This window comes from Leisingera sp. F5 (assembly GCF_001593695.1).
Genome location: NZ_LUKH01000007.1, coordinates 1 through 57,671 on the forward strand (window position 1 = coordinate 1; position 57,671 = coordinate 57,671).

The 57,671-nt window shown below is 61.6% G+C and carries 50 protein-coding genes, 1 tRNA gene and 1 other RNA gene (1 of these 52 running past the window's edge); 26 read left to right on the top strand and 26 right to left on the bottom strand.

Annotation, left to right across the window (positions count from 1 at the left end; genetic code table 11):
- Positions 1-157 precede the first annotated feature (157 nt).
- The 6 genes from miaA to A2I95_RS06005 all read left to right on the top strand — a co-directional run bounded on the left by miaA (position 158) and on the right by A2I95_RS06005 (position 8,563).
- Positions 158-1,018 (top strand): tRNA (adenosine(37)-N6)-dimethylallyltransferase MiaA, encoded by an 861-nt coding sequence (gene miaA, locus A2I95_RS05980; RefSeq protein WP_291728816.1) that lies wholly within the window; start codon positions 158-160, stop codon positions 1,016-1,018.
- 135 nt (positions 1,019-1,153) lie between these two features.
- Positions 1,154-1,966 carry an AraC family transcriptional regulator gene (locus tag A2I95_RS05985; protein ID WP_291728818.1) on the top strand — a complete coding sequence of 271 codons (813 nt, stop codon included), beginning with the start codon at positions 1,154-1,156 and terminating at the stop codon, positions 1,964-1,966.
- 301 nt (positions 1,967-2,267) lie between these two features.
- Positions 2,268-3,932 (top strand): ABC transporter substrate-binding protein, encoded by a 1,665-nt coding sequence (locus A2I95_RS05990; protein WP_291728820.1) that lies wholly within the window; start codon positions 2,268-2,270, stop codon positions 3,930-3,932.
- 122 nt (positions 3,933-4,054) lie between these two features.
- Entirely contained in the window at positions 4,055-5,107 is a 1,053-nt protein-coding gene (locus tag A2I95_RS05995; RefSeq protein ID WP_291728822.1) for an ABC transporter permease, read from the top strand.
- A gap of 15 nt (positions 5,108-5,122) precedes the next feature.
- Positions 5,123-6,337: an ABC transporter permease gene (locus A2I95_RS06000; RefSeq protein ID WP_291728824.1), complete on the top strand. Its 1,215-nt coding sequence runs from the start codon at positions 5,123-5,125 to the stop codon at positions 6,335-6,337.
- A gap of 135 nt (positions 6,338-6,472) precedes the next feature.
- Positions 6,473-8,563, top strand: a complete 2,091-nt coding sequence (locus A2I95_RS06005; protein WP_291728825.1) for an ABC transporter ATP-binding protein — start codon at positions 6,473-6,475, stop codon at positions 8,561-8,563.
- A 60-nt stretch (positions 8,564-8,623) separates the two neighbouring features.
- Here A2I95_RS06005 and A2I95_RS06010 read toward each other — a convergent pair whose 3' ends face one another.
- The 3 genes from A2I95_RS06010 to A2I95_RS06020 form a co-directional block, all read right to left on the bottom strand.
- Entirely contained in the window at positions 8,624-10,057 is a 1,434-nt protein-coding gene (locus A2I95_RS06010; protein WP_291728827.1) for a tetratricopeptide repeat-containing sulfotransferase family protein, read from the bottom strand.
- A gap of 205 nt (positions 10,058-10,262) precedes the next feature.
- Positions 10,263-10,637 (bottom strand): hypothetical protein, encoded by a 375-nt coding sequence (locus tag A2I95_RS06015; RefSeq protein WP_291728829.1) that lies wholly within the window; start codon positions 10,635-10,637, stop codon positions 10,263-10,265.
- 117 nt (positions 10,638-10,754) lie between these two features.
- Positions 10,755-11,339, bottom strand: coding sequence for a lytic transglycosylase domain-containing protein (locus A2I95_RS06020; RefSeq protein ID WP_291728831.1), 585 nt, complete (start codon positions 11,337-11,339; stop codon positions 10,755-10,757).
- A 233-nt stretch (positions 11,340-11,572) separates the two neighbouring features.
- Between A2I95_RS06020 and ssb the strand changes: the two genes are divergently transcribed.
- Positions 11,573-12,094 carry a single-stranded DNA-binding protein gene (gene ssb / locus A2I95_RS06025; RefSeq protein ID WP_291728833.1) on the top strand — a complete coding sequence of 174 codons (522 nt, stop codon included), beginning with the start codon at positions 11,573-11,575 and terminating at the stop codon, positions 12,092-12,094.
- Between the two features lie 214 nt (positions 12,095-12,308).
- Complete coding sequence (locus tag A2I95_RS06030) at positions 12,309-14,522, top strand: methyl-accepting chemotaxis protein (RefSeq protein ID WP_291728834.1); 2,214 nt, start codon at positions 12,309-12,311, stop codon at positions 14,520-14,522.
- 70 nt (positions 14,523-14,592) lie between these two features.
- Here A2I95_RS06030 and aroB read toward each other — a convergent pair whose 3' ends face one another.
- On the bottom strand, positions 14,593-15,699 hold the full coding sequence (aroB, locus tag A2I95_RS06035) for a 3-dehydroquinate synthase (protein WP_291728959.1): 1,107 nt from the start codon (positions 15,697-15,699) through the stop codon (positions 14,593-14,595).
- A complete protein-coding gene (locus tag A2I95_RS06040) occupies positions 15,699-16,289 on the bottom strand; it encodes a shikimate kinase (protein WP_291728836.1) in 591 nt (196 codons plus the stop codon). Before A2I95_RS06040 ends, aroB begins: the two co-directional genes overlap by 1 nt.
- Before the next feature lie 81 nt (positions 16,290-16,370).
- On the opposite strand from A2I95_RS06040, the gene A2I95_RS06045 reads away from it, so the two are divergent.
- The 7 genes from A2I95_RS06045 (at position 16,371) to A2I95_RS06075 (ending at position 25,380) form a co-directional block, all read left to right on the top strand.
- A complete protein-coding gene (locus tag A2I95_RS06045; RefSeq protein ID WP_169730813.1) occupies positions 16,371-16,520 on the top strand; it encodes a hypothetical protein in 150 nt (49 codons plus the stop codon).
- Positions 16,510-18,027, top strand: coding sequence for a hypothetical protein (locus A2I95_RS06050; protein WP_291728840.1), 1,518 nt, complete (start codon positions 16,510-16,512; stop codon positions 18,025-18,027). The genes A2I95_RS06045 and A2I95_RS06050 overlap by 11 nt, the downstream gene beginning before the upstream one ends.
- 1 nt (position 18,028) lies before the next feature.
- Positions 18,029-18,973, top strand: coding sequence for a site-specific tyrosine recombinase XerD (locus A2I95_RS06055; RefSeq protein WP_291728842.1), 945 nt, complete (start codon positions 18,029-18,031; stop codon positions 18,971-18,973).
- A gap of 81 nt (positions 18,974-19,054) precedes the next feature.
- Positions 19,055-20,365: an HlyC/CorC family transporter gene (locus A2I95_RS06060; RefSeq protein WP_291728845.1), complete on the top strand. Its 1,311-nt coding sequence runs from the start codon at positions 19,055-19,057 to the stop codon at positions 20,363-20,365.
- Positions 20,366-20,378: 13 nt separating this feature from the next.
- Positions 20,379-22,013 (top strand): hypothetical protein, encoded by a 1,635-nt coding sequence (locus tag A2I95_RS06065; RefSeq protein WP_291728847.1) that lies wholly within the window; start codon positions 20,379-20,381, stop codon positions 22,011-22,013.
- Between the two features lie 107 nt (positions 22,014-22,120).
- On the top strand, positions 22,121-24,538 hold the full coding sequence (locus tag A2I95_RS06070; protein ID WP_291728849.1) for an FAD-dependent oxidoreductase: 2,418 nt from the start codon (positions 22,121-22,123) through the stop codon (positions 24,536-24,538).
- Positions 24,539-24,798: 260 nt separating this feature from the next.
- Entirely contained in the window at positions 24,799-25,380 is a 582-nt protein-coding gene (locus A2I95_RS06075; RefSeq protein WP_291728851.1) for a nucleotidyltransferase family protein, read from the top strand.
- Between the two features lie 103 nt (positions 25,381-25,483).
- Here the strand turns inward: A2I95_RS06075 and A2I95_RS06080 are convergent, their stop codons facing one another.
- From A2I95_RS06080 to A2I95_RS06125, 10 genes are all read right to left on the bottom strand, one after another.
- Positions 25,484-27,718 carry a Hint domain-containing protein gene (locus A2I95_RS06080; RefSeq protein WP_291728853.1) on the bottom strand — a complete coding sequence of 745 codons (2,235 nt, stop codon included), beginning with the start codon at positions 27,716-27,718 and terminating at the stop codon, positions 25,484-25,486.
- An 826-nt stretch (positions 27,719-28,544) separates the two neighbouring features.
- Positions 28,545-28,634, bottom strand: a tRNA-Ser gene (locus tag A2I95_RS06085).
- Between the two features lie 79 nt (positions 28,635-28,713).
- Positions 28,714-29,439, bottom strand: a complete 726-nt coding sequence (locus A2I95_RS06090) for an alanyl-tRNA editing protein (RefSeq protein ID WP_291728961.1) — start codon at positions 29,437-29,439, stop codon at positions 28,714-28,716.
- Positions 29,426-31,879: a DUF3772 domain-containing protein gene (locus A2I95_RS06095; protein ID WP_291728855.1), complete on the bottom strand. Its 2,454-nt coding sequence runs from the start codon at positions 31,877-31,879 to the stop codon at positions 29,426-29,428. The genes A2I95_RS06090 and A2I95_RS06095 overlap by 14 nt, the downstream gene beginning before the upstream one ends.
- Positions 31,876-32,910 carry a cysteine synthase A gene (locus tag A2I95_RS06100; protein WP_291728857.1) on the bottom strand — a complete coding sequence of 345 codons (1,035 nt, stop codon included), beginning with the start codon at positions 32,908-32,910 and terminating at the stop codon, positions 31,876-31,878. Before A2I95_RS06100 ends, A2I95_RS06095 begins: the two co-directional genes overlap by 4 nt.
- 67 nt (positions 32,911-32,977) lie before the next feature.
- A complete protein-coding gene (locus tag A2I95_RS06105; RefSeq protein ID WP_291728858.1) occupies positions 32,978-34,102 on the bottom strand; it encodes an NUDIX domain-containing protein in 1,125 nt (374 codons plus the stop codon).
- A gap of 29 nt (positions 34,103-34,131) precedes the next feature.
- Positions 34,132-34,572 (bottom strand): TrgA family protein, encoded by a 441-nt coding sequence (locus A2I95_RS06110; protein ID WP_291728860.1) that lies wholly within the window; start codon positions 34,570-34,572, stop codon positions 34,132-34,134.
- A gap of 30 nt (positions 34,573-34,602) precedes the next feature.
- Positions 34,603-35,808 carry a cyclopropane-fatty-acyl-phospholipid synthase family protein gene (locus A2I95_RS06115; protein WP_291728862.1) on the bottom strand — a complete coding sequence of 402 codons (1,206 nt, stop codon included), beginning with the start codon at positions 35,806-35,808 and terminating at the stop codon, positions 34,603-34,605.
- A gap of 80 nt (positions 35,809-35,888) precedes the next feature.
- Complete coding sequence (locus tag A2I95_RS06120) at positions 35,889-37,313, bottom strand: deoxyribodipyrimidine photo-lyase (RefSeq protein ID WP_291728864.1); 1,425 nt, start codon at positions 37,311-37,313, stop codon at positions 35,889-35,891.
- 24 nt (positions 37,314-37,337) lie between these two features.
- Positions 37,338-38,561 carry an aminotransferase class V-fold PLP-dependent enzyme gene (locus A2I95_RS06125; protein ID WP_291728866.1) on the bottom strand — a complete coding sequence of 408 codons (1,224 nt, stop codon included), beginning with the start codon at positions 38,559-38,561 and terminating at the stop codon, positions 37,338-37,340.
- A 238-nt stretch (positions 38,562-38,799) separates the two neighbouring features.
- Between A2I95_RS06125 and A2I95_RS06130 the strand changes: the two genes are divergently transcribed.
- On the top strand, positions 38,800-39,180 hold the full coding sequence (locus A2I95_RS06130) for a VOC family protein (protein ID WP_291728963.1): 381 nt from the start codon (positions 38,800-38,802) through the stop codon (positions 39,178-39,180).
- A 56-nt stretch (positions 39,181-39,236) separates the two neighbouring features.
- Here A2I95_RS06130 and A2I95_RS06135 read toward each other — a convergent pair whose 3' ends face one another.
- From A2I95_RS06135 to A2I95_RS06155, 5 genes are all read right to left on the bottom strand, one after another.
- Positions 39,237-40,877 carry a BCCT family transporter gene (locus A2I95_RS06135; RefSeq protein ID WP_291728868.1) on the bottom strand — a complete coding sequence of 547 codons (1,641 nt, stop codon included), beginning with the start codon at positions 40,875-40,877 and terminating at the stop codon, positions 39,237-39,239.
- A 339-nt stretch (positions 40,878-41,216) separates the two neighbouring features.
- Entirely contained in the window at positions 41,217-42,209 is a 993-nt protein-coding gene (gene acuI, locus A2I95_RS06140; protein ID WP_291728870.1) for an acryloyl-CoA reductase, read from the bottom strand.
- Positions 42,210-42,312: 103 nt separating this feature from the next.
- Positions 42,313-43,407 carry a dimethylsulfoniopropionate demethylase gene (locus tag A2I95_RS06145; RefSeq protein WP_291728872.1) on the bottom strand — a complete coding sequence of 365 codons (1,095 nt, stop codon included), beginning with the start codon at positions 43,405-43,407 and terminating at the stop codon, positions 42,313-42,315.
- An 87-nt stretch (positions 43,408-43,494) separates the two neighbouring features.
- Positions 43,495-44,136 carry a DUF1326 domain-containing protein gene (locus A2I95_RS06150; protein WP_291728874.1) on the bottom strand — a complete coding sequence of 214 codons (642 nt, stop codon included), beginning with the start codon at positions 44,134-44,136 and terminating at the stop codon, positions 43,495-43,497.
- A 4-nt stretch (positions 44,137-44,140) separates the two neighbouring features.
- Complete coding sequence (locus A2I95_RS06155) at positions 44,141-44,932, bottom strand: DUF2182 domain-containing protein (protein ID WP_291728876.1); 792 nt, start codon at positions 44,930-44,932, stop codon at positions 44,141-44,143.
- Between the two features lie 109 nt (positions 44,933-45,041).
- Here A2I95_RS06155 and A2I95_RS06160 point away from each other — a divergent pair, with 109 nt between their 5' ends.
- From A2I95_RS06160 to A2I95_RS06185, 6 genes are all read left to right on the top strand, one after another.
- Positions 45,042-45,773, top strand: coding sequence for a GntR family transcriptional regulator (locus A2I95_RS06160; RefSeq protein WP_291728878.1), 732 nt, complete (start codon positions 45,042-45,044; stop codon positions 45,771-45,773).
- Between the two features lie 64 nt (positions 45,774-45,837).
- Positions 45,838-46,190, top strand: a transfer-messenger RNA (tmRNA) gene (ssrA, locus tag A2I95_RS06165).
- 169 nt (positions 46,191-46,359) lie between these two features.
- Positions 46,360-46,923 (top strand): nuclear transport factor 2 family protein, encoded by a 564-nt coding sequence (locus A2I95_RS06170; protein ID WP_291728880.1) that lies wholly within the window; start codon positions 46,360-46,362, stop codon positions 46,921-46,923.
- A gap of 141 nt (positions 46,924-47,064) precedes the next feature.
- Positions 47,065-47,880 carry a sulfurtransferase/chromate resistance protein gene (locus A2I95_RS06175; RefSeq protein WP_291728882.1) on the top strand — a complete coding sequence of 272 codons (816 nt, stop codon included), beginning with the start codon at positions 47,065-47,067 and terminating at the stop codon, positions 47,878-47,880.
- Complete coding sequence (gene chrA / locus A2I95_RS06180; protein ID WP_291728884.1) at positions 47,877-49,148, top strand: chromate efflux transporter; 1,272 nt, start codon at positions 47,877-47,879, stop codon at positions 49,146-49,148. The genes A2I95_RS06175 and chrA overlap by 4 nt, the downstream gene beginning before the upstream one ends.
- A gap of 117 nt (positions 49,149-49,265) precedes the next feature.
- Positions 49,266-49,739, top strand: a complete 474-nt coding sequence (locus tag A2I95_RS06185) for an SspB family protein (protein ID WP_291728886.1) — start codon at positions 49,266-49,268, stop codon at positions 49,737-49,739.
- A 73-nt stretch (positions 49,740-49,812) separates the two neighbouring features.
- Here the strand turns inward: A2I95_RS06185 and A2I95_RS06190 are convergent, their stop codons facing one another.
- A complete protein-coding gene (locus tag A2I95_RS06190; protein WP_291728889.1) occupies positions 49,813-50,379 on the bottom strand; it encodes a hypothetical protein in 567 nt (188 codons plus the stop codon).
- A 218-nt stretch (positions 50,380-50,597) separates the two neighbouring features.
- Here A2I95_RS06190 and fumC point away from each other — a divergent pair, with 218 nt between their 5' ends.
- From fumC to A2I95_RS06205, 3 genes are read left to right on the top strand one after another with little or no spacing between them, the layout of a single operon-like run.
- Entirely contained in the window at positions 50,598-51,992 is a 1,395-nt protein-coding gene (fumC, locus tag A2I95_RS06195) for a class II fumarate hydratase (protein ID WP_291728891.1), read from the top strand.
- Positions 51,992-52,180: a DUF4169 family protein gene (locus A2I95_RS06200; protein WP_291728893.1), complete on the top strand. Its 189-nt coding sequence runs from the start codon at positions 51,992-51,994 to the stop codon at positions 52,178-52,180. Before fumC ends, A2I95_RS06200 begins: the two co-directional genes overlap by 1 nt.
- Complete coding sequence (locus A2I95_RS06205; RefSeq protein ID WP_291728895.1) at positions 52,177-52,395, top strand: ribbon-helix-helix domain-containing protein; 219 nt, start codon at positions 52,177-52,179, stop codon at positions 52,393-52,395. The genes A2I95_RS06200 and A2I95_RS06205 overlap by 4 nt, the downstream gene beginning before the upstream one ends.
- Here the strand turns inward: A2I95_RS06205 and A2I95_RS42510 are convergent.
- From A2I95_RS42510 to A2I95_RS06225, 4 genes are all read right to left on the bottom strand, one after another.
- Positions 52,392-52,643 carry a hypothetical protein gene (locus tag A2I95_RS42510; RefSeq protein WP_367150942.1) on the bottom strand — a complete coding sequence of 84 codons (252 nt, stop codon included), beginning with the start codon at positions 52,641-52,643 and terminating at the stop codon, positions 52,392-52,394. The genes A2I95_RS06205 and A2I95_RS42510 overlap by 4 nt on opposite strands.
- Positions 52,644-52,694: 51 nt before the next feature.
- Entirely contained in the window at positions 52,695-54,050 is a 1,356-nt protein-coding gene (locus A2I95_RS06215) for a cytochrome P450 (protein WP_291728899.1), read from the bottom strand.
- Positions 54,047-55,297: a hypothetical protein gene (locus A2I95_RS06220; protein WP_291728901.1), complete on the bottom strand. Its 1,251-nt coding sequence runs from the start codon at positions 55,295-55,297 to the stop codon at positions 54,047-54,049. Before A2I95_RS06220 ends, A2I95_RS06215 begins: the two co-directional genes overlap by 4 nt.
- A 112-nt stretch (positions 55,298-55,409) precedes the next feature.
- On the bottom strand, positions 55,410-56,162 hold the full coding sequence (locus tag A2I95_RS06225; protein ID WP_291728902.1) for a cytochrome c biogenesis protein CcdA: 753 nt from the start codon (positions 56,160-56,162) through the stop codon (positions 55,410-55,412).
- 94 nt (positions 56,163-56,256) lie between these two features.
- Here A2I95_RS06225 and A2I95_RS06230 point away from each other — a divergent pair, with 94 nt between their 5' ends.
- Positions 56,257-56,490 carry a sulfurtransferase TusA family protein gene (locus A2I95_RS06230; protein ID WP_027258728.1) on the top strand — a complete coding sequence of 78 codons (234 nt, stop codon included), beginning with the start codon at positions 56,257-56,259 and terminating at the stop codon, positions 56,488-56,490.
- Between the two features lie 207 nt (positions 56,491-56,697).
- On the opposite strand, the gene A2I95_RS06235 is transcribed toward A2I95_RS06230, so the two are convergent.
- Positions 56,698-57,671, bottom strand: partial view of a ribonuclease E/G gene (locus A2I95_RS06235; RefSeq protein ID WP_291728904.1) — the end only. Its footprint extends 2,095 nt past the window's final position; the window shows 974 of its 3,069 coding nt (coding positions 2,096-3,069); its start codon lies beyond the right edge, outside the window; its stop codon occupies positions 56,698-56,700.

Consider the following 57,671-nt stretch of genomic DNA (forward strand, 5'->3'; position numbering starts at 1 on the left):
AGTTCCGGCTTTTCTTGCGGTTGAGGCATGTTGCGCTCCAGAAGATGTGAGGGTTAGTTTGCGCGCAAAATGAAGCAAATCGCTGCCGGTTTCAATCCGCGCCGCGCGCTTTCCGCACAGTTTTGCGGAACTGGACCTAGAGACGGATCACACCTGCATGAACCTGCCTGACATCAACCCGGATTTGCCTGTACTGATCGCAGGTCCCACTGCTTCAGGAAAATCCGCGCTGGCGCTGGAGATAGCCGCGCGCCAAGGCGGTATCATCGTGAATGCCGATGCCAGCCAGGTCTTTGACTGCTGGCGGGTGATCACCGCCCGGCCTTCGGCTGAAGAAGAGGCCGCTGCGCCGCACGCGCTTTATGGCCATATTGCATACGATGCGGATTATTCCGCCGGCCATTGGCTGCGCGAGGTGCTGGAGCTGCTGAACGGTCCCGAGCGGGTGATCATCACCGGTGGCACCGGGCTTTACTTCACCGCCCTGACCGAAGGCATGGCAGACATTCCGGCCACACCGGCTGCGGTGCGGGCCAAAGGCGACGGCCTGCCCCTTGAAACCTTGCTGGCCGATCTGGACCCCGAGACCGCGTCCCGCATCGACCTGCAGAACCGGGCCAGGGTGCAGCGCGCCTGGGAAGTGCTGAAGGCCACCGGCCGCCCGCTGGCCAGCTGGCAGGATGAGACCCCCGCTCCGGCGCTGCCGCTGTCCGGCTGCACCGCGCTGGTGCTGAACTCGGAGAAATCCTGGCTGGAGACCCGCATCCGCAAGCGCTTTGGCCTGATGCTGGATCAGGGCGCCATGGATGAGATCGAAGCGATGCAGGACCGCTACGACCCCGCCCTGCCCTCCTGCAAGGCGATCGGCGTTCCGGAACTGATGGCCTATGCCCAGGGCCTGATCACACTGGAAGAGGCCGAAGAACGCGCGGCCATCGCCACCCGCCGGTTCGCCAAGCGGCAGCGCAGCTGGTTCCGCGCCCGCATGAAGGACTGGCAGCAGGTGACACTGGCCTGAACGCCGCCGCCGGCCGATTGGCACAAACCCTAAAAATTTACACGGTTTCCGTTCGGCCCGGCGAAAACTTGCCAGAATCAGGGATTCATGCCCTGTTGCAGCGGATCGTATTTGTTCCTGCGCTTAAGATATCTGATGCCATTTGATCCGACCTTGTCCGGCGACATTCACGCCGCCTCCTTATCCAGGCTTGCCCCCGACGGCGCCTGGCAGACCGGGCTGGCGCATACCCGCCGCGAACACCTGCTGATCTGGATCACCCGCGGACAGGGGCGCATCTGCATCAATGGCGCACAGCGCGGCTTTGGCCCCTACAGCGCCATCTTTCTTCCGGCCGGGACGCTGTGGTCCGCCGAATTCACCCGCCAGTGCCTGGGGCAGGTTCTGTCGGTTTCCGGCCCGCTGCCGCTGCCCTTTCCGGAAATGCCGGTCCAGAAGCGGTTCACCAGCCTTCAGGACCAGGCCAGGCTGACCACGCTGTTCGAAGCCATCAGCCGCGAGCAGAACGCGCAGGAGCCGCTCTGGCACCGTTCTGTTCAGGCCCACTGCGAACTGGCCGCCATTGCGTTGCACCGGCAGCCGGAACCTGCGGGATTGGCAGTCCGGCCCACCGCGGCGCAACGCCTGTGCCAGGCCTACTGCCTGCGCATCGCCGAACTGCCTAGCACCCATGCCGCCATGGCCGATCACGCGGCCGCATTGCAGGTGACGCCAACCCATCTTACACGGGTCTGCAAGGCCGAGACCGGCAAGACCGCCGCAGCCCTGTTGACCGAGCGCCAGCTGCACGCCGCGCGCACTCTGCTGATCAGCTCTGAGCTGCCCGTCCGCGACATCGCTGCCCATCTGGGGTTTGGCAGCGCCGCCTATTTCACCCGCTTTATCTCCCAGCACGCCGGTCAAACCCCCAGCGCATTGCGCAAAGCGGCCCGCAAGAAGTCACAATAGTTTGATCCGCCTGCAGATTCTTGCATGTTTTCCAGCATGTGCGGATTTCGCTCCGGTTTACTGGGCAGTTTTGAACAGTATTCAGTAGCATACCGTTTCAAATCGGGAAAACGACACACCGAATGTCGTAATTTTACCTTCAAACGCCGAAACTGTGCATTGACGAAACGGCATATCTCTGCCCGAATGCAGGCATGGGGAAACTTTAATCCAAAACGCTAAGCAAAAACGCCCGGCACTCCGCCGGGCCAAAATCCGTTTCGCAAGACAAATGACCAAACGGTATAACAGGGAGACCTAAATGACCCAAGACACCATCAACGGAGCACCGGTACACTGGGCCGCCAAGATGCACGCAAAAGAAGTGCTGGATGGCAAGCTCGACCGCCGGGAATTCCTGACCCGCGCCACGGCGCTTGGTGTGACCGCAACGGCTGCCTATGGCATGATCGGCATGGCCGCACCGGTACAAGCCGCTGAAGAGAAGAAGCAAGGCGGAACCCTGCGGATCCAGACCGAAGTCCGCCCGCTGAAGGACCCGCGCACATTTGACTGGTCGCAGATGGCCAACAAGACCCGCGGCACCATCGAATATCTGGTTGAATACAACAATGACGGCTCCTTTACCGGCATGCTGCTGGAAAGCTGGGAAGTCAACGAGGACGCGACCGTTTACACGCTGAACGTCCGCAAAGGCGTCAAGTGGAACAACGGCGACGACTTCACCGCCGACGACGTGGCCCGCAACATTGCAGGCTGGTGCGACAAGGGCCTGGAAGGCAACTCGATGGCCGGCCGCTTTGCGACCCTGATCGACGCGGACTCCGGCCAGGCGGTTGAAGGCGGCATCGAGGTGGTCGATAGCCACACTGTGAAGCTGAACTTGCCCAACTCCGACATTTCGCTGATCGCGGGCATGGCGGATTATCCGGCGGCGATTGTCCACTCGTCCTTCCAGACCAATGATTTCCTGTCCAACGTCGGCACCGGCCCCTACCTGCTGACGGAACTGGAAGTGGGTGTGAAGTCGACCTTGGAGCGCAACGACAACCACACCTGGTGGGGTGAAGCGATTTACGGCAAGCCCGCTCTGGACCGCATCGAATATGTCGATTTCGGCACCGACCCGTCGTCCTGGCTGGCCGCTTTGGAATCCGATGAAGTCGATATGCTGTATGAATCGGTTGGTGAATTCATCGACGTGATGGACGGCCTCGGCTACAAGAAGTCCGAAGTTGTGACCATGTCCTCGATCGTGATCCGTACCAACCAGCTGGCGGAGATCGATGGCGAGAAGCCCTATGCAGACAAACGCGTCCGCAAAGCGATCCAGATGGCCGTCGACAACTCTGTCTGCCTTGAACTCGGCTATGGCGGCCGCGGCGAGCCTGCGGAAAACCACCATGTCGGCCCGATCCATCCGGAATATGCCGAACTGCCGCCGCAGAAGGTTGATCCCGCCGGTGCCAAGGCGCTGATGGAAGAAGCCGGCATGATGGATTTCGAGCATGAAATCCTGTCGATCGACGACGACTGGCGCCGGAACACCACCGACGCCGTGGCGGCACAGCTGCGCGACGCCGGCTTCAAGGTGAAGCGGACCGTTCTGCCCGGCTCCACCTTCTGGAACGACTGGTCGAAGTATCCGTTCAGCTCCACCAACTGGAACCACCGCCCGCTGGGCGTGCAGATCTGGGCGCTGGCCTACAAGTCCGGCGAAGCCTGGAACGAATTCGGCTGGGAAAATGCTGAATTCGACGCTCTGCTGGAACAGGCCCTGTCGATCGCCGACGCCGACAAGCGCCGCGAGATCTCGGCCAAAGGCCAGGCGCTGATCCAAGAGGAAGGTGTTACCATCCAGCCTTACTGGCGTTCGCTTTACCGCCACATGCGCGAAGGCGTTGTCGGCGCGGACATGCACGTGTCGTTTGAACACCACCACTACAAGTGGGGCTGGGCGGCGTAAGCAACGCCCTAACAGGCTCCCGGCACCCGCACCGCCCCGGATGGGGCGGTGCTTTCCAGCTAAGACGATAAGAGACCCGCACCTGCAACCGGGTCCGATCCGCCAGACTGACAGGGGACCCCATGGGACTTTTCATTCTCCGACGTTCAGGCGTGATGCTGCTGACGGCCTTGTGCCTGACGTTCATCGTGTTCTTCCTGACGAACCTCTACCCGAACCTTGAGAAACTCGCCAAGACCCAGGGCAACTTCCGCATGTCGGACGAAGCCGTGGCCAGCTGGCTGGATGCCAACGGCTATGGCGGCTCCATGGTCTCGAAATACGGCCAATGGCTGGGTGTCCTGCCCGGCTGGACCCGCGAAACTGAAGACGGCTATAGCGGCCGCTGCATGATCGGCACCGTTTCGGCTGAAGTGGCTGCAGAAGCCTCTACTTTCTGCGGTATTCTGCAGGGCGACTGGGGCTATTCCACCCGCTTTAAAGACGAAGTTTCCACCATCGTCGCCGAGCGCTTGGGCAATACCGGCCGCCTGATGTTCTGGGTGCTGGTGCTGATGATTCCATCGGCACTGATCATCGGCGTCCTGGCAGGGATGCGCGAAGGCTCAGTCACCGACCGAAGCCTGTCGACCGCTTCAATCCTGACCACGGCGACACCCGAGTATGTTTCCGGGGTGATCTTCATCGCTGTGTTCACCTCGTCCACCGTCGGCCTGAAATGGTTCAAGGGCACCGCCACCTCAGCGATGGACAACCCGAATTTTGAGAACTTCTTCCTGCCGGTGCTGACCATTGCCTTGTACGGCATGGGCTATATCGCCCGGATGACCCGCGCCTCGATGACTGAGGTGATGACCGCGCAATACATCCGCACCGCGCGCCTTAAGGGGGTGAGCTTTCACAACATCGTTATGAAACACGCGCTGCGGAACGCGCTGATTGCGCCCTTCACCGTCATCATGCTGCAGTTCCCCTGGCTGCTGAACGGCGTGGTGATCGTCGAGACCCTGTTCAACTACAAGGGCTTTGGCTGGATCCTGGTGGAAGCCGCAGGCAACAACGACATCGAACTGCTGCTGGCCGTCTCTGTGGTCTCAGTCTTCGTGGTTCTCATCACTCAGCTGATCTCGGATATCGGCTATGTGTATCTGAACCCGCGTATCCGGATCTCTTAAGGAAGGCAGCAGAGAATGGAACCTCTTAGCGCAATTGAAATTGCAGGGCGTATTATCTACCAGCTGTCTCCGGTTTGGATTTCCCTGGTGATCCTCTACGCTTTCTCCATCGGCTTCAAACGGCGGCTTGGCCTTTACGGCAAGCTGTTTGACAGTCCCATCGGCATGATCGGCTTTGGTCTGGTGATGTTCTGGGTGTTCACCGGCGTCTACGGCGCCATGGACATGATTATCACCCACGACCCGCTGTCCCAGCTTTCCGGCATGAAAAACAAAGTGCCCGGCACACCGCTGCGCAGCCCTGAAGAAGGCCAGTATGAATGGTATCTGCTTGGCGGTGACAACCTCGCCCGCGATGTCTTCAGCCGTCTGGTCAAGGGCGCCTGGGAAGTCATCAAGATTGCCCCGATGGCCGCGGTCTTTGCCTTTATGGTGGGGATCACCCTGGGCCTGCCCGCCGGCTATTACGGCGGCCGCCTGGACACCACGCTGTCCTTTGCAGCCAACCTGATCCTGGCCTTCCCGGTGATCCTGCTGTTCTACCTGCTGGTGACCCCGGAAATCGTCGCCACCGGTGTTCCGAACTATATGGCCATCGTGCTGTTCGTGTTCCCGATCATCTTTGTCGGGGTGCTGCTGAACTCGCGCTACTACACCCGGCCGAAAGTCCGCAACTGGCTGCTGCCGGTGGTGCTGGGCACGATCATCTGGTTCTACCTGCAACTGGTTTCCAACGGCGGCTACCTGATCAACACGCCGGAATACGCGATCTGGGGTCTGCCCCGGGCGATGGATATGTTCGACATTCCCGGCGGTATCCTGGTGGTCTTCGTCTCGGTGGTCTTCGTCAATTCGCCCACGGTGTTCCGCATCGTGCGCGGCCTGACACTGGACATCAAAACCCGTGACTATGTGGCCGCAGCCCAGACCCGCGGCGAAGGCCCCTGGTACATCATGCTGTGGGAAATCCTGCCCAACGCACGCGGGCCGCTGATCGTCGATTTCTGCCTGCGCATCGGCTACACCACCATCCTTTTGGGGACCCTGGGCTTCTTTGGCCTTGGCCTGCCGCCGGAAAGCCCGGACTGGGGATCGACCATCAATGACGGGCGCAAGCTGTTGTCGATCTATCTGCACCCGGCGCTGCCGCCTGCCTTTGCCTTGCTGACGCTGGTTCTGGGTCTGAACCTGCTGGCTGACGGCCTGCGCGAAGAGAGCCTGAAGGATTGATGCGACAAACCCGGGGGGCCAGCTCCGCCGCCAGCTGGGCTTGAACCAGTGGCGCCACAGCAGGCAGCCCCCCGGGATACTTGAGGCCAGAAGAAAGGGGTCTTTCCCTTCCAGCCTCAACAGGGAGACAAAAACATGAGCAAAATGGAAGAATACGGCGGCCCTATCCTTGAGATTGACAAGCTGTCGATCTCCTTCTTCACCCGCCTGCGCGAAATTCCGGCGGTGATGGATTTTTCCGTAGCCGTGCAACCGGGTGAGGCTGTCGGGCTGGTCGGTGAGAGCGGCTGCGGCAAGTCCACCGTGGCGCTGGGGGTTATGCAGGACCTTGGCAAGAACGGCCGCGTTGTCGGCGGCACCATCAAGTTCAAGGGCCGCGACTTGGCCGAGATGAGTGCCGAAGAGCTGCGCGACATCCGCGGCAACGAGATCGCAATGATCTATCAGGAACCGATGGCATCGCTGAATCCGGCGATGAAAATCGGCAAGCAGCTGATGGAAGTGCCGATGATCCACGAGGGCGTCAGCGAAAAGGAAGCCTACAACCGGGCGATGGAAGTGGTGACCGACGTGCGCCTGCCCGACCCGGAGCGGATGCTGAACTCCTTCCCGCACCAGCTGTCGGGCGGTCAGCAGCAGCGGATCGTGATCGCGATGGCACTGATGTCGAAACCTTCGCTGCTGATCCTGGATGAGCCGACCACCGCGCTTGACGTGACGGTTGAGGCCGCGGTGGTTGAGCTGGTGAAGGATCTGGGCAAGAAATACGGCACCTCGATGCTGTTCATCTCGCACAACCTCGGCCTGGTGCTGGAGACCTGCGACCGTCTCTGCGTGATGTACTCCGGCGAAGCGGTCGAGCGCGGCTCGATCCACGATGTTTTCGACGAGATGCAGCATCCCTATACCCAGGCGCTGTTCCGCTCGATCCCGCTGCCGGGGGCAGACAAGAACTCGCGCCCGCTGGTGGCCATTCCCGGCAACTTCCCCCTGCCCCACGAGCGGCCCAACGGCTGCAACTTCGGGCCGCGCTGCGACTATTTCGAACAGGGCCGCTGCGATGTCGACCAGGTGATCCCGATGGCGCCGGTGCATGGCAATGACCGCCATGAGACCCGCTGCCTGAAGTTCCAGGAAATCGACTGGAACGCCCCGATCACATTGGGAGAGCAAAAGGAGAAAACCGCGCCTGGCAAGGTTGTTCTCAAGATGGAAAACCTCAAGAAATACTATGAGGTTGCGGCCAACGCCCTGTTCGGCGGCGGTGAGAAGAAAGTGGTGAAAGCCAACGAGACGCTGAGTTTCGAGGCGCGCGAGTCCGAAACCCTGGCCATCGTCGGTGAATCCGGCTGCGGCAAGTCCACCTTTGCCAAGGTGCTGATGGGGCTGGAAACCGCCACCGAAGGCCAGATCCTGCTGGACAACCAGAACATCGAGCAGATCCCGATTGAAGAGCGTGACACCAGAACCGTCTCCGACGTGCAGATGGTGTTCCAGAACCCGTTCGACACGCTGAACCCGTCGATGACCGTGGGCCGCCAGATCATGCGGGCGCTGGAAATCTTCGGCATCGGCAACTCAGAGGCCGAGCGCCGCAAGAGGATGCTGGAGCTTTTGGATCTGGTGAAGCTGCCCCGCGCCTTTGCCGACCGGATGCCGCGGCAGCTGTCGGGCGGCCAGAAGCAGCGTGTCGGCATCGCCCGCGCCTTTGCCGGCGGCGCCCGCATTGTGGTGGCGGACGAACCCGTTTCGGCGCTGGATGTGTCGGTGCAGGCGGCGGTGACCGACCTGTTGATGGAGATCCAGCGCAAGGAAAAAACCACGCTGCTGTTCATCTCCCACGACTTGTCGATCGTGCGCTACCTCAGCGACCGGGTGATGGTGATGTATCTCGGCCATGTAGTGGAGCTGGGCGATACCGATCAGGTGTTCTCGCCGCCCTACCACCCCTACACCGAGGCGCTGCTCTCGGCGGTGCCGATTGCCGATACCTCGGTCGAGAAAGAGCATATCGTGCTGGAGGGCGACATTCCGTCGGCGATGAACCCGCCGCCGGGCTGCCCGTTCCAGACCCGCTGCCGCTGGAAGTCCGAAGTGCCGGGCGGGCTGTGCGAAAAGGACGTTCCGCCGGTGCGCCAGCTGGAAGCCGGCCATCAGATCAAATGCCACCTCAGCGACGAGGTGCTGGAGCGCATGAAACCTGTGATCAAAATCGCGGCGGAGTAAAGGCAACTCACAGGACAAAAAACGGGCCGGAAATTTCCCGGCCCGTTATTGTTTTTGATGTTAGCCGTCGTGCAGCGCGTTGTCCCAGGCTTCCCATTCAGCGATCCATGCGTCGCCGCCTAGAGAAGCTTTTAGCGGATCCAGCTGTGCAGAATAGGGTTTCCACTTGTCCAGCGCTGCGATGTTGATCTTCTGGCGGACCTGAACCAACGAAGCAGTGAGTACTGCCTTGCTGGACTTTTCTGGGGACAGACAATTATCCTCCCACTCCAGCCCCGAATGCTCTAGAAGCCGAGCGATCTGCGGCTGTGGGTCGCTCACCAGCGCGCGGTAGGACTGGGCTCTGAACTGGCCGCCAAGCTTACCCTGATAGTCCCAGGCAGATTCATAGACCAGCCGAGTCATCTCGCCCAGCCAGTCCATCCGCCGGGTAAACGCATTGCCCCGAGCAAAATCAGCCGTGATATTGGACAGGCCGGTATCCAGCGGATGGCGGGACATGAACACAAAGCGCGCGTCCGGTAGCAGATGTTGCGCCAGCCCCAGCGCAAGGCAGTTGAGCGGCATCTTGTCGACAATCACTGGTGTGTCTGCAGGCAGCGTCTGGAACGCGCGCTGGAAATAGAGATTCCGGAAAGTCTCGCGTTCTTGCGAGTCCAACAGGCCAGCCCAGTCCCAGTACCCCTGCCCCAGCCCACGCGAAATGCAATGCGCGCGAACCTCAAACAGCGTATGTTTCAGCGCTTCGCTTTCGCCGATACTGTCTACTTTGCTATGCCGAAGCAAAATATTCTCGGCCAAAGTGGTTCCGCTTCTCGGCAGGCCGCAGACAAAGATGACGCGCGGACCAGTAGAAACTCCGTCTTTGTGAGTAATAGGCTGGAACCGCTGTTTCTGATCCCGAACCCTTGCTCGCGTCCCATCCGCATCAAAATCCCCTGAGCTCAGCTTCTTGGACTTCAGAAAATGGAAGAAGGCGCGCGAAGGATTGCCAGCCTTTGCTTCGATGTTTCCAAGCGCATTATGCGCCATCCGCCGCTCTTTGGCCGCTAGCTTGCGATTATTCGAGAGCTTTTTGAGACGTTGGGCCTTGCTGCTTTGGACTGCAAATGGCTCAAGCCGACTGAGCGACACAAGCGCGCCAACATGTTTTGGATTGATCTTCAAAGCATTCTTCAGATCACCGATGGCCTGCTCTATTTGACCGGCGGTCTGACGCATCGCAGCGAGCTTTGCCCAGGCTGTCTCCCTATCAGGCCAGTTCCCGGTTATGAACTCCATCAAAGAAATAGCTGTCGGCGCATCCCCCAACGCGTGATAGCAAACCGCAGCGCGGTCCAGAACGCCCGCATCTATTGCGCCGCTCTCTAGAACTGGCAACAGGACCTGCAGCGCTTTGGCAAAATCCTTCTGTGCGATCAGCCGGTCAGTGTGCTCCAAAAGGGCTTCTGATGCTTCCGAAGTGCGCTGAAACTTCGATCCCTGGAGTGTCATTCCGGTTCCCTTCTGAAACATGGCCGTCATCAAGATAGCAATATTCAGATGAACCAGCCGTTAAGCCGGCAGGAAAGAATCCGTGTTTACCCTGCCGCTTTCCAGCAACCCGGCAGCACTTTTTTCCACCTTTGCACCAAACTCAACGGATCCGGTATTTCTCCTTAAACCAAAGCGCTCCCCCCTCCCACAGGGGCCGATTTGTTCAGCTCAACAGCAGCACCACGATCATCAAAAGGTTCATCGAGGCAAACTGCATCAGCCGCGGGGCCTCTTTCCCTTTGGCCGCAGCCAACAGGGCAGCCGTTACCGAAGCGGTCAGACCGGTCAGCGCCAGGCTGCCGCCGATGGCTCCGGCAAGGCCGGTTTCCGGTCCCCAAGGGGATCCAGCCAAAGTCATGCCCTTGAGGCCGGTGCCGATCAAAATGCCAACAATGGCGCCGGCCAGGCTCAGCACAGCACTGCGCGGCTGCCGGGGCAGGCGGCTGGCCAGAACGCTGTCGATCATCTGCCGCGTCGGAACCGCGCTCGGCTGCCAGTCAATCCGGTTGATCCGCTCATCGAAGCTGTTGATATACAAGTCATTCCCTCCAGAACCTGAGGAAAAATTCACGAAAAATTAAGGCAAATGCGTGACGCTGTGACGGAGTTAACGGGGCATTAACAGAACTTACCCACAGGTTAACCAAACTGCGCGTCAGCTGCCCCAGATCTTCTTCACGTAGTTCTGGGTTTCCTTATAGGGCGGCACTCCGCCGTATTTCTGCACCGCGTCCGGACCGGCGTTATAGGCCGCCAGCGCCAGTCGCCAGGACCCGAACTTTCGGAATTGCCGCGCCAGATACCGTGCACCGCCTTCCAGGTTTTGCTGCGGCACCGCGGGGTTGACCCCCAATGCCTGTGCGGTGGCAGGCATCAGCTGCGCCAGGCCCAATGCGCCTTTGTGCGATTTGGCGTTCGGGTTCCAATTGCTTTCCTGCTGCACCAGGCGCAGGAACAGATCTTCGGGCACACCGTGCTGGCGCGCGGCGTCCCGCGCCAGTTGCAGATACTGACCGCGGTATTTGCCGCTATAGGGCAACGTGCCCGCAGCAGAAGGAATTTGATAGGTCTTGGGCTGCAGCCGGGTTGAGTTCTTGTACTGGGTGGCCGCACGGCCATCCAGCACCCTGGTGTGGGCGGAGAATAGATCCCGCCGGTTCTTGGTACTCAAGACATCGGCGGCGGCAGGCTGCCCTGCCCCGACCATGGCGATCACCAACCCCGCAACGGCTTTGCGCATTTCCGCTGTCCCAACACTGTCCCACTTTGCGCAAATATAGCGAATGCAAAAGAAATTTAAAGCAACACGAGCGCAATCGGCCATCATTGCTGTGCAAACACCTGCAAAACCATCCCCAGAGAGCTGCTTTCCTCACCTTGCACAGGTCTGTACTGTGCCAATCAAGCAGCCCGGACGGATTCGCGCCGGACCGGTGCTGGACAGGACATTCAGGAATAAAAGGACGGAACCCTATGGCCGGCTCTCTTAACAAAGTCATGCTCATCGGCAATCTGGGCCGCGACCCGGAGGTGCGCAGCTTCCAGAACGGCGGCAAAGTTTGCAACCTGCGTATCGCCACCTCGGAAAACTGGAAGGACCGCAACACCGGTGAACGCAAGGAGCGCACCGAATGGCACTCTGTGGCCATCTTCAGCGAAGGTCTTGTGCGCGTTGCCGAGCAGTATCTGCGCAAAGGCTCCAAGGTCTACATCGAAGGCCAGTTGCAGACCCGCAAATGGCAGGACCAAAGCGGCCAGGACCGGTATTCGACTGAAATCGTCCTGCAGGGCTTCGGCTCCACCCTGACCATGCTTGACGGCCGCGGCGAAGGCGGCGGTAGTGGTGGCGGTGGCGGCTATGGCGGCGGCAACCAGGGCGGCGGCTACGGCGGCGGTTATGACAGCGGTCAGCAAGGCGGCGGCAGCGGCGGCGGCGGCGGAAACTTCGGCGGCGGTGCGTCCCATAACATCGATGACGACGAAATCCCGTTCTGAACCTTGTTTTCTTGAACAGCAGTACAGAAGCCCCGCTGGCATCGCCCGGCGGGGCTTTTTCCGTTTCGGACGATATCCACGGTCCTGACCGGCGCAGCACAAACCATTGCGGTGGCTAAGAAAACCTCATCAGACCGGGCGGGTAGGCGATTATTAAGACGTATCTCATATACTGAATTCAACTATTAGAATTTTTGCAGCAAGGATTCAGAATATGAGTATGCGATTTTTAGGGCACCTGCCGGTCAAGGCAAAGATCGCCATTCTGGTGGCCGCACCGCTAATGCTCTCACTGTGGTTCATGGGACAGACACTGTTTCAGCTGAACAAGAACGCCCAGGTCAACACTGCCGAGGCCGGGGAAGTGATCGAGCATATGAGCAGCCTGGTTCACAACCTGCAATTGGAGCGTGGCCTCAGCGCCTCCTACCTGGAAAGCTCTGCCACCTCGGTGCCGGAAAAGCTGACCCAGGTCCGGTTGCAAAACAACACTGCGATGGAGGCCTATCTGGCCGAGATCAACCACATCGATAAATCCCTTATCCCGCTCGAAGCGGTGCAGGCCATCCAGTTTGCCCAGGCCGAACTGGCCAAGAAAAAGGACATCCGCAACAAGATCGACGGGCACACGCTCTCGCTCAAGCGGATGCTGGCCTACTACACGGAACTGAATGCGGCCCTTATTCAAACCGGACTGTCGCTGGCACAAACCATTGACAATCCGGTGATTTCTCAGGAGGCCGTCGCGCTGTCCTTCTTCATGCGCGCAATTGATGCCGCCGGGCTGGAACGGGCTGCGGGCGCTGTTGGCTTCAAACACGGCTGGAAACCGGCCGACCGGGAAAGTTTTGTCGCCTATCATGAAGTGTTCAAGGAACGCCTGTCGCTGTTCATGGATTTCGCAACTGCGGAAGACCGCGAGACCGTCCAGGGGCTGTTTACCTCGCCTGAAATGAAGAAATTCGAGGACGTCCGGAAGGCCATCCTGAGCGGCGGAGCCCAAACGGAAATGACTTCTGAGCAATGGTTCGCGGCAGCCAGCAAAGCGCTGAAAGTGCTTCAGAAGAAGGAGGGTATCCTGATCGAGCACCTGGAACGGGACATGCAGGCATTTGATGCGGACAACAAGTTCCTGCTGGCGGAAATGGCAGTGTTCACAGGTGTTCTTCTGTTTGCTGTTCTGGGCCTCAGCGTGATCATCGCACGGGACATGACCAAAAGCCTTTCGGTTCTGAACATTGCGCTGAAGAAGCTGGGCAGCGGTGAAACAGAGGTTGACGTGCCAGGTGCAAACCGCCGGGACGAGATTGGCTCGGTGGCCCGCAATGTGGTCGACTTGCGCTCTGTGACCCAGCGCAAGCAGGAAGAGCGTGTGGAGGAGGAAAAGCAGCGCCGCGAAGAAATCATGACCGTTGCGCGCCGCATCGGCGAAGCGCTGATGGATCTTCAGCACAAACGCCTCGACAAGCCGATCAACGAGTTCTTTCCGGAAGAGTTCAAATCGATCCGCATGGATATGAACGACTCGCTGCGGGCGCTGAGCGTATCGATCTCCAACATCGGCGAGTTGACAAGCAGCGTGGATGAAAGCACCAAGTCCATTGCCGAGGCTTCGATGGACCTGGCCCACCGCACCGAGGCAGAATCGGCAACGCTTGAAAAAACCACCAATTCGATCAGCGAACTGACCGCCAATGTTCAGCAGTCGGCAGACAATGCCGGCCGGGCCGAACAACTGGCGGACAGCGCCCAGAGCGGGGTGAAATCCTGCGACGCGGTGGTGAAAGACACCATTGTGGCCATGGACAAGCTGCAGGAATCCTCGCAGGAAATCTCGCAGATCACCAAAGTGATCCAGGATATCGCATTCCAGACAAATCTTCTGGCGCTGAATGCCGGGGTCGAGGCCGCCCGCGCCGGCGAAGCAGGCCGCGGTTTTGCGGTGGTCGCCAGCGAGGTGCGGATGCTGGCGCAGCGCTGCGCCGATGCGGTCCAGCAGATTGACGAGCTGACTGCACGCAGTTCCGAGCAGGTCAAGAACGGTGCTGCACTGGTAGACCAGGCCGGCACCGCAATGTCGCAGGTAAACGATCAAGTGGCCGAGATTTCCGGTCTTGTCATCGAGATTGCCGGCAATATGAAAGAGCAGTCGACGCAAATGGGCGACGTCAACACCGCCGTTGGCGAGCTTGAGATGATGGCACAGCAAAATGCCGCCATGGCCGAGGAAACCACCGCGGCGACCACCTCGCTGTCCGAGCAAGCCCAGGAGCTGCGCGAACTGGTCCAGCAATTCGCCGTCGGCGAGGTTGCTCCGGCTCAGAACGCGCTGGCCGGACCGGATGCCTATGCGCCCCCGGCAGCGGCGATCGATTTTGATGCCGACGACTGGGATGATCAGGATTTTGGCGGCAGCGCCGCAGCCTGATCCGCCGAACAGCTCAATTCCGATGCACCTGAAAAGGGCAGCTTCCACGGCTGCCCTTTGTTTTCCGGTCTCAGGCCCCGGCGCCGCGCAGCACGTCCAGAACCGTTTCAGGCGGAACGTCACCTGTTACAAACGCATCGCCAATCCCACGCGCCAGGATAAACCGCAGCTGGCCGGCAACAACTTTTTTGTCTTGCCCCATCAGATCCAGCAGCACCTCCGCCCCTGGCAGATCGCCAGGAATATCGGCCAGATCGGTCTTCATGCCCATCGCCTTCAGATGCGCCCGGACCCGGCTGGGGTCCTCTTGCGCGCACAGCCCCAGCTTGGACGACAGCTCAAACGCCAAGGCGCAGCCGATGGCCACGCCCTCGCCATGCAGCAGCCGGTCCGAATACCCGGTGGCCGCCTCCAGCGCGTGGCAAAAAGTATGGCCCAGGTTCAGCAGCGCCCGGTCGCCCTGCTCGGTTTCGTCGCGCACGACGATATCCGCCTTCATCTGAACCGAGCGCGCAACCGCCTCAACCCGCGCGGCGACATCGCCTTCAGCCAGTGCAGGACCGTGTTCTTCAAGCCAGGCAAAGAACGCCGCATCGCCCAGCAGCCCGTATTTCACAACTTCGCCGTAACCGGACAGGAAATCACGCGGCGTTAAGGTCTCCAGCACCGAGGTATCGGCCAGCACCAGCGCAGGCTGGTGAAAGGCGCCGATCAGGTTCTTGCCCTGCGGCGCGTTGATGCCGGTCTTGCCGCCGACCGAGCTGTCGACCTGCGCCAGGAGCGAGGTCGGGATCTGCACAAACCGCACTCCGCGGCGCAGTACCGCCGCAGCGAATCCCGCCAGGTCGCCGATCACACCGCCGCCGAATGCGACAACCACGTCGCCCCGCTCCACCTTCTGCTCCAGCAGCCATTCCACCGCGCGGGTGAACTGCGGCCAGCCCTTGGTCGCCTCGCCCGGCGGAAGCGCCAGCGCGGTCATCTCAACGCCCGCGGCCGCCAGCCCGGCGCGCAGACCCTCCAGGTGCTTCTCCGCCACGGTCTCGTCCGTCAGCACCGCCACCTGCGGCCGCTTCAGCAACGGTTTGATCCGCTCCCCTGCCTGCGCCAGCAGGCCGGGACCGATCACCACATCATAGGCCCGCTCGCCCAGAGGCACGTGAACCCTGCGTTCCATCATGTCCACTCCAATACATCGGGGCGTGCCTGCAAGGCCTCCAGCACCCGGTCAACCATGGTTTCAATCGCCGCCTGGCCGTCCGACACAACAGTCAGATCCGCCTTGGCATAAAGCGGCACCCGGTCGCGGTACAGGCCGCTGAGCGTCGCACGCGGGTCGGCTGTGCGCAGCAGCGGCCGGGTGTCGCGGTGGCGCACCCGGTTCCACAGAACCTCCAGATCGGCCTGCAGCCAGATCGAGACCCCTTTGGCGGTAATCACATTGCGGTTTTCCTCCGCCAGAAAGGCGCCGCCGCCTGTCGACAGGACACCGCGTTCCTCCTCCAGCAGGCGCGCGATCACCTGCCGTTCCTTTTGACGGAAGAACGGCTCGCCGTCGCGGGCAAAAATCTCGGGGATCGTCATATTGGCAGCGGCTTCGATCTCGTGGTCGCTGTCCAGAAAGGGCACATCCAACCGGGCCGCCAGCGCCCGCCCCACGGCGGTTTTGCCAGCCCCCATCATGCCCACCATCACGATGGTCTTCTTCAGTTTCCCCGGCACCGGGCCTGCTGCCTTCTGGCCGCTGCTTTGCTCTTTTTCGCTCATTCTTCAGTGAATGACGTGATCTTACGGAAAAGGGAATATATAACTTGGGCAAAAGAGCAGGAAACAGGCTTTGGATATACTATGGGGCGATTGATTAAGTATCTGGTCTATTTGGCGGTTCTGGCGGCAATCGGGCTGGTGGGCTATGCCTATGTGGGGCCGTGGTTCGGCGCTGATTTCCGCGCGCCCAGCACCGAGGTGCGCAAGCCCGTGGTGCTGAATGCGGATTAAGGCGGCTGCCGCCGGGGTGATGATGGCAGGCAGCGCGCTTGCAAATGAACCCCTGGCGGCGATTGACTGGCTGAACCAGCCGCAGCCACGCAGCGGGTTGCCCGGCACTGTGCTGCTGGAGCCGCCGGTGGCAGGCACGGCTGCATTTCCGTCGGTCTCGGTCACACCATTGGAATCGCTGGTGCCCCCCATCGGGCTGGTTCCGGCCTCGGCAACCGGCCTGCCCGCAGATTTGTGGCGCGGCAGCAATGCCGATGTTGTGACCCGTCTGATTGAAACTGTTCCAGTGCGCGGCAGCCCGGCGATGCAGGCGTTGTTGTTTACACTGCTGCTGTCCGAATCCCGGCCGCCGGCCGCGGCAGGTGACCGGATTCTGCTGGCCCGGCTGGACCGGCTGCTGGCGCTTGGGGCCACTGATCCCTCCCAGGCTCTGGTTGAACATGCAGGCCCCACGGACAGCAAGGACCGTTTCACGCGCTGGTTTGACGCCACCCTTTTGACCGGCAGCGAGGACGCCTCTTGCGCCGCCCTCACAGCGTCGCCGCATCTGTCAGACAGCTACGCGGCCAGGATCTTTTGCGCGGCGCGGCGCAGCGACTGGCCCACGGCGGCGCTTATGATGGAAACCGCCCACGCGCTGGAATTGCTGCCCGAAAACCAGATGCAGCTTCTGGACCGCTTTCTGAACCCCGATCTGTTTGAGCTGGCACCGCCGCTGCGCCGCCCGGCGGATCCGGATCCGTTGACCTTCCGCCTGTTCGAGACCATTGGCGAGGCGATGCCCACCGCCCCCCTGCCGCCAGCCTTTGCCGCGGCAGATCTGCGCGACATTGCCGGCTGGAAGGCGCAGCTGGAGGCGGCGGAGCGGCTGGCCCGTGGCGGTGCGCTCAATCCTAATCAGTATCTTGGCCTGTTCAGCGCCCGCAAACCCGCCGCATCAGGCGGTATCTGGGATCGGGTTGCGGCAGTTCAGCAGCTGGAAAGCGACCTCAGCTCCGGCAACGCAGACGCCATTGCCCGCTCCCTGCCCCGCGCCTGGAAGGCGATGCAGCAAGCGGGCACTGAAACCGTCTTTGCCGACCTCTTCGGCGAACCGCTGACGCGGGCAAGCCTGAACGGCCGGACCGCCGCCCTGGCCTGGCGCATCCGCCTGTTGTCGCCGGCTTATGAATTGGCCGCGCATGACGCCCCGGCCGACGGCGGAGCCGACCCGTTCCTGGCAGCCCTGGCCCAGGGCCGGCCTGGTGACGCTGCAGCCCCATCGGCTATGGCTGAAGCCATATCATTGGGGTTTGACACAATGGCCCCGGTGCCGCCCGCGATCCGGCAACTGCTGGACAATGGCCAACTGGGCGAAGCGATCCTGCGCAGCATGGTGTTGTTTGCTCAAGGTGCCGATGGCAACCTTGGAGACTTGACCGCAGCGCTGGCAGCATTCCGCGCTGTCGGGCTGGAGGACACGGCCCGCCGCGCCGCCTTGCAGCTGATGCTGCAGGAGCAGCAATAGCATGGCCGCCCCCCGTGACAATTTTCAATGGATTTCCACCTTTCTCGACGCTCAGGCGGCAGAGGCCGGCGCATCGCAAAACACGCTTCTGGCCTATGGCCGCGACCTTAAGGACCTGACCGCCTGGCTTGAGCACCGCACCCTGGATTTCCTCACTGCCAGTCAGGACGACATCGAGGCCTATCTGATCAATTGCGATGCCCAGGGGCTGGCCCGTTCGACCCGGGCGCGGCGGCTGTCGGCAGCCAAGCAGATCTACCGTTTTGCGTTTGAGGAAGGCTGGCGCGAGGACAACCCGGCTATTCAGATCCGCGGCCCCGGACGCGAGAAACGCTTGCCTAAAACGCTGGACGTCATCGAGGTCGACCGCCTGCTGGACGCCGCCCGCCAAACCGGCCGCAGCACCGCAGACCGGCTGCGCAATACCTGCCTGATGGAATTGCTCTATGCCACCGGAATGCGGGTCACCGAACTGGTGTCGCTGCCGGTTTCCGCTGCCCGCGGCGATCCCCGGATGCTGCTGATCATGGGCAAGGGCGGCAAGGAGCGCATGGTGCCGCTGTCGCCGCCCGCCCGCGACGCGCTGGCCGTCTGGCTGGCCGCCCGCGACGATACAGAGGCTGATCATGAAGCAAAGGGCAAGCCCGCCTCGCGGTTCCTGTTCCCCTCGCGCGGCAAGTCCGGCCACCTGACCCGGCACCGCTTTTACCTGCTGATCAAGGAGCTGGCGGTCACGGGCGGCGTCTCACCAGACAAGGTGACGCCGCACACCCTGCGGCACGCCTTTGCCACGCATCTATTGGCCAATGGCGCCGACCTGCGCGCGATCCAGGCGCTGCTCGGCCACGCCGACATCGCCACCACCGAGATTTACACCCATGTGCTGGACGCCCGCCTGCAAGAACTGGTGCTCGAGCATCACCCGCTGGCCAAGGATGCGGGCTGAGCATCACTAGAACTTGAAGCGCCTGCGGCAAACCCCCATAAATACAGCGAACATTCAATAGACCGGATCTCTGGACCTCTCATGGACACTGCCTCCACCGTACTCGACAGCGCCTTCTGGACCACTGCCGGGGCCATTGTGCTGCTGCTTGTTCTGTCCGGTTTCTTCTCGGGCTCGGAAACTGCGCTGACCGCCGCCTCGCGCGGCAAGCTGCGCAGCCAGGCTGACAAAGGCTCGCATGGGGCGCAAAAGGCGCTCAGCGTGACCGAGGACAGTGAAAAGCTGATCGGCTCAGTCCTGCTGGGCAACAACCTGGTCAACATTCTGGGCACCTCGCTGGCAACGGCCCTGTTCACCCGTGCTTTCGGCGAAAGCGGCGTCGCCCTGGCCACCCTGGTGATGACCGTTCTGGTTCTGGTCTTTGCCGAGGTGCTGCCCAAGACCTATGCCATTTCCAACGCTGAAAAGGCCGCGGCTGCCGTTGCGCCGGTGATCGGCGTGCTGGTCACCCTGCTGGCGCCGGTGGTCGGTTTGGTCCGGCTTCTGGTGCGCGGCGTCTTGCTCCTCTTTGGCGTGCGGATCGATCCCGACAGCCACATCATGGCGGTGCGCGAGGAAATCGCAGGCGCGCTGCACCTGGGCCACTCCGAAGGCGTGGTCGAGAAAGAAGACCGCGACCGCATCCTGGGCGCGCTGGATCTGTCCGACCGGTTTGTCGAAGAAATCATGCTGCACCGCTCCAAGATCGAGATGATCGACGCGGATGCGGAACCGGAAACCATTCTGGAGCAATGCCTGCAAAGCCCGCACACCCGCCTTCCGGTGTTCCGCGGCGAACAGGAAAACATCATCGGCGTGGTCCATGCCAAGGATCTGTTCCGGGCGATGTACGAACAGGCCGGCGGCGCAGAGGGCGACACCGGGCGTCTCACCTCCTTTGACATCGCCGAGGTCGCCAAGGCCCCCTATTTTGTGCCCGAAACCACCACTCTGGACGAGCAGATGCGCCAATTCCTGCGGATGCGCTCGCATTTCGCGCTGGTGGTGGATGAATACGGCGCACTGCAGGGGCTGATCACGCTGGAGGATATTCTGGAAGAAATCGTTGGTGAAATCACCGACGAGTTCGATCCTGACGAGGAAAGCATCGTTAAGAAAACCACCGATGGCTCTTATCTGGTCGAGGGTGTCACCACCATCCGCGACCTCAACCGCGCCACCGATTGGAACCTGCCGGATGAGGAAGCCAACACCATTGCCGGGCTGGTCATACACGAGGCACAGATGATCCCGACCAGGGGGCAGGTGTTCTCCTTCCATGGTTTCCGGTTTGAAGTGACCGAGCGGGAAGGCAACCGGGTGACCGGCCTCAAGATCCGGCCCTTGTCGTGACAAGGAACCGCGCATGACCCGTGCGGCGGTGCTGGCCTGGGGCTGGTTCGACAGTATCATCCTAGACCTGTTCCGCCAGCTGCGCTGGTCTTTTGTGCCGCCGCTGCTGATCTATTTCGCCTATGGCGCCCAGGGTATTACAACCGTCGCCGCCTCCTTTTACGTCAAGGAATACCTGGATTTATCCGCTGCCTTTCTGGCGGGATTGGCGTTCTGGGTGGGGCTGCCTTGGGCGCTGAAAATGCCGCTGGGGCATCTGGTCGACCTGATCTGGCGCTGGAAATACCTGCTGATCCTCGCAGGTGCCGCTCTGATGGCCGGCAGCTACGCTATCCTTGCTGCCATCGTGCTGGAACCTGCGAGGATGGGCACCGTGATGCCGCTCAGCGCCTGGTATGTCACCGCCGCGCTGCTGGCCCCTTGCGGATATGTGCTGCAGGATGTGGTGGCTGACGCGATGTCGGTCGAGGCCGTGCCCCATGCAGATGATCACGGCCGCCCCCTGCCCGAGGCTGAGACCAAATCCCTGCACACCACCATGCAGACCTTCGGCCGCATCGCGCTGATCGGCGGTTCCAGCGCCGCCGCAGCACTGAACGTTGCCCTGTTTGACGGTGCCGACGCACTGCCGCAGGAGGGCAAAGGCGCGCTCTACGGTTTTGTCTTCGCGCTTGCCCTGCTGATCCCGGTGATCTCGCTTTCCGGCGTGGCCCTGGCGATCTGGCAGAAAGCCCGCAAGACCGCCCTGCTGCGCCGTGCCGGTGTGTCCGAGCCTGAGATCCACGCCCGCGTCGAGCTGCCCCGCGCACCGGTCGCCCCCAACCCCTGGTATTTCATCGGCGGCGGCGCCTTTGTTGCGCTCTCCCTCGCCGTGGGTCTGGGCGATGTGCCCTACTCGCAGGAGATCGTCTTTGCCGGGTCCATGGCCATCGTGCTGCTGCTGATGCGGCAGCTGGTCTCGGTCCTGCCCGCGGATCAGGCCCGCGCCTTGATCGGCACTGCCATCATTATCTTTGTGTACCGCGCGACGCCCCTGCGCGGCCCCGGCGCCACCTGGTTCGAGATCGACGTGCTGGGGTTTGATCAGCAGTTCCTGTCGGTGCTCGCCCTGATCACCTCCCTGCTGACGCTGGCGGGCATGCTGATTTTCCGCCCGATGATGGCCAGCCGCCCGATCGCCTGGATCGTCGCTTTCCTGGCCATCACCGAAGCCGTGCTCAGCCTGCCCAACATCGCGCTTTACTACGGCGCCCATCATTGGACCGCGGCGATGACCGGCGGCGTGGTTGATGCGCGCTTCATCGCCATGGTCGACACCGCCGTGGAATCCCCATTGGGCCAGGTTGCGATGATCCCGATGCTCGCTTGGATCGCCCGCAACGCGCCCTCCGGGCTGAAAGCCACCTTTTTTGCCGTCATGGCCTCCTTCACCAACCTGGCGCTTTCGGCCTCCAGCCTCGGCACGAAGTACCTGAACGAAATCTTCCTGGTGACCCGCGAGGTCACAGATTCGGCAGGCACCATCACCATCCCCGCCGATTATTCGCAGCTGGGCATGCTGCTGATCACCGTCGGTGTGATCCTCCTCATGGCGCCGCTCACCGCGATATTTGTCATCCAGAACAGCCGCTTCCGCACCTCCGAGTAACGAAACCGCAGCCTGGCTGCCCATATGCGGCACGCGGTGCCGTTTTTCTGCTGGACTACTGTTCACTTCTGTACAGAATGCAGGCAACACCTACTAGGGAGGCCCACATGAAAACCACCACCCGCGTGGCAGTGATCGGCGGCGGCGTCGTCGGCTGCTCAGTGCTCTACCACCTGACCAAGCTCGGCTGGTCCGATGTCATGCTGATCGAACGCTCGGAGCTGACCAGCGGCTCCACCTGGCACGCGGCGGGCGGTTTTCATACCCTCAACGGCGACACCAACATGGCCGCGCTGCAGGGCTACACCATCAAGCTCTACAAGGAGCTGGAAGAGATCACCGGCATGTCCTGCGGGTTGCACCACGTCGGCGGCGTCACCCTGGCCGAAACCCAGGAACGCTTCGACATGCTGAAGGCGGAGCGCGCCAAACACCGTTTCATGGGCCTGGAGACCGAGATTGTCTCGCCCGAAGAAATCAAGAAGATTGCCCCCGTCACCAACATCGACGGCATCGTCGGCGGGCTGTACGACCCGCTCGATGGCCACCTCGACCCCTCCGGCACCACCCACGCCTATGCCAAGGCCGCGCGCATGGGCGGCGCCACCATTGAGACCTACTGCAAGGTGATCGAGACCAACCAGCGCCCTGACGGCACCTGGGACGTGGTCACCAACAAGGGCACCATCCACGCCGAGCACGTCGTCAATGCAGGCGGCCTCTGGGCGCGCGAGGTCGGCGCCATGGCCGGCGTCTACTTCCCGCTGCACCCGATGGAGCACCAGTATATCGTCACCGACGAAGTGCCGATGATTGCCGAAATCATCGACGGCGGCGGCGAGCATCCGCATGTAATGGACCCGGCTGGCGAAAGCTATCTGAGGCAGGAAGGCCGCGGTCTCTGCATCGGTTTCTACGAGCAGCCCTGCAAACCCTGGGCGGTGGACGGCACCCCCTGGGACTTTGGCCACGAGCTGCTGCCAGATGACTTCGACAAGATCGAGGAGTCCATCGCCTTTGCCTACAACCGCTTCCCGGCGCTGGAGGCTGCGGGAGTCAAATCGGTGATCCACGGCCCCTTCACCTTTGCCCCCGACGGCAACCCGCTGGTCGGCCCGGTGCCGGGGATGCGCAACTACTGGTCCGCCTGCGCCGTCATGGCCGGCTTCTCCCAGGGCGGCGGCGTCGGGTTGATGCTGGCCCAGTGGATGGTCGAGGGAGAATGCGAGCGCGACACCTTCGCGATGGACACGGCCCGCTTCGGCGACTGGATCACCCCGGGCTACACCCGCCCGAAAGTCATTGAAAACTATCAGAAACGCTTCTCCATCGCCTACCCGAACGAGGAGCTGCCCGCGGCCCGCCCGTTCCGCACCACCCCGATGTACGACATCTTTGATGGCATGGGCGCGGTCTGGGGCGCGCAATACGGGATGGAGGTTCCGAACTACTTCGCCACAGGCGATGAGCCGCGTTTCGAGACCCCCTCCTTCCGCCGCTCCAACGCCTTTGAAGCCACCGCGCGCGAAGTCAAAGCGGTGCGCGAAAACGTCGGCATCAACGAGGTCCACAACTTCGGCAAATACCTGATCAAGGGCGCAGGTGCGCGCGCCTGGCTCGACCGCATCATGGCCGGCCGGGTGCCGAAACCGGGACGCCTGTCGCTGACCCCGATGCTGTCGCCCAAGGGGCGCCTGATCGGCGATTTCACCATCTCTTGCCTCTCGGACGAAGAGTTCCAGCTCACCGCTTCCTATGGTTCACAGGCCTACCACATGCGCTGGTTCCTGCAGAACCTCGACGACGACGTCAGCCTCGAAAACATCTCCGACACCCGCAATGGTTTCCAGATCGCAGGCCCCAAGGCGCGCGAGGTGCTGCAGGCCTGCACCCGTCAGGACATCTCGGACATGCGCTTCATGGATGTGCGCCGCCTGACGGTGGGCATGGCCGACTGCATCGTGCAGCGGGTCAGCTACACCGGCGATCTGGGCTATGAGATCTACTGCGACCTGCCCTCACAACGCGCCCTGTGGGATGCTCTATGGACGGCTGGGCAAGCGCATGGAATGAAGCCCTTTGGGATGCGCGCGATGATGTCGCTGCGATTGGACAAGTTCTTCGGCTCTTGGCTGCACGAGTTCTCACCCGACTACACCGCCGCGGAAACCGGCCTCGACCGCTTCATATCCTTCAAGAAAGCCGCAGATTTCATCGGCCGTGCCGCAGCCGAGGCCGAACGCAACGCAGGCCCCGCCCGCCAGCTCTGCGCCTTTGAGGTCGCGGCAGACGACGCCGATGTAGTCGCCTATGAGCCGATCTGGCTGGACGGCGCTGTCGTGGGCTTCTGCACCTCGGGTGGCTATTCGCACCACGCGCAGAAGTCCATCGCACTGGGTTTTGTCCCCACGGACCGCGCCAATGACGGCTTGCAGGTGGAAATCGAAATCCTCGGCAATATGTACAAAGCCCGACTGATCACCGAACCGCTGTTCGACATAGATGGCGCCAGAATGCGCGGCTAAAGATCTCCAGGCAGGTCAGCACACCTGACCTGCCTGCCCCCTGTTGCCAGAGCAGCGCACGCTACCGCCAAGGCAGATCCGCAACGGATACGTCAGCAGCTATACCCAGTTGTTTCGCGCGCGAAACAACTGGTCAGTATCATTGATCTATTTGGGGCGCGGATCCGGTGACTTTCCCTGGATCCGCATCTTCATCTTTGTAAAAATACTCCCGCCGGAGGCATCCTGCCTTCTGGCCTGAAACAAACGTCCGGAATGCCATGACAGCTATCGCCATACTCCTGCTCGCTGCCGGCGCATCGTCCCGGATGCAAGGCCGCGACAAGCTGATGGAGGATGTGGACGGCCAGCCTCTGCTTGCCCTGATGTGCCGCAGGGCGGCGCTTACCGGTCTGCCGGTGTTTGTGACTTTGCCCAGCAAGGCCCACCCCCGTGCGGCCGCCACCGGCAGCGCGATCCCGGTCCCGGTTCCTGACGCGGCTGAGGGCATGGCCGCCTCCATCCGCCGGGGAACCGCAGCATTGCCTGAACAGACCAAGGCCGTTATGATTCTGCCCGCCGACATGCCAGAGGTTGAAACCCAGGACATGCTGCGCCTCGCCGCGCATTTCCACGGGGACGGCGGCCCGGTCCTGCGCGCCACGGCTGATGACGGCACCCAAGGCCACCCGGTGCTGTTTCCGCGCCGCTGCTTTGCTGCCCTGAAAACCCTTAGCGGGGACCAGGGTGCCCGCAGCATCCTGAAATCCGAACCGCCGCAGATGGTGCCCCTGCCAAAAACTCATGCTCTGACCGATCTGGACACGCCCGAGGACTGGGCAAACTGGCGCAACCGGCGCTGATCACCGGCACCCCCTCCAAATGCAGAGAAGGCAGGGCACAAGGCCCTGCCTTCCTGCGCTTTGCTCTTCTCTGCCGTTTCCCCCAAAACAACAGCAGCATTTCTCAATGCACGAGCAGATGCGCCTCGTGTTTCCGCAAGGACCGGCGTGCCGCGGAATAGGCGGCCTGGCCCTTCTCTGATTTAAGATCCGGGAACAGCTCGAACAGTTCGTTGCGCTGCGCATTGTCCAACCCGCGCAAGGACTGGTCGCCCGGCTGAAAGCTTTCGGTCCAGGCGCCATCGGACAACACCACTTCGTGCTGATCGAACATAAAGTGGATATAGGTCACCCCGGTGGTCTCCACCGCGTCAACGCCCGTCAGCCCGGTCAGATGCTTGGCAGCCACCAGCACCTCTCGGTCTTCGAAATACAGCGCCGTCTTGTCGTTGGCGACCAGCACCCGGTGGTTGGGGCTGACCATCATGTCGCGCTCCGGCAGGCCATTGCCCAGGGCGCCCTGGCGGATCAGCACCGGCTGCAGATGCGCGGCACTGTGCAGCTCCCGGCCCTCCAGCGTGCGGGTCCCGATCCAGCGGATTTCCTGAATGCCATTGTCGCGGGTGATCACCCGGTCGCCAGCCTGCAGGTCTTCGACCCGGCGTTCCCCCAGCGGGGTGGCGATCAGCGTGCCCGGTGTGAAGCAGGGAATGATCTGCTCAATCTCGCCAAACGTCATGGAGCCGGTCACTGCCCCGTCGTCATCAATGAAATTGACAGTGCCCGAGATGCTGTTGCCATCTGCGTCGACGGTGACACCGCTGAGTTCGAACGGACCGGTCCCTGTCAGGTCCAGCGTGTCGAAATCGTCGCCGCCCGAGCCGCCGTCAACTTCGTCGCCGGCATTGCCGCCCAGGAAAGTATCGCGTCCGGCGCCGCCCGACAGGGTATCGGCCCCCTGGCCGCCGGTGATCAGGTCATTGCCTGCGCCGCCGCGGACGATATCGTCGTCAATACCGGCATCAATGGTGTCGTCGCCCGAACCGCCGGAGATATCGTCGTCGTCGTCCTGACCAAAAATCAGGTCATTGCCTGCGCCGCCGTCGATCGTGTCCATCCCATTGGTGGGATCCGGATCAGCCGGGCGGCCGTCGCTGCCGTCGTCAGTAATGTTCAGCCCATCGGGGAAAGCCGGGTCCAGACCGCCATAGATGGTGTCGGCACCGCCGCCGCCCAAGATAGAGTCGGAGCCTTCGCCGCCAGTGATCTCATCCGCGCCGGAGCCGCCGTCGATGGTGTCATCGTCGATGCCGCCATCAATCACGTCCATGCCGGAGCCGCCGCCGATCAGGTCGGCATCATCCCCGGTGGAGATGGTGTCATTGCCGGCACCGCCCAGGACGGTGTCGCGGTCGTCATATGGGTCCGCATCCGCCGGGATGAACGGAATGTCGGGATCAGTGCCGGTGTAGCCCGGGAAGCCGCGGTCGGGCAGCGGGATGCCGCTGTCCTTGGAGGTGTCGATCACATCATCGCCGTCGCCGCCCTCGACCGAGTCGGAACCGTCGCCGCCGTCGATGGTGTCATCACCCCCGCCGCCAAGAATGGTGTCGTCTCCCTCGCCGCCGGTCAGGCTGTCATCGCCCGGTACAACCGGGTCCTGCGGGTCGGAGGAATAGTCGAAATGGGCATTGTCGAGCGTCGTGCCCGAGGTGCCGAGGTCAACGATCAGCTTGACGTCGTTGAAGTCCCTGTCGCCCAGGTTGCGAATGTCCTCAAAGCCCAGCTGGACAGAACCGTCCGGGAATTCAAAGATCCCCTTGGTGTGGTCCAGCCCGTCCGGGTTCAGGTCCGCGTTCGCACCATAGCCGGAAGAGAAAAAGGTGCCCTGCGGGCTGACAATGCCGACGCCGACAAAGGCGCCTTCGGGCGCATCATAGGTAAAGGTTTCACCGGCATCCGCATTGGCATTCTGCGACAGCACCACAATATCGCTGATCTCGCCGGTGGACGGGTCGATGGTGTAGGCAAAGACCTTGTTCTGGAATGCTGCACTGGTCGACGAAATGGTGATCTTGACAGGTTCATTTGCGCCGGAAACGCCATCGCCCAGGATCAGATCATCGCCGCTGCCGCCATCAACAGTATCATCTCCGGAGCCGGCATAGATGCTGTCGTTGCCGCTGCCTGCGATGATGACATCATCATCCGGCCCCGCCGCCGGATCAGTGGCATCGGCGTTATCAACCATGTCGCCTTCCGGATCGCCGGTGTAGGCCGCATTGATCAGGTCATCCCCCGAGGTGCCCTCAACAATTCCGTTCAAGGCCGCATTCGGCATATCGGTACCCTTCGCCATCACTCTCTCCTCACCGGTCTGGCCCCAAGCCCATCGTTCGGGCCAGCCGGACAGCCGCACAGCCATGCGGAACTCCGCAGTCAAAACACCAGCCCAAGCGGAGAGGGCCAGAACGCGCAAACGTTCTGGAGTGCACGCCGGAACAGCGCGCAGCCGATAAGCAAAAACTCTCGGATCAGTGATGTGCAGGCATCACCAGCACAGGGACTTAAACTAAATTTTAGCAGTCCGCCACAATCCAGCAGCTCGCAGAACTCGCCCCCCCAATGGGCTAGAACATGCATACGTTAGGTGCCCCCGGCCACAAAGCCAAAAAATTGCCTAAAAATCCCCTCATTGCGCCATCCAGGCCAAGCAGGAGGGCATAAACCGGTGCTGGATTATGCTGATTGTTTCGAAAACCTGATACAATCAGCAGTCCGAGCTTGCACATCCCGCACAAACTTCCCGCATTTGTTGCTCGAAGGGCCGGAATTGTCGCCAGATCCGAAACAGGGGTAAAATGCGGCGATACTGCCGCCATTCCGCTCCCCCCATAAGCTGCCCTAAGGGAAATGGCGTGGATTTGATTTCAATCCTTGCCGTTTGCAAAGTTTGTTTCTCAATGCGGCGGGAATGCCGGACACGTCTTTCGAATCAAACTGCCTATGCGGAAGGTCAGCGCAACCGTGCGGGAAAGTAAATAACGCTGAAGAGTTTATTCAATCCGCCGGCATCTGTCCGCTGACAGGCTTGCGCTTGATGCAATACCCGCCGCCGCAACGCGTTCTTCTCTGCCTGCTTGGCCACGCCTGAAGCAATTGATGTTCGTCGGCAATATGGGTTATGGCGGAGAGACAGGGATTCGAACCCTGGAGACGGTTTCCCGCCTACACACTTTCCAGGCGTGCGCCTTCGACCACTCGGCCACCTCTCCGTGAGGGGGCTTTTGAAGGATCACAGGGGGAAATGCAAGGGCCGAAATGGCAAAAAAGCACTCCGGCCCGCATTCTTTTTCAAGTCTCCAGATGGAGATAGACGCGGCGGTTCTGCTTGCCCTTTTTCTCCACCTTGCCAAGGCGGATTCTGCCGATTTCAGCGGTGCGTTTGACATGGGTGCCGCCGCAGGGCTGCAGATCAATCTGCTCGTCAGCGGTGCCGATGCGGACAAGGCGCACATGCCCTGCCCCGCGCGGCGGCGAGACGGACATGGTTTTCACCAGCTGCGGATTAGCGTCGAGTTCGGCATCGGTGATCCAGTCCTCTGTCACCTCCAGATCGCGGTCGATCAGTGCCTGCAACTGGTCCTGCAGCGCCTGTTTATCCTGAGGGGCCTCAGGCATGTTGAAATCCAGACGCCCTTTTTCCGCGCTGATCGAGCCGCCGGTCACCTCCAGCGGGACCACCACCGACAGCAGGTGCAGCGCGGTGTGGACCCGCATATGGCCATAGCGGCGGTCCCAGTCGAGCACCTGGGTGACCGTAGTGCCCTCGTCAGGCAATTGCTCCCCTTCATGCGGCACCAGCACAATTGCATCGCCCTCACCCTTGACAGTGGTGGCAATGGTGCATTGACCGCCGCCCCACAGCAGCTGGCCGCTGTCGCCGGGCTGGCCGCCGCCGGTGGCATAAAACAGGCTGCGGTCCAGAATGATCCCGCCCTGGTCCGTATGGGCCAGCACCCGTGCGTCGGTCATCCGCGCATAGGCGTCCTTGAGGAACAGTTTCTCACTTGTCGGCATCGGCATCTCCATCTGAATCAGCGTCGTCACCCGCATCCTGCTGCAGATCGTCCAGGTCCGGTTTCAGCGGCGCAGGCGCCGCGGCTGGCTGCGCTGAAGAAGTTGGTTTCGATGGCGTCAGTGCCTCGGGGTTACGGATCCAAATGTCGCGCTGCATGAAGGGGATTTCGATCCCTTCCTCGTCGAACCGTTTGGAAATCTCATAATTCATGTCGGATTTCACCGACAGAACCCAGTTCACATCGCGCAGGATTGCCCGGATCTCAAAATCCAGGCTGTCCGCACCAAAGCCCTGGAACACCACGCTGGGCGCCGGGTTGAGCAGCACCATCGGATGCGCCTTGGCGACCTCGCTCAGGATCGCCTCGACCTTGCGCGGATCGGTGCCATAGGCGACACCCACCGGCACAATCACCCGGCCCACGGTGTTGCCGCGGGTGTAGTTGGTGACGGTGCCCGAGATCAGGTCCGAGTTCGGCACGATCACGTCGGAACGGTCGAAAGTCTCGATCCGGGTGGAGCGGACGGAAATGTCGCGCACATAGCCCATCAGCCCGCCGACCTCGATCCAATCGCCCTTGGAGATCGGGCGCTCGATCAGCAGGATGATGCCGGAAACGAAGTTCGACACAATGGTCTGCAACCCGAAACCGATGCCAACCGACAGCGCACCTGCAACGATGGCAAGCGACGACAGGTCCAGCCCGGCCATCGAGATGGCGATGACCGCTGACAGGAAGATGCCGACATAGCCAAGGCCGGAGGTGATCGCGTTCTGGCCGCCCGGGTCGATCTTGGTCTTGGGCAGCAGCGAGTTGCGCAAAGAGCCCTGGACCAGCCGGGTCAGCGCGTAGCCCACGGCAAAGACCACTGCGAAGGTCAGGAAGGCGGTTGGCGAAATCCGTGTATCGCCGATCTGGAAACCTTCGAGGAACTGCGACCACAGCTCTGTCAGGTCTGCGATCCGCGCGCCCCAGATCAGCGCCAGCAGCGGCAAAGCCAGAGCGGCGAGCACAAAGCCGATCATCACCGCAAACAGGGATTCCCGCGCTTCGGACCCTCTGCCGGAAAGCCAGCCGTACAGGTCGCCCAGGAAGCGCTGCAGCACCATCAGGGCGGCCAGCAGCGCCAGGGTGGAAACCGCGGGGTAAATCAGCGCCTCGGCCGCGTTGACATAGCCAAAGGCTGCCAGCACCGGGGACACAAACCCGAGCAGATAGGTGGCACGGCGCACCAGATTCATGATCCGGTTGGCACCGGCAGCAATGGCGCCGTCGTCTTCGGTCTCATCGCCGCTTTGCTGCTGGCGGCGCTTGGCGCCGATCCGGTGCAGGCGCAAAAGTACCAGTGCCGCCCCCATAATCAGCGGGAAGCTGGCCACCGCATGGGCCTCAGCCGGGATGCTATCGATGTTTTCCAGCTGGGTCAGCGCGTCTTGCAGCACCAGGATCACCGCCAGGATGTCAACCATCAGGCGGGTCTCGTTGAGACGCCCCTCCTGCACTGGAACCAGATCGTTTTCAAGGCGGCTGGAAAACAGCTGGTTGCCCAGCCAGTGAAAGGACAGAAGCAGCAGCGCCCAGCCGGGCACATAGTCCAGCAGGATCGAGCCGCGAATGCCGAGCACCCCGGACAGGTCCACAGCTGCGGTCAGGCAGATGATGCCGATAAAGGGCAGGATCACTTCCAGCAGCGACACCACAAAGCCCCAGACACCGCGGCCCGAGCTGCCGAACTGGCGCAGATAGTCGCCCGCCGCATGGGCCCAGGGCCGGCCGCGCAGCACCAGCAGCGCCGCGATCAGCAGCAGCAGCAGCAGTGCCGGCAGGCTGTTTTGAACCCGCTCAGCCGTGGTGGCGCTGCCCACCCTGGAAGCGGTCTCGTTCCACAGGGAGCTGCCGGAGCGGGTCAGAGAGCGCAATGCCCCTGCCCAGTTTTCCGGGTTGAACGGCGAGGGCCCGCGCTCCAGCAGCCTGCGGGTGCGGCGTTCGCGGATGATCTTGTCAATCTCGGCGATCAGCCCGTTCGCACGGCTGTAGGCCTCTTCCGACACAATGCGCGGAACTTTCAGGTCCTTCAGCTGCTGTTCCAGCGAGCGGCGCAGCTGGGCGATATCCTCGGGCTCGCTCTCGCCCTCGCCGGGGGCCGGGCCGAGGGCGCCAAGCTGGCCTTCGAGCGTCTGGATACGATCGCCGTTGCCAGTCCGCGCGTTCAGAAAATTCTGCCGGAAGGAGGTGAGCTCTTTGCGCAGCGCTTCCATAGCGGCGCTGGAGGCCCGTCTGGCGTCGATGACCTCCTCCGCGCGGTTGGCGGTCTTGAGCCAGTCCTGATAGATCGCCCGGGATTCAGCGCTCAGCTGAGCCAGGGCAGGCAAAGCGAGGCCGGCCACGATGGCCAGCCCCAGCAAAGCAGTCCGCAAAGCGGTTATGATAGGTGTCATACGTCCTCAAATACGCCTGGGATAGACGCGGGCGTATGGGTCATCCACTCCGGCACCGGCAGGTTCTTCTCCCGCAGGAAATCCGGATTGAACAGCTTGGACTGGTAGCGGGTGCCATAGTCGCACAGAACGGTGACGATGGTTTTACCCGGCCCCATCTCCTTGGCCATACGCACAGCGCCGGCAATGTTGATACCGGAAGAGCCGCCCAGCACCAGGCCTTCCTCGTGCAGCAGGTCAAAGACATAAGGCACCGCCTCAGCGTCCGGCACCTGGTAGCTGAAGTCAGGCGTGAAGCCTTCCAGATTCTTGGTGATCCGGCCCTGGCCGATGCCTTCGGTGATCGAACTGCCTTCGGAGGCCAGTTCACCGGTGGTGTAGAAGGAATAGAGCGCCGCGCCCAGCGGATCGGCCAGACCGATCTTGACGCCCTTGGGCTGCAGCGCATCCGCCACCCCTGCCAATGTGCCGCCGGAGCCGACCGCACAGACAAAGCCGTCCACCTTGCCGCCGGTCTGTTCCCAGATTTCCGGGCCGGTGGTTTCCACATGGGCCTGACGGTTGGCCACGTTGTCGAACTGGTTGGCCCAGATCGCGCCGTTCGGTTCCGTCTTGGCCAGTTTTTCCGCCAGACGCTGGGAATAGCGCACATAGTTGTTGGGATTGCGGTACGGGGCCGCGGGCACCTGGACCAGCTGGGCGCCGGCCAGACGCAGCATGTCCTTTTTCTCTTCCGACTGGGTTTCCGGGATTACAATCACCGTCTTGAAACCCATGGAGGCGCCGACCAGCGCCAGACCGATGCCGGTGTTGCCGGCCGTGCCTTCGACGATGGTGCCGCCGGGCTTCAGCTCACCGCGGGCGACGGCATCTTTGATGATGTACAACGCCGCACGGTCCTTGACCGACTGGCCCGGGTTCATGAATTCAGCCTTGCCCAGGATCTCGCAGCCGGTCTCTTCGCTGACGCGGTTCAGGCGGATAAGAGGAGTGTGGCCGATGGCATCAGCCAGATCGCGTGCAATGCGCATGGTATCCCTTTCGATCGTTCCCCCAAGGTGTAACTAAGCGCCCCGGCGTTCACAAGGCGCGAAGCGGTCAGGACGGTGCGTTGCGCAGCCGCTCACGGTGGCGTGACAGCCACAGTGCAGCAGTGACCAGCGGCATGTCCTGATAGATCTGCGCATCAACGCCCTGCATCAATTCGTCATAGCTAAGGACCTGGCTGCGGATATCCTCGCCCTCACCGGCAACACCGCCGCCGCCATTGACGTCAGAAAGGTCTGATATGCCGATGAAAACATGAATGAATTCCGCCAGCGCGCCGCTGGACGGATAAACCTGCGCAACCGGCTCCAGGCGCTGGACAGTGACGCCTGCCTCCTCTTGCGCCTCGCGGATCGCGGTGTCCTCGGGCGTCTCGCCGGGGTCGATCACGCCAGCGACCGGCTCCCACATCCAGGGGTGCGCCTCGCCCATGATAAAGGGCGGTGCGCGGAATTGCTCCACCAGCAGCACCTGATCGCGGACCGGATCATAGGGCAACAGCACCGCCGCATGGCCTGCCATCGCGGCAGAGCGTTCCATCACCGGGCTCATCGAACCGTCAAAGCGGCGGTACTGCAGCTGCATCTCTTCCATTGCGAAGAAATTCAGATAGGCGCGGTTGTGACTGTGCACGATCACGTCCCTGGAAAGGTCATGCACCCCGTCACCGGGCCGCGCCTGCGCTTCCAGCCAGGCGGCGGCGCGGCGGCGCACCGAAGGGAAACAGCGGGCCACTTCTTCGGCGGTCATGCGGCCATGATATGACATCACCTCTTCGGCGGCCCGCAAGGACAGCGCCCCCCATTTGCCCGCCCAGGCCGCAAGATCCCACGGCTCAGCGGTCTGCCAGAGGCCGGGTTCGGGAAAATAGACCTCAGCCGGGGCGGTGCTGCCATCCTCCTGCTGAACCGAAACCGGTTTCAGCGCATAGCCGAAACCGCCCTCGTAAAAGTTGAGCGCATCCAGATCTGCGGGGGACAGGTCCTGTACCAGAACGCCGTCAGCCGTGGCACCCTCGCGGGCTTCGATCGCCGGGAATGGCTGGCCAACCACCTGATAGACACCATGGCCGGACAATTTTGCACTCTGCGCCTTCAGCGCCGCGCCGCTGCGGCCCAGCACCAGTTCAAGCAAAGGGATATGGCGCAGCGTGCCAAAGAAAAAGAGATCAGCCACGGATTACAACCTGTTGTTAAGAAGACGTTTCAGCGCCAGCGGCGGGAGGCATTTTCGGTCGCAAGACCGGCAAAAACCCCGCCCACGGCCAATGGCACCAGCACTGTTGGCACAGCGATAACAAAGAAATAATCCAATGCAATCACAAAGATCTGGGACAGGGCCTCAAACGGGCCGCCATAGCGGTGGCGCATGGCCAGGCGGAACATTTCCCAGGTGCCTTGTATAAACAGCGCCCACAATACCATGACCACCATGCCCGTCAGGCCATTGTTTATGCCGGGGACCAGCCCGCGGCCTGCGCGTTTGCCCATGAAGATCCAGCCGCTCAGCAGCCCCAGCGCCACATTCACATGCACGAAATAGCCGAAATCGGTGCCCTCGGGCATCAGCGGCATCACCAGAAATGAGACAATAAAAGCCAATAAAGCCAAACAAAATGCAGCGGTCAGTCGGGCTCCGGTGGGCATAGGCGGTTACAATCCGTGCGGCCAGTTCAGTCAGCGATGTGCAACTGTAATCTGCGTCACGTCGCAATTGCCAGTCTTAAAGGCGGCTGCGCAGGAAGTGAGGTAAAAGTTCCACATTTTGCGGAAACGGTCATCAAATCCCATGCGGGCGATCTGATCCCAGCGGGCGTTGAAGGTGTCGTGCCAGCGCCGCAAAGTCTGGTCGTAGCTGTCGCCGAACTCAATCGAGCGGACAACGCCCAGACCTGCCTGTTCGACCTGATCGCGCAGGACATGCGGAGACGGCAGCATCCCGCCGGGGAAAATGTGTTTCTGGATGAAATCGACGCCTTTGCGGTAAATCTCCCAGCGCCGGTCGGCAACGGTGATGATCTGCAGCGTGGCCTTGCCGCCGGGTTTCAGCCGGTCGTGAACGGTGCTGAAATACGCGGGCCAGTATTTTTCGCCCACGGCCTCGAACATCTCGATCGAGGCGATGCCGTCGAATGTGCCGCGGCAGTCGCGGTAGTCTTGCAGGCGCAGGTCCACCAGATCGGAAAGACCTGCCTTTTCCATGCGTTGACGGGCAAAATTCAACTGCTCCTTACTGATCGTCAGCCCCGTGACTTTCAGCCCCCTTTGACCGGCTGCGTATTCGGCAAAGCCGCCCCAGCCGCAACCGATCTCCAGCACGTGGTCGCCGGGTTGCACCCCCATCTGGTCCACCATCGAGGCGTATTTGGCGGTTTGCGCTTTTTCCAGACTGTCCTGGCCGCTGCGGAACAGGGCGCTGGAATAGGTCATCGTGTCATCCAGCCACAGCCCGTAAAAATCATTGCCCAGATCGTAGTGGTAGGAGATGTTCTTTTGCGCCTGTTTGCGGTGATTGCGGTGCAGCCAAAAGCGGAAGCGTTCATAGGCACGTGCCAGGCCCTGGCCCGGGAAACCATCATAAACGGTGTTGGCCCCCATATGCACCAGATCCATAAAGGCCTGCAGGTCCGAGGTGCTCCACCAGCCTTCCAGATAGGCGTCGGCAAAGCCAAGATCGCCCTCGCGGATCAGCCGGGCGAAACAGTCGGGATTGCGGATGTGCAAGTCGGCAGCAGGTCCGGGATTGCGCCCGTTTGCGGAAAATATGCGCCCGTCCGGCAGGTGGATATCCAGCTGCCCGACCTCCATGGCCTTCACTTTGGCAAACACCGCAGCAAAGTAGCGCGGCAGGTTTTTCTGGCCCTCAACGGACGTGAGCTTCATTCGCTTCCCCCTGTGAGACACGGACTGGCTACAAGGAAAAAGCTAGGCCGCAGTGGGCCTTCCGGCAAGAAAACTATGCGTTAGCGGTTTTCACGGGCCCCGTGATAGGCCGTGAGCGCGCGGTCGCGGCCCTGTTTCAAACTAATCACCGGCTCGGCACGGGGGCTTCCGGGCGACAGGCCCCAGGACACGGGCGCCGCATCGAAGAAATTCAATGCGGTTTGCGGCGGGCCGTCCTGGCCTTCGGCGATCCAGCGGCCTGTGTAAGCGCCTAATGGGTCGAACTTTTCCAGCTGACCGCTGGGGTTGAAGACACGGAAGAAAGGAGCTGCATCAGGGCCGGAGCCTGCCACCCACTGCCAGCCCATGGCGTTGGATGCCGGGTCCCAGTCCACGAGCGTCTCCGCAAACCAGTCCATCCCGATTTTCCAATGCGTCATCAAATGCTTGGTGAGGAAACTTGCCACAATCATCCGAGCCCGGTTGTGCATCTTTCCGGTCGCATACAGCTCTCGCATGGCGGCATCAATGAAGTCATAACCTGTCTGGCCGCGCTGCCAGGCCAGGACCTGCGGGGTGATGTCCTGCGCCCAGGGAAAGGCCTGCCATTCGTCGCGCCAGCTGCTCGTCAGCATATGCGGCGAGTGGTACATCAGGTGATAGGCGAACTCGCGCCAGGCAACCTCTTTCAAAAAATGTTCCGCGCCCTGGCTGCCGCGCTCCATCGCCGCGCGGCCCAGGTGCCACATGCGGTGGGGGCTGATTTCCCCCCATGCAAGGTTTTCCGACAGGCCGGAGGTGGCGTCCTCGCCCGGAAAGTCGCGGCGCTCTTTATATACGTCCACGGTGTCTTCGAGGAATTCGTCCAGGCGGGTTAGCGCGGCGGCTTCGCCCACCCGGCAGTAGCGGGCCACCACATCCGCGCCGCGGCGCATGGCGGCGCCCATGTCCCAGGCAATGAGGTCTTCGCTGACGGGCCAGTTTTCCGGTGCCGGCAGCGTGGCGGGTGCCCGCAGCAGGCTGGTGACGCTGCGGCCCCGCACGGCCTTCCAGAACGGGGTGTAGACCTTGTACATGCCCCCGGTCTTGGTCTCGACCGTCCAGGGTTCAAACAACAGCCGGCCGCCGTGGGACCTGGCCGCGGTCCCCTGCGCCGAGAGCTGCTGTTTTACTTCGGTGTCGCGGGTAATGGCCTTTGGATCATAAAGGCGAGACCAATGCACGGCCCCTGCCCCGGTCTCCGCAACCAGCTGTCGCAAAACGTCCAGCGCCCTGCCCCGGCGCAGGATCAGGCGGGAGCCTGCCTTGGCCAGCTCCTGTGCGAAATGCTCCACCCCCAGCCCAAGGCGGAACTTTGGCGCGGCGCCCAGCGCCGCGTCCTGTTCGTCCAGGATATAGACGGGCAAGATAGCCCTATTGCTCGCAATAGCGGCAGTCAGGGCCGGGTTGTCACAAAGACGGAGATCCCGCCTGATCCACCAGATTACCGGGGAACTGTTGTTCATGCCGCTTTCCTAGTCCTGTCTGCGTTACAACACCCGGTCCAGGGTCTCGATCAATTTTGCGACCTCGGCCTGGGACGTGTAGTGGGTGAAGCTCATACGCAGCACGCCGTCGTTTGGATCAACCCCCATGGCAGAAAGCGCGCGCACCGCGTAGAAATCGCCGCCGCCGGCCATAATGCCATATTCCGACAGCGCCGCGGCAACCGGTTCAGCAGCGCGGTTCAGAGCGACGGCAACGGTGGGCGCGCGGGTTTCTGCAATCGAAGGCCCCAGCAGGCGCACATCGTTGCGATCCTTCAGCGCATCCAGCAGCGGCTGCAGCAGAGCAACCTCATGCGCGCGCATCAGGTCGTGGACAAAGGCACCGGTTTCGGCAGCAGTGCCTGCGTGACCGTGATGGGCCGCCAATGCCTCGAAATAATCCGCGATGCCGGCAGAGGCCGCCACCTGGGCATGGTCCGGGCCTGCCGGAGTGAAGCGTTTATAGAGCGTGTCCGCATTGAAGTAATGCGCCTGGTTCGGCAGCAGCGTGCCCAGCGCCTTGCGGATCACCATGACACCCTGGTGAGGACCGTAAGTTTTGTAGGCCGAGAACAGGTAGATATCGGCGCCCAGGTCATCCACATTCGGCAGCCCGTGCGGCGCATAAGAAACCCCATCGACACAGACAAAGGCGCCGGCCGCATGGGCCATGGCGGTGATCTCGGGCACCGGGTTGATTTCGCCCACCACGTTGGAACAATGGGGGAAACAGACCAGGCGGACGTTTTCATCCAACAGGGTTTCCAGTTGGGCTGCGTCCAGATGGCCGGTCTGCGGATCTACCTGCCATTCGCGGATCTCGATGCCTTCCTCGGCCAGGCGCCGCCAGGGGCCGGTGTTGGCTTCGTGGTCCTGGCTGGTGACGATGATCGCCTCACCGGGCTTCATGAATTTGCGGAACGCCTGCGCCAGAACATAGGTGTTCTGGGTGGTCGAGGGGCCAAAGCTCAGCTCTTCGGTTGCCACGCCCATCAGCGCTGCCAAACGGGCGCGGGCTTCGTCCATTTCGGCGCCGCCCAAGCGGGAGGCTTCATAAGGCGCATAGGGCTGCACCTTGCGCTGAGTGTAGAAACGGGTCAGCCGGTCAATCACCTGGCGGCAAGTGTAGGAGCCGCCCGCGTTTTCAAAAAAAGCCTGGTTCTGAAGGCTGGGTTCGGCAAAGGCCGGGAACTGGGTCCGGACAAAATCAATATCCAATGCGGTCATTTCTCTTTCCTCTTTCGCCTTGCTGTCCTGTTGCACACCGCAGTTGGCTGCGGTTCCGGCAAGGCCATGCTCCCGCACAAGGATTGAGGGAACACACACAGCCCTGCAAGCCGGAATTTCGGATCGGGACGGCAGGTAAGAAAATCAATTGCACCGGAGGCTCCAGACAGGAAGCTGATGCCAGAAACTGGCAGGAGCACCTGTCATGCTGACCACAGGCAAACACGGAGGATTTGATATGGCCTATACCCCCAAGGATTTCCTGGTCTGGGGCGAGCTGCCCGTCAGCGACTTGGACGCGGCAGTGACGTTTTATTCCAAGGTGACCGGTGCCGATTTGAGCATCGACACCAGCGGTCCCAACCCGATGGCAATGTTCAAGCCTGCGGATCAGGCAACCGGCGTTGCTCTGCATCTGTATCCCGGCAAACCGGCAGCCGACGGACGCGGACCGACATTGCATCTGACCGCTGAGGGCGAATTGGAAGATGTGATGGAGAGGGTCACGGATGCCGGCGGCAAAGTGGTCTCCCCCACTATCGAGATCCCGCCCGGACGGTTCTTCTATGCCACCGACCCGGATGGGAACTCGGTGGGTTTCTTCAAATACAATAACTGACACGCAAAGAAGGCCCCGGGAAAGCTCCGGGGCCTTTCGTTTGTCCCGGACGCACCCTAGCGCGCTTCGGTCTGCAGCCCGCGGAAAATTGCCCAGCACATCGTCAGCAGCACCACGGTAAAGGGCAGACCGGTGGATATCACCATGGCCTGCAACGCCCCCAGACCGCCGCCCAGCAGCAGCACGATAGCCACAGCGCCCTCGAAGATGCACCAGAACACCCGTTGCGGCACTGGTGCATCCACCTTGCCGCCTGCCGTGATAGTATCAATCACCAGCGAACCGGAGTCCGACGAGGTGACAAAGAACACGACCACCAGAACAATCCCGACAAAGGAGGTGATGCCTGCCAATGGCAGCTCTCCCAGCATCTTGAACAGTTTCAGTTCCAGTGCTGCGTCCTGCGCGCCGGTGAAACCCTCTGTAACCACCTGATGGATTGCGGTGCCGCCAAAAACGCTCATCCATAGCACGCAGACCATGCTTGGGATCAGCAACACGCAGATGATGAACTCGCGCACACTGCGGCCGCGGCTGACCCGGGCAATGAACATGCCGACAAAAGGCGACCAACTGATCCACCAGGCCCAGTAAAAGGCGGTCCAGCCCTGGCTGTAGTTCACATCTTCGCGCCCGAAGGGATTGGACAGCGCAGGCAGGTATTCCACATAGGCCGCCAGGCTGGAGAGGAAGCCTGTCAGGATAGCTACCGTCGGGCCGGCCAGCAGCACAAAGATAAGCAGCACAAAGGCCAGTCCCATGTTTATCTCTGACAACACCTTGACGCCGCCATCCAGGCCGCGCAGCACCGAGATCAGCGCCACCGCGGTAATTGCGGAAATCAGGATCACCTCGGTTGCGGCACCAACCGGTACGCCAAACAGTTCGTTCAGGCCGGCGTTGGCCTGGGTTGCTCCGAACCCCAGCGAAGTGGCAAGACCGAACAGGGTCGCAAAAACCGCCAGGATGTCGATGATATGACCGGTCCAGCCCCAGACCCGCTCGCCGAAGATCGGGTAGAAGGCTGAGCGGATGGTAAGCGGCAGCCCTTTGTTATAGGTGAACAGCGCCAATGCCAGCGCGACGATGGCGTAGATCGCCCAGGGGTGCAGCCCCCAGTGGAAAATGGTCGCTGCCATGCCCAGGCGCACCGCTTCGGCCTGATCCCCGGCTGCAGCCCCCAGCGGAGCCCAGTCGGTACGTGCGCTGCCGCCCTCCGGCACGGTTGTGCCGCCAAAGGCGGTGGAGAAATGGCTCATCGGTTCGCTGACGCCATAGAACATCAGGCCGATGCCCATGCCCGCGGCGAACAGCATCGCAAACCATCCCGCATAGCCGTAATCCGGCGTCGCCTCATTGCCGCCCAGACGCACGCTGCCCCAGGGGGAAACAATCAGGAACAGACAGAACAAGACAAAAAAATCTGCTGCCCCGAAGAAGAACCAGTCAAAATTGCTGGTGACTGCCGGGCGCAGCCAGTTGAAGAATGTTTCCGCCTGCTCCGGGAGCGCCAGCGCGTAGAACACAAACGCAACGATCACGAGCCCGGAGACCAGGAACACCGGGTTGTGGATGTCGATCCCGAACGGGCCGATCCGGGTTTCGATATTGTCCTGTCCGATCTCATATTCGGTATCGATGATATCCGATTCGCCTTCCGGGGCGGGGATACCCTGATTTGTGGTTTCGTCAGCCATTGCGGCCTCCTTCGCTGTAAACTGCGTTTGCGCGTTCTCAAAGGGTCCGGCTGGCCAGCCTTCCCGTGCCGCTGGATCTGAAACAGGCGCTGCTGCCGCCTGCGTTGCCTGGCTCAGGCAACCGGCACAGGCCTGCCCCGAGGGCACCGTGAATTTGCAAATCACGGCCTCCCTCCTTCTGTAACAATGCTAGGCGTCCCCGGTGCAAAAAGCCAGAACCCCCCTGCTGCAGAGGAACCGCAGAGATGCCCATCGCGGCCGCCGTGGAGCGGCTCCTTGAAACGATAAACGCGCGGCGATGGCCGCGCGTTTACAGTCCGGGCCTGACGCTGTGGAATGTCAGCCGTTCACATCGACCACAACACGCCCCTTAACTTGCCCCTTGAGGATATCCGCCCCCAGCTGCGGCAGGTCGCTAAGCGCCGCGGGATGGATCATCGCCTCCAGCTTGTCCATCGGCAGATCCTTGGCGACCCGCTCCCAGGCACGCAGCCGGTTGTCATAAGGCTGCATGACTGAATCGATGCCCAAAAGATTCACACCGCGCAGCAGGAACGGGATGACGGTTGCGGGCAGCCCAGCGCCGCCCGCCAGGCCGACAGCCGACACCGAGGCACCGTATTTCATCTGCCCCAGCACCCGTGCCAGCATGGCGCCGCCAACCGCATCGACGCAGCCCGCCCAGCTTTCGCTTTCCAGCGGGCGTTTGGTGGTCTCGTTGATCTCCTCACGGGGCACAATCTGGGTGGCACCGAGGGATTTCAAATAGTCAGCAGTTTCCGGACGGCCCGTGACGCCGGCCACCTCATGGCCCAGATTGGCCAGGATTGCGGTAGCAACAGAACCAACGCCGCCCGCAGCCCCGGTCACAAGAACGGGACCATGGCCCGGTTCCAGCCCGTGGTCTTCCAGCGCCATCACCGCCAGCATCGCGGTCAACCCGGCAGTGCCCACTGCCATCGCCTGACGGGTATCCAGTCCTTCCGGCAGCGGCACCAGCCAGTCGGCGCGCACATTGGCTTTCTGGGAATAGCCGCCCCAATGCGCCTCGCCCACGCGCCAGCCGGTCAGCACCACCTTGTCGCCGGGCTTGTAGCGGTCATCCGAGGACACCTCGACGGTGCCGGCAAAATCGATGCCCGGCACATGCGGGTATTTGCGCACCAGCCCGCCGCCCGGCCCGATGCACAGCCCGTCTTTGTAGTTCACGGTGGAGTATTCCACAGCAACGGTCACTTCCCCCTCGGGAAGGTCCTCCAAGCTCAGCTGCTGTACCGCGGCAGAGGTCTTGCCGCTGTCTTCGTCCTTGTTCACAACCAGTGCATTGAACATTTCACATTCCCTTTCCAAAAACCTAGCCAGATCCCATGTTCATCTGGCCAAAAATATCCCGGGGGAGCCGCGGCCTGCCGCGGCGGGGGCAGCGCCCCCGCTCCTACCGCCAGAACTTCTCCTGAACTGTTGCGGGCAGCATCCCTGCCGGGGTCTCCACTTCCATTACCGTGCCCGGCACCCAATGGGACCGGTCTACCATCCCAATCGCCGCATTCACTCCAAACTCCGGCGCATGAATGGCCGATCCCACCTGCCCCACCTGGCGGCCGTCTGCAATCAGCGGCCAAGCGTCCAGACAAGGCGGGATCTCTCCGCCGATTACCAGCGGGCGGATCTGGCGGGCAGGACCGTTTTCCGCCTGTTCTGCCAGTGCGGCCCTGCCGATGTAATCCTCGGGCGAATTGCAGAACTTGCCCAGCCCGCATTCATAGGGCGTGTTGCCGCGGTTCATGTCGTTGCCGTAACTCAGCAGCCCGCTTTCGATGCGTTCGATGGTGTTCGGGCAGCCTGCACGGACGTGCATGTCCTCTCCGGCCATAAACAAAGCATTCCACAGCGGCATGCCCAGATCCGCCCCTTCCACATAAATCTCAAACCCGCCCTGTTTCGACCAGCCGGAGCGCGCCACCACCAGCTCGACGCCCTGGAACGCAAGACGTTTGTAGCGGAAGAAGCGGATATCCCGCACCGCATCGCCAAACACCCGCGCCATCAGCACATCCGCCTTGGGTCCCTGCACAGCCAGCGGCGAGACGTCGGGTTCCACGATATCGACATCAAAACCCTTGGCAATTGCTATGCCCAGCACGAACTGCAGCAAGTCGCCATCAGCCAGCGACAGCCAATAGTGATCCGCGGCCAGTTTGACCGCCACCGGATCGTTCAGCATGCCGCCATTGTGGTCCACCGTCGGCACATAATAGCACTGATCGTCCGCCATCCGGTCCATGTCGCGCGGGCTGATCAGTTTCATCAGCCGCAGCGCGTCCGGTCCCTTGATGCTGACCTGCCGTTCGCAGGACACATCCCAGACCTGCACATGCTTCTTCAGGTGTGCGCAGTCGTATTCAAGACTTTCAAACACTGTCGCCAGCAGCATGTGGTTGTAGACAGTGTACCCCTTGACGCCTGCGGCCTCGACCCCTTGGGAAAAGGGTGTGCGCCGGATGCGGCGGGACGGAAAGATGTTCGCCAAACTCAAGTCTCCATATGAGCGTTACACAGTTCTGATGCATAGGACCCGCACCCGGCAGCCAGCTTGCTGCCCCGCGCGGGAGCAATTCTATTTGGAACCGGACCAGTCAATCGGGCAGATTTCAGCGGATTTGCCGCCAAAGTCCCATACCCGGCCATAATCGCGCACCCGCGATTTGAGGCCCGTTGCCGCGATGATGTCCGGCCCCATCCAGTATTTGGAATTGGTGATCATCACCGGGTGATCCTCTCTGGCACCTTCGATCATCTCGATTTCACCCTGGATTTTGCGGCCGATCTTGATCACCCGGCGCTTGCCGTCGCGTTCGATCAGCACCTGGGTGCGCTCGGCGCCGATGATTTCGCTTACCAGCATGGTGAACAGCCCGGTTGTGCCGCCCGCCTGGCCGCTGAAAATCTGCAGCAGGCCGTCATACGCTTTGTCAGAGGCGTTGTCGTCCACATAAGCCGCGACCTTCCAATTGCCTTCGCCCATGCGGCCGGGGATATCCACCAGCAGGCCGACATTCAGGCCCGCCAGGCTTTCGCCTTCGAAATGGCCTTCGTCGATGGCGATGCCCATCCAGGCGTGGCAATGGCCCTCGGTCGGCGGATGCGCGCCCAGTGATACCACGCAGGGGCAGAAGACTTCGCAAGAGCAGTTCAGGAACAGCTCACCCTTGACCGCCCAATCCGCGGGCGTGATCTGCGGACGCTGATAAGATGCCATTTAGTTATCCTCCAACAAGAACTGGATAGGCGATCACCGCGATCCCCCCGGCGATCAACGCGCCTCCCAGCGGCTTCATGATCAGGTGGCCGATCTGCGGAAGTTTTTCGAGCACCATGAAAAACGTGGCCAGCCCCATCCACAGCAGGCTCATAACGCCGCCGGCAAAACCAAGCGCCATGAAGCCCCAGCAACAGCCGGCGCAATAGGCCCCCAGGCCCGCGCCCATCCGCACCCCGCCGGCAAATCCGGTCTTCCAGCGGCTCAGGAAATAGGTCATCGGGCTATGGCAGACACCGTGGCACAGCTCCTTGGTGCGTGTGAACTGGAACAATCCGACCGCTATCAGCAGCCCGGCAGCAAAGTAGCGGGATTTGGCAACGCCCAGCATGTCGATCACGCCAGCAAACAGCAGCACCAGCTGCAGCCCTGCGATTGCGGCCGCGAACAGAACCCAGACCATCAGGTACCCCAGCAGCACCCCCAGCCAGCCGGCGCGGGAGCCGTTGGCGCTGGAGATCAGATCCTCATAGCTGCGCAGAGTTGGCACCATGGTCGGCAGCATCATCGCCGCCATCATGATCGCCCACATGGCAAAGACCGGGCCAAAGGCGGCCATCGGCATGTACATGTCCATGCGCGGATCCATGTTGCGCATTGCCTCAGCCATCGGGCCGGGACGGCCGATCAGATCCAGCCCCATGCCAGTGCTCATGGAATACATCATCCACCAGGACACCAGAATGGCGGTAAAGAACCCAAGCCACAGAACGTTGCGCATGGATGATCCGAGCATTGCTTTCTCCCGACTCACGCCTTACGTTTTAAATGTCAGACTTTTAAATGTCAGACAAATGATTTTTTGCCGGGGCACCTCCGGCGTAGCGCTGCGTCAGGGCTTTAGCATGAAGATTGACCCCAACAGTTCCGCCGATCTTTCGGTTCAGATAGCGCAGGCGATCAAGGATGCCATTATCTCGGGCGCGCTGATCGTGGACGAGCGGCTGCCGTCCGAAAGCGAACTGTCGGATCAATTTCAGGTCTCCCGGTCCACTGTGCGGGAAGCGCTGAAACGATTGGCTGCGCAGTCCTTGATCCGCACCCAGCGCGGCGCGTCCGGCGGGGCATTTGTCAACCGGTTGAGCTTTGAGGACGCCTATTCGCAGCAAATCACCACCTCGACCCTGCTGCTGAGTATGAACGCAGTGAGTTTTGATACCGCCTGCGAGGCGCGCTATGCGCTGGAGCGTGCCTGTGCGCCATTGTCGGCAGCGCGGCGCACAGCTGATCACCTGGCGACCATGCGGGCGGAGATCTTCCGCCAGGGCCAGCCCGGGCTGACCGATGTCGCCTTTTGCGCCTCAGACGTGGCGTTTCACCGGGCGCTGGTGGACGGGGCCGGCAATCCGGTGCTGTCCTACCAGCTGGCCGGTGCGGTTGAGGCGATGCAGCCCTTAATGAACATGATCACCTTTAGCGCACGGGACCGCGCGGTGATCACCAGCCTTCATGCCCGCATTGCCGACGCGATCGAGGGCGGTGACAGCCCGGCTGCCGTTTCCGGCCTGCAGGATCTTGAAACCGAGACCCGGAATCTGGCCGCAGATGTGTTTGCAGCGCGGGCAGCAGCGCGGTGATCACAGCCTGTTTGCCAAGATCCGAAGCAGCAGACCTGGCACAAATCCCGCCCGCGTGATTTTCGGCCTTTAACTTCCGTTGATACGCCCTTATATTCGGTCTGTTCCCTTGTGGAACTATGGACATAAACGCGCTCGCAATAAACGGATCGGACCCGGGGGCGGTACCCGGCGACTCCACCAAACATCCTTCATTTGGGGATCATGGGGTCGAAACAGGATCGACGGACGTCTAAAGGGGTTAGCTTTGTCTCGGCGGGGTGCCACCGTACCGGCCCAAAAAGTACAATTGCAAATGACAATCGTGCTCCGGCAATGGCAGTAGCAGCGTAAGCTGTTAATGTCGCCGAAACTAAGCCCTTGCGCCTAGCAGCGTAAGGCGGGGTTCGCAGGTACCTGGCAACAGAAACCTGCACTTTCCGCTCAGAAACTATAGTGCTGTCACGTCAAGCTGGCGGAAATCATCGCAATTTCCGGTTCAATTCTGCTTGCCGCAGCTGTACTTGAGATACCTGAACCGAAGCCGGTCAGCGGACAGCCCGCCCTTGCCGCCGTCTGCCCGGCCAGTAACGCACCCAGGATCAATATGTCCAAATCTATCAGCAAACCCGAGATTGCCACTGTGTCCCCGCGCAGGGCGGAGCCTGCAGCCGGCCAGCTGCAAAAGAATGCGGAACACAGCACTGCCATGGCGGCCCCGTATGATCCCGCAAACCCGGCCGGCATGCCTTTGACCCGGTTGCTGCATTACTGGTTTGATGAGGTTTGGTGCAAAGGGAATATGGACGCCGTTGCCGAGGTGATGACCCCGGGCACGTTGATTTCCGGCGCAGTCTCGGCGCTGGCGGAACCGGAATGCGACTATGGCGAAGTGGTCGCAGCGCTGCGCAATCTGCTGGGACCTGTATCGGTCACGCTCACCCATGCAATGGAAACCGCAGACTGGGTGTCGGCCCGGTTGCTGGCCAGTACCAGCGACCCCAGAACGGGTGCGCCTTTTCAGATCACCGGCCAGATAATGGCACGGGTGGAGGATGGCAAGATAGCCGAACTGCACTCCAACATGGATTACTTCCGGATGTTTGAGAAACTAGGCCAGCTGCCGCCCGACGCCCTCGCGGTTTGCATGACTGGCGAACGGTTGAGGTGACGGTGCATTGCCCGCCCGGTGCGACCTTGACAAAGCTGCGGTAAATGCGGTTTTAAGGATGCATGGGGACAACCGCGAACGCCCCGTGAGGCGACAAGCCCAAGGTTCGCATGTTAACCTTGCTCGCGAGGAGACATGCTCATGGCTGCCCCGAATGAAATCACCCCTGCCCAGCTCTTGCGTCTGATCGGCACACCGGCCGCTCCGGTTCTGGTCGATATCTGCATTGACGAGGACTTTGCCGCCGACCCCTTTCTGATCCCCGGATCCTTCCGCCATCCCCATCGGGACATCAACGGCCTCAAGACCCGGCTTGGCGGGCGGCGTTGCGTGGTGATCTGCCAGAAGGGCATCAAACTGTCGCAAGGCCTGGCCGCCTGGCTGCGCAACGACGGGATTGAGGCGGAATACCTGCAAGGCGGCATGTTTGCCTGGCGCAGCCTGAAAGACGCGCCGCGGATCCCGGCCGGCGCCCTGCCCGCCCCGGCAGGCGGCAGCACCCTGTGGGTAACCCGCCACCGCCCCAAGATCGACCGCATCGCCTGCCCCTGGCTGATCCGCCGCTTCGTGGATCCGGATGCACGCCTTCTGTTCGTCTCGCCGTCCGAGGTGGCCGGTGTTGCAGACCGGTTTGGTGCCACGCCGTTTGACGTCGAGGATGTGTTCTGGTCGCACCGCGGGCCGTTGTGCACCTTTGACACCATGCTGGACGAGTTCGGTCTCAGGACCCCGGCGCTTGACAGGTTGTCCCTGGTTGTGAGAGGCGCCGATACAAACCGGCACGATCTGGCACCTGAGGCAGCCGGACTTCTGGCGCTCTCGGTCGGGCTGTCGCGCCAGTTTAAGGACGACCATCAACAGCTTGAGGCAGGCATGACCCTTTATGATGCGCTTTACCGCTGGGCCCGCGACGGCCAGAGTGAAGGCCACGACTGGCCTGCGGACCGCAAGGCATGAACCACCCCGGCTGGACGGAGATGTTCCGTGTCTTCGGGCGCATCGGGGTGCTGAGCTTTGGCGGCCCCGCGGCGCAGATTTCGGTGATGCACAAGGAGCTGGTTGAGGACCGGCCTTGGCTAAGCGAGGAGAGCTTTCTGCGGGGACTGTCCTTTTGCATGCTGCTGCCGGGACCGGAGGCCATGCAGTTGGCCACCTATACCGGCTGGCGGATGCGCGGCACCGCGGGCGGGCTGCTGGCGGGGCTTCTGTTTGTGCTGCCCGGTGCGGCTGTCATTGCGGCGCTGGTCTGGCTTTATGCGCAATACGGCACCCTGCCCGTAGTGCAATCAGCGTTTCTGGGGGTCAAGGCGGCAGTGGTTGTCATTATCCTGCAGGCGCTGCGGCGGCTGGCTGGCAAGGCTCTGAACCATCCGCTGGACTGGGCACTGGCAGGGTTTGGCTTTGCCGCTCTGTTCCTGCTGAACCTGCCGTTTCCGCTGGTGGTGCTCGCCGCCGCCTGCATTGGCTTGCTGCGCAAAGACGTCAGCCCCGGAGACCCCGCACAGCACGCGCCAGCCCGCAACGGCAGCACCCTGCGCACCATTGCGGCCTGGGGCGGGTTGTGGCTGCTGCCGCTGATTGCCCTGTCGCTGTCCGGAGCGGGTTTCCTGGCGGACATCGGCTGGTTCTTTTCCAAACTCGCCGTTGTGACTTTTGGCGGTGCCTATGCGGTGCTGGCCTATATCAGCCAGACTGTGGTGAGCCAATTCGGCTGGATCACCGCCGGGCAGATGATTGATGCCTTGGGTCTGGCCGAAACAACCCCTGGCCCGCTGATCCTGGTCACCCAGTTTGTCGCCATGCTGTCGGGCCTGACGAAGGGCGGTTTCGGGCTGTTTCTGGCCGCCGGCGCGGTGGCGCTTTGGGCAACCTTCATGCCCTGCTTCCTGTGGATCTTCGCCGCCGCGCCTTATGTGGAGCGCATCGCCGCGCATCCGCGGCTTGGCATGGCGCTGAAGGCGGTAACGGCCACGGTTGCCGGTGTCATTCTGAACCTGTCAGTGTGGTTCATGATGCATGTGGCCTTTGCGGGAACGCAGGTGTTTGAGGCCGGCATTCTGCACATGCCTGTCCCGGTCTGGAGCAGCATGAACAGCTCCGCGGTTCTGCTGGTTCTGCTGGCGCCGCTTGCCGCCTGGATCGTTCGCGGCAATATGCTGCTGCTGCTGGCGGTGATGGCGGCAGCCGGCCTGGCCATTGCGGAATTCCCGTTTGCAATCAGCTGACTGCCAATGCCTGCAAAGGACCGTCCGCCGCAATAAATTTTCCTTCCGCGAAAAGGCTGCCCTTTTGTTTCCGCCAGAATCTCCTATGCTGGGAACAAATGAACAAAGGGTGACTGCATGTCCCGTGAAATCGACTATGGCAACCTGATGCACTCTGCCATGCGCGGCCTGATCCGGACCGTGCTGCAGGATATCTCTGACAATGGCTTGCCTGGTAACCACCACTTTTTCATCACCTTCGACACAGCCCACCCGGATGTGGAGCTGGCCGATTGGCTGTCCGACCGGTATCCCGGTGAAATGACCGTCGTCATGCAGCATTGGTTCGACAATCTGACCGTGGATGAAGACGGCTTTGCGGTCACACTGAATTTCGGCGATTCCCCGGAACCGCTCTATATCCCCTATGACGCAATCCGCACCTTTGTGGACCCATCTGTGGAATTCGGACTGCGGTTCGAGTCCGCCGATGAAGAGCCGGAGGGCTATTCTGCGGTGACGGATCCCGCCGAGGAACCGGACGACGCTGAAGAGCACGAGGAAGACAAGAAAGACGCGGATGTCGTGTCGCTGGACAGCTTCCGTAAATAAACAACGCTGCACATAAACGCAGTATCGGGCAGCCTGACCGGCTGCCTTTTTCATGCCCGGCTTACCCCTTGGCCTATTGCTTGGCCAGGAAGGTTTCCAATCTCCGGCGCGGCGCGCCATTCAGGCGCGAGATATAGACCAAGTCCAGCCCGCCCTCGGCGAGGGTCCGGTCATATTGCTGCATTTCGTAGTCGCCGTTCGGATGAATAAACAGTGAAAAGACCGTCAGCGTTTCGCCAGTCAGGCGCCCCCAGACGAAGGGCTCGCCTTCCATCGGGTTCAGCGGCACCGCATGACCAAACACATTGCGTGTCATCGCTGCAGAGTAGACGCCTTTGCGCCCGCTATGCTGAAACTCGATTTCATAGGTCTTGGTCTTCTTCCGGCCGTCATCCTTTTCCGTGGTCGAGGTCCATTTGATGGTGAACCCTTTCTTCATTTCACGGATGATGACGCTCATATCCCGGGGATCGGTGTCGCCATCAGCCTTGACGACATCGACACTGCCTGAATATTCGCCGGTAAACTGCGAAATTCCGGCGGCCATCCCCTGCACGGCGCCGGTCAGAAGCATACAAGCTGCCAAAGCAAGCGCAGCCAGGGATCTGAACGACACAACAGCACACAGACGGATTGGCATGTTCTTTTCCTTTCCGGATACAAAAATTGCCCGTCTCCCGCCCGGCCCGCTCACTCTAAGCATAGCATGGTTTGAGGCAATGGCATGGAATGGATTGCGCCAATTCGACACTATACCTTACCTGCCATTTGGCTATGCTGCGCGCAACTGGCCAATTGCGCCGCAGCGGTGCGCAGGCTAAACGGCATACAACCGCATACCCAACGGAGAGAAGACGGATGTCCGAAACCCGCACCGAAACCGACAGCTTTGGCCCGCTTGAGGTCCCCGCAGGCAAGTACTGGGGCGCGCAGACCCAGCGTTCAATCATGAACTTCCCGATCGGCTGGGAGAAACAGCCCGTCGCCATTGTGCGCGCGCTTGGGGTGATCAAGCAGGCCTGCGCCATGGCCAACAAGGCCTCGGGCAAGCTGGACGCTCGGATCGGCGATGCAGTTATTCAGGCCGCCGGCGAAGTGGTCGCGGGCAAGTTCGACGACAACTTCCCGCTGGTGGTCTGGCAGACCGGCTCCGGCACCCAGTCCAACATGAACTCCAACGAAGTGATCGCCAACCGCGCGATTGAGATCCTGGGCGGCACCATTGGCTCCAAGGATCCGGTGCACCCGAACGATCACTGCAACATGGGGCAGTCGTCAAACGACACCTTCCCCACCGCAATGCATATCGCCACCGCAATGTCGGTGCGCGACGTGCTGGTGCCGGGCCTGACCAAGCTGGCCGAGGGGCTGGAAGCCAAGGCGGATGCGTTTAAAGACATCATCAAGATCGGCCGCACCCATACCCAGGACGCCACCCCGCTGACGCTGGGGCAGGAGTTCGGCGGCTATGCGCATCAGATCCGCCAGGGTCTGGCGCGGGTCGAGGCGGCAATGCCCGGCATCTATGAGCTGGCGCAGGGCGGCACTGCTGTTGGCACCGGCCTCAACACCCAAAAGGGCTGGGGCGAGACCGTTGCAGCCAACATGGCGGAAATCACCGGCCTGCCCTTTGTCACCGCGCCGAACAAGTTTGAAGCACTCGCTGCCCATGACGCCATGGTGTTCCTGTCGGGCGCTTTGGCCACGATCGCGGGCAGCTGCTACAAGATCGCCAACGACATCCGCTTCCTCGGCTCCGGCCCGCGCTCCGGCCTGGGGGAGCTGATCCTGCCGGAGAATGAGCCGGGATCGTCGATCATGCCGGGCAAGGTGAACCCGACCCAGGCTGAGGCGCTGACCCAGGTGGCCGCCCATGTGATGGGCAACGACGCCGCGATCAAATTCGCAGGCAGCCAGGGCCATTTCGAACTGAACGTCTACAACCCGATGATGTCCTACAACCTGCTGCAATCCATCCAGCTCTTGGGCGATGCCGCGGACAGCTTCACCGAGCGGATGCTGAACGGCATTGAGGCCAACGAACCGCGCATCGACAAACTGATGAAAGAGTCGCTGATGCTGGTCACCGCGCTGGCACCGACCATCGGTTATGACAACGCCACCAAGGTTGCCAAGACCGCGCATAAGAACGGCACCACACTGAAAGAAGAGGCTGTCGCACTTGGCTTTGTCGACGAGGCGACCTTTGATGCCGTGGTCCGTCCCGAACAGATGATCGGGCCCAAGGACTGATGGCAGGATCCGGATCTGGCCCGGTTAACCTGAACCGGTACAGAAAGGAAAAAGTGCGGGCCGAGAAAAAGGCCCGCGCTGATCAGAACGCTGCAGCCTTCGGGCGGACCAAAGCAGAAAAGGAATTGGACAAGGCGCGTAATGCGCAAGACGTCCGGCGCCTGGACGACCATAAGCGCGACGAATGAACAGCCGCCCCAAGAAGCACTCTCTGACCTTGCACGGGCACCGCACCTCGGTGTCGCTGGAGGACGGATTCTGGGACGCCTTCCGCGAGATCGCCGCGCAGGACGGCCGTGCAATCAATGATTTAGCTGCCGAAATTGATGAAAACCGCGGCGAGGATTGCGGATTGGCGTCAGCGATCAGGCTGTTTGTGCTGCACCGGTTAAGGGCGCGTTAACCACGGTTTGACATCGTGCTGCTATGCCAGCGCCTGTTCCTCTCACCGCTGATGCCTGGATACAGCAGCTGTTCCGGTCCCAGGCTGCTGCAAGAGGCAGTGTTGTCCGCCGCCAGAAGAGCGACATTGAACGGCTGCTTGGCTGGGATCGCTTTCACTACGAACTTAAGCGCCGTGGATTTCGAGCCGTCGAAAACGCAGGCCAGGTTGTCATCTTCTGCAATCAGGACGCCGTGCGCATCATCCACTGATGCAAATTTCTTCGAAGAAATTTACCAAGAAAATTCGAATTTTCTTGGCTAGCGCCGCGCCAGCTGCAGCCAGATCCCATTCTTCGACCGCACCGTCAGATGCGCCACCGGCACCGGCGCCTGCTCCGCAGCCGGAACCACACGGAACGCGCGCAGGATCATCGACAGGATCAACGGTCCTTCCACCATGGCAAACCCTGCGCCGGTGCAAACACGTGCCCCCGCCGAAAAAGGGATGAATGCGTCCCGCTGGCACTGTTTGCCATTCTCCGTTTGCCAGCGGGAGGGATCAAACCCATCCGGGTTTTCCCACAGCCGCTCATGCCGGTGCAGATGCCAGGGACTGAGCACCATCTGCGCGCCCTTTGGCACGTCGCGATTACGGAACTGTTCCGGACAGGCTGCCTCGCGCACCATCATCGGCACCGGCGGATACAGCCGCAGGGTTTCGCGGAACACATCCCGGCTGACCTTCAGTTTTGAAACCGCGGCAAAGCTTTCATCCGCCAGCGCCTCGGCCTCAGCTGCCACCTTCTCCTGCCAATCAGGATAAAGCGCCATCAGATACAGCGCCCAGGCCAGTGCCGAGGCGCTCGTTTCATGGCCCGCAAGAAAGAAGATCGCAACCTGGTCCACCATTTCGGCGGTATCAAAAGTGCTGCCCGTTTCCGGGTCCCGGGTGGTCATGATCTTGGTGGCCAGGTCATCCGGCGCCGTGCCTTCCTTGATGGCATCCATTCGTTCCCGGGTCAGCTGTGCAATCAGTGCCCGGATCGCCTCTGCGTTCCGGCGGGTGCCGCGGCGGAACAACCGCGGCATCCAGCGCGGCAATGGCACAAAGGCCGCCAGGTTCAACAGCGGCTGACTGCGCTGGTAGTCCCGAAAACGGCTAAAGACCTGTCCTGCGACCTGATGTTCGATCGGGATCGAGAACAGCGTGCGAAAGATAACATCCGCCGCTGCGTGCGACGTTTCCTCCTCGATCTCGACAAGTCCTTGCCGCTCCTTCAGCCGTTCCACTGCAGCCTCTGCCGCGGCGCGCATCGCCGGATACGTGTCCTTCAGCCGTCCGCCTTCAAAGGCAGGGTCGATGATCCGCCGCTGCCGCTTCCAGGCCTCGCCGTTGGTCAGGAAAACGGAGTTCCCCAGCAAGGGCTTCAGCCCCTCGGCAATGCGGCCGGACTTTGGAAAGTCATCCGGACGTTCCTTCAGCAGCACTTTCACCAGCTCCGGCTGGTTGACCAGGAAGGAGCGGAAGAACGGCGTGCGGAACTCTGCCATCCAGGCGCGGTAAAGCCGCGCGGGCTGGGCCGACAGAATATCCTGGCGGAACAGTTTCACATAGCGCCACAGCGACACGCGGGCCGGGCGCGCGGGGGGTTTCGGCGGCAAGGCTTGTGTCATTCAGCGGCCACCGACGTGAACTTCGAAACGGCCGCATCAATACGGGACTGCGACGGTCTGCGGTCCTTGTAACGTTCCGCCAGCGTCAGCGGTCCGGCGGTGATGCGAAAGTAATCATAATCGCCAGGCTGGTCGAAGGCGCAGAGATACTGGAAGTGCAGCCTGAAAAACCGCCAGCGCAACTGCTGCCAGCGTTCCGGGCTGAGCGTCTGGGTGAAGGCGGCGGAAAACACCAGCGGCCAGCGCTTGCCCTCAACCGCGACGCCGCTGACCGACACCGGATCGCACAGTGCAAAAGCGCAGCCATCGCCTGGCGCAGTGACATCGACCCAGGCCAGTTCCTGCCGCTGGGACAGATACTGCAGATCTGCCCTTAAACGCTCCGCCCGCGGCAAAAAAGACACCATGGGCACGACCTGCCCCAAGGTCAGAAACCCCAGCGCCGGCCGGTTCTTTGGCAGACCCGCGCGGATCAGATCCGCCAGGACGGACACACCGACATGAGCGCCGGAGGAGTGACCCGCCACCAGCACCTCGTCCAGATCAGGATCTTGCAATGCGTCCGAAATCAGCGCGCAGAACTCGCGCATCCGCGCTTCCATTTCCGGCGGGATGGCACCGCGGGAGGCCGCGGAATGAGCATAATCGTGCATCAGGTAATAGGCGAAGAACTTGCCGTCCCGCTTTTTGAACCAGCGCAGCAGCGTGTAGCCGCAACCAAGACCCAAGGCCCAGCCAATGGCCAGCGCCATGGGGCTTGAAAGGCCGGCGGGAACGGCCGCCATCCCGAAGGCATGAGCAACACCCCACGCCAGCAGCAGCGCCAGAAACGCCTGCAGAAGCAGCATCCCCACCGGGTAAAGCGCGGCAATCACCGGCCCCTTGCGCAGCCGCATCAGCCGCCGCAGTGCGCCCGTGGAGATATAAATCCAGGCGGTGCGCAGCAGTTGCAAGTAGGTGCCGGGAATCGTTGCCTCCATGCTGCCGCGCACGATGTCGGACCAAACCAGCACCTCGATGTCCGCCTCGGTGCAAAGACCATCCATCTCTGACACGGCGTGCCAGCCATAGGGGCCTTTGGTTTGCTTGGGGGACAGTGACAGGCTGTAGCCGGAAATCCCGGCCTGCGCGGTGCCTTCCTTGCGGTACAGCTCGCGGTAGCGGCGCGGATGAATCGGATCATAGCCGGGTATGTAGAATACCCGCCGCTTGCGCACCTGCTGTTGACCGTGCTCCTGCTGTGTCACGCCCTGGCCTGCATCCTTGTTCTGCGGCCAGACTAGCAGTGCATTCCGGCAAGAGTAAGGCCAGGATTGGCAAAGAAAAAGGAGCCCGTAGGCCCCTCTGCATATCTCAGGCTCAGCCCAGCGTTGCCAGTGCCGGGAATGTTTCCAGCAGCCACCAGGAGAAGGTGGTAAACAACCCGGTGACCAGCATGATGCCGACACCCAGCAACAGCCCGCCCATCACTTTTTCAATCAGTCCCATGTGGCGCTTCATCTTGTTCATCAGCACCATGGAACGGGTGAGGAACATCGCCGCCAGCAGGAAGGGAATGCCCAGACCTGCGGCATAAACGCCGAGCAGGATTGTGCCACGGCTGACCGAAGCTTCCGAGGCTGCCAAAGACAGGATCGCGCCCAGCTGCGGCCCGATACAGGGCGTCCAGCCAAAGGCAAAAGCCAACCCCAGAACATAAGCCCCCAATGCGGAACCACCGGACTCGCCCGCCTCCATCCGCGCCTCGCGGTCCAGCAGCGGAATGCGGAACACAGACAGGAAATGCAGGCCGAATATGATCACGACCACACCTGAAACTTGGGCAAAAAGTTCCTGATTTTTCAGCACAAATGCACCAAATACCGAAGCTGTGAAGCCCAGCAGCAGAAATACCGTGGACAGTCCCATCACAAAGAACAGCGCAGCAATGACCGCCTTGCGCCGGGCTGCGCCGGTGCCTTGCATCTCGCCGATGGTCACACCGCTCATATAGGCCAGATACGGCGGCACGATCGGCAGAACGCAGGGCGACAGAAAACTGATCACGCCGCCTAGCAGCGCCACCAGCATGGCAGGGAGCAGCCCTGCGTCGATGATCTCGATTCCAAACATGTCCCAACACTTATGCGAGCAATGGACCAACGTCACGGGGCGGGCTGGTCACATCCTTGTGGACAGCATGAAACATCCCGCATATCTGAACACCATGACCGAGATCAAAGAGACATTGGACGCCATCGGGCTGCTGTGCCCCCTGCCCGTCCTGAAGGCCCGCAAGCGGTTGAAATCGCTGCAGCCCGGCCATGTGCTGCAACTGCTGGCGGATGATCCGGCAGCGGTGATTGACGTGCCGCATTTCTGCAATGAAGCGGGCCATGAGTTCCTCGGCCACAGCGACGGCGCAGGCCATCGGATTTTTCTGATCCGCAAAGGCAGCTAAGACCAAAGCTGCCATTGCGCCCGGTCCGGACGGCTCCGGAATTCGACACGAATTCCGGCTTGGAAAACACGTGTTTTCCGAGCCGTTTCCCGCGCCGGGAAACGCTATCCTGCGACCCAGCCGGCGGCATTGCCATTGCGAGCAGCGCCCTGAAAAGAGAAAGGCAGGCCCTTTGGCCTGCCTCTCCCGCTAAATTTCATTTCGCGATCAGCTGCCCACCGACCACCAGCCGCGGCGTTTCGGTTTGGGCGGAGCTGCCGGTTCCGGGTCAGCCGCGGCAACGGCCATTGCAGGTTCCGGCTGCTTGTTGTCCTCTTCCGAGGGCGCCTGCTCCGGCTGTGCAGCCTCTTCTGCAGCAGGCTGGTCTTCTACCGCCTCAGCAGCTGCGTCCGGTGCTGTTTCTATAGGCTCTTCCGCCGGTGCTGCTTCAGCTTCAACCGCAACCGGTTCTGCCGGGGCAGCCTCAACTTCCGCCGCATTGGCCTCTGCCGGAGCTGCAACGTCCGCTTCCGCAGCACTCTCCGCGACAGGCTCCGCATCAGCAGCAACAGCGGCTGGTGCGCTTACTGGCGCGTCTTCAGACGGTGCCTGCGCAACGGTCTCCGCTGCGGGGGCAACCCCAGCTTCAGCCGCGGCCGGGGCGTCTTGTGCCACTGCTTCGGCAGCCTCTGCGGAGGCAGGAGCCTCTTGCATGGTCTCTGCGGTCTCTGCCTCGGCAGGTTTGGCCTTAGGCTTGCGCGACCGGGTACGGGTACGGCTGCGGGAAGGTTTCTTTTCCTTCACCTCTTCTGCGGCAGCGCCTTCGACTTCAGCGGCGGCCTCCGCAGGCTCAGCTGCGTCATCCTGCTGCTGCAGCTCGTCAGCCGTCTCATCGCCGTTTTCACCATCCTGGCCCTGTTCGCCATTGCCGGGTTTCCGGCGGCGGCGGCGGCGGCGCTTGCGCTTGGGCTTGTCGTCCTGCGCAGTCTCCTCAGCAGGGGTTTCAGCCTCTGCGGCTGCAGGCGCTTCTTCCTCGTCCTGGGTGGTTTCCTCAGCGTCCACCTGATCCATGATCGAGGTGTCAACGGACACCACCGGAGCAGTGGCAGCAGGCACCACGCGGGATGCGGTTTTGAACTTCTCCAGCACAAAGTCCGGGCTGACCAGATGCGGATCGCCTTCGATGCGCACGGACAGGCCGT

Coding starts and splice junctions, on each gene's coding strand:
- miaA (WP_291728816.1), top strand. CDS start 158: ATGAACCTGCCTGACATCAACCCGGATTTGCCTGTACTGATCGCAGGT.
- A2I95_RS05985 (WP_291728818.1), top strand. CDS start 1,154: ATGCCATTTGATCCGACCTTGTCCGGCGACATTCACGCCGCCTCCTTA.
- A2I95_RS05990 (WP_291728820.1), top strand. CDS start 2,268: ATGACCCAAGACACCATCAACGGAGCACCGGTACACTGGGCCGCCAAG.
- A2I95_RS05995 (WP_291728822.1), top strand. CDS start 4,055: ATGGGACTTTTCATTCTCCGACGTTCAGGCGTGATGCTGCTGACGGCC.
- A2I95_RS06000 (WP_291728824.1), top strand. CDS start 5,123: ATGGAACCTCTTAGCGCAATTGAAATTGCAGGGCGTATTATCTACCAG.
- A2I95_RS06005 (WP_291728825.1), top strand. CDS start 6,473: ATGAGCAAAATGGAAGAATACGGCGGCCCTATCCTTGAGATTGACAAG.
- A2I95_RS06010 (WP_291728827.1), bottom strand. CDS start 10,057: ATGACACTCCAGGGATCGAAGTTTCAGCGCACTTCGGAAGCATCAGAA.
- A2I95_RS06020 (WP_291728831.1), bottom strand. CDS start 11,339: ATGCGCAAAGCCGTTGCGGGGTTGGTGATCGCCATGGTCGGGGCAGGG.
- ssb (WP_291728833.1), top strand. CDS start 11,573: ATGGCCGGCTCTCTTAACAAAGTCATGCTCATCGGCAATCTGGGCCGC.
- A2I95_RS06030 (WP_291728834.1), top strand. CDS start 12,309: ATGAGTATGCGATTTTTAGGGCACCTGCCGGTCAAGGCAAAGATCGCC.
- aroB (WP_291728959.1), bottom strand. CDS start 15,699: ATGGAACGCAGGGTTCACGTGCCTCTGGGCGAGCGGGCCTATGATGTG.
- A2I95_RS06040 (WP_291728836.1), bottom strand. CDS start 16,289: ATGAGCGAAAAAGAGCAAAGCAGCGGCCAGAAGGCAGCAGGCCCGGTG.
- A2I95_RS06045 (WP_169730813.1), top strand. CDS start 16,371: ATGGGGCGATTGATTAAGTATCTGGTCTATTTGGCGGTTCTGGCGGCA.
- A2I95_RS06050 (WP_291728840.1), top strand. CDS start 16,510: ATGCGGATTAAGGCGGCTGCCGCCGGGGTGATGATGGCAGGCAGCGCG.
- A2I95_RS06055 (WP_291728842.1), top strand. CDS start 18,029: ATGGCCGCCCCCCGTGACAATTTTCAATGGATTTCCACCTTTCTCGAC.
- A2I95_RS06060 (WP_291728845.1), top strand. CDS start 19,055: ATGGACACTGCCTCCACCGTACTCGACAGCGCCTTCTGGACCACTGCC.
- A2I95_RS06065 (WP_291728847.1), top strand. CDS start 20,379: ATGACCCGTGCGGCGGTGCTGGCCTGGGGCTGGTTCGACAGTATCATC.
- A2I95_RS06070 (WP_291728849.1), top strand. CDS start 22,121: ATGAAAACCACCACCCGCGTGGCAGTGATCGGCGGCGGCGTCGTCGGC.
- A2I95_RS06075 (WP_291728851.1), top strand. CDS start 24,799: ATGACAGCTATCGCCATACTCCTGCTCGCTGCCGGCGCATCGTCCCGG.
- A2I95_RS06080 (WP_291728853.1), bottom strand. CDS start 27,718: ATGGCGAAGGGTACCGATATGCCGAATGCGGCCTTGAACGGAATTGTT.
- A2I95_RS06090 (WP_291728961.1), bottom strand. CDS start 29,439: ATGCCGACAAGTGAGAAACTGTTCCTCAAGGACGCCTATGCGCGGATG.
- A2I95_RS06095 (WP_291728855.1), bottom strand. CDS start 31,879: ATGACACCTATCATAACCGCTTTGCGGACTGCTTTGCTGGGGCTGGCC.
- A2I95_RS06100 (WP_291728857.1), bottom strand. CDS start 32,910: ATGCGCATTGCACGCGATCTGGCTGATGCCATCGGCCACACTCCTCTT.
- A2I95_RS06110 (WP_291728860.1), bottom strand. CDS start 34,572: ATGCCCACCGGAGCCCGACTGACCGCTGCATTTTGTTTGGCTTTATTG.
- A2I95_RS06115 (WP_291728862.1), bottom strand. CDS start 35,808: ATGAAGCTCACGTCCGTTGAGGGCCAGAAAAACCTGCCGCGCTACTTT.
- A2I95_RS06120 (WP_291728864.1), bottom strand. CDS start 37,313: ATGAACAACAGTTCCCCGGTAATCTGGTGGATCAGGCGGGATCTCCGT.
- A2I95_RS06125 (WP_291728866.1), bottom strand. CDS start 38,561: ATGACCGCATTGGATATTGATTTTGTCCGGACCCAGTTCCCGGCCTTT.
- A2I95_RS06130 (WP_291728963.1), top strand. CDS start 38,800: ATGGCCTATACCCCCAAGGATTTCCTGGTCTGGGGCGAGCTGCCCGTC.
- A2I95_RS06135 (WP_291728868.1), bottom strand. CDS start 40,877: ATGGCTGACGAAACCACAAATCAGGGTATCCCCGCCCCGGAAGGCGAA.
- acuI (WP_291728870.1), bottom strand. CDS start 42,209: ATGTTCAATGCACTGGTTGTGAACAAGGACGAAGACAGCGGCAAGACC.
- A2I95_RS06150 (WP_291728874.1), bottom strand. CDS start 44,136: ATGGCATCTTATCAGCGTCCGCAGATCACGCCCGCGGATTGGGCGGTC.
- A2I95_RS06155 (WP_291728876.1), bottom strand. CDS start 44,932: ATGCTCGGATCATCCATGCGCAACGTTCTGTGGCTTGGGTTCTTTACC.
- A2I95_RS06160 (WP_291728878.1), top strand. CDS start 45,042: ATGAAGATTGACCCCAACAGTTCCGCCGATCTTTCGGTTCAGATAGCG.
- A2I95_RS06170 (WP_291728880.1), top strand. CDS start 46,360: ATGTCCAAATCTATCAGCAAACCCGAGATTGCCACTGTGTCCCCGCGC.
- A2I95_RS06175 (WP_291728882.1), top strand. CDS start 47,065: ATGGCTGCCCCGAATGAAATCACCCCTGCCCAGCTCTTGCGTCTGATC.
- chrA (WP_291728884.1), top strand. CDS start 47,877: ATGAACCACCCCGGCTGGACGGAGATGTTCCGTGTCTTCGGGCGCATC.
- A2I95_RS06185 (WP_291728886.1), top strand. CDS start 49,266: ATGTCCCGTGAAATCGACTATGGCAACCTGATGCACTCTGCCATGCGC.
- A2I95_RS06190 (WP_291728889.1), bottom strand. CDS start 50,379: ATGCCAATCCGTCTGTGTGCTGTTGTGTCGTTCAGATCCCTGGCTGCG.
- fumC (WP_291728891.1), top strand. CDS start 50,598: ATGTCCGAAACCCGCACCGAAACCGACAGCTTTGGCCCGCTTGAGGTC.
- A2I95_RS06200 (WP_291728893.1), top strand. CDS start 51,992: ATGGCAGGATCCGGATCTGGCCCGGTTAACCTGAACCGGTACAGAAAG.
- A2I95_RS06205 (WP_291728895.1), top strand. CDS start 52,177: ATGAACAGCCGCCCCAAGAAGCACTCTCTGACCTTGCACGGGCACCGC.
- A2I95_RS06215 (WP_291728899.1), bottom strand. CDS start 54,050: ATGACACAAGCCTTGCCGCCGAAACCCCCCGCGCGCCCGGCCCGCGTG.
- A2I95_RS06225 (WP_291728902.1), bottom strand. CDS start 56,162: ATGTTTGGAATCGAGATCATCGACGCAGGGCTGCTCCCTGCCATGCTG.
- A2I95_RS06230 (WP_027258728.1), top strand. CDS start 56,257: ATGACCGAGATCAAAGAGACATTGGACGCCATCGGGCTGCTGTGCCCC.